Source organism: Desulfocurvus vexinensis DSM 17965 (assembly GCF_000519125.1).
GTDB classification, from domain to species: Bacteria; Desulfobacterota; Desulfovibrionia; order Desulfovibrionales; family Desulfovibrionaceae; genus Desulfocurvus; species Desulfocurvus vexinensis.
The window spans coordinates 1-57052 of record NZ_JAEX01000017.1; the positions used below are offsets into that span (position 1 = coordinate 1).

Here is a 57052-nt window from a genome sequence, read left to right on the forward strand (position 1 = left end):
GGCATCTGCGCCCGGGCCGCTGCGGGCAGGAGCGTCAGCAACAGCGAGGCCAGCAGCAACGAGGCAAGGGCCAGGGCAACGCGGGGCATGTGGACCTTCCGGGAGGGGGTTCGCGGATGGCCGGGCATGGTCAGGGCGCGCCCGGAAGAATAAAATCAACTGCCGGATTCTCGCTTGGCATGAACAACCTCCGGGTTTTCATGAGTCCCCCGGACTCCGGGTTGAGCACGATAGAGTAGCGTTGGGTTGGCCCGACATAGGCATCCTCCAGATTATCTTCCACTGCTCCCATGACCCAATCACACTGACCGTTGCCATCGGCGTCCACCTCGGCCACCAGGGCGTGCTTCCCCCAGGCCTCCCCTCGGCGGCCCGGCATGCCCTCCCATTGCACCACGAAGGAAAACCCTGCGGCTTGAATGGAAAACTCCACGGACTCCATCCAACTGGGAGCTTTATTCTCTTCCCAATCCCGGAGGTACTCGGCGAAAGTCATTGCCTGCCCACCTGCCCCCCCCTTGTACAGTCGCCCTTCCGGAGCCAACACCGTGACCAGACCGGCCTCCATGCGCTCGAACAGCTCCTGCCCCAGGTTGTCAGGCCGATAGCACGGCTGTGGGGCCGGGGCCACGCGGTGCAGGAAGTCCGCAAGGCTGCATTGCACATATTCATTCCAGCGCAACGTGGCCAGATACCATCCCTCGTCGGCAACCGAGGCCTCCGGCAGGCGCCGCCGGAGGTCCAGATACTGGCGGCAGGTATAGGCCTTATGGCCAGTGGAAAAGGGAAAGGCATCACGAAATTCCTGCATGAACGCCACATAATTGGCCTCGGACTCCAAGGCCCGAGCCACCTCCGGCGGCATCTGCGCCCGGGCCGCCCCGGGCAGGAGTGTCAGGAGAATCGCAGCAACTCCAACTCCCCAAAAACAAAGACGCATGCCTCCCCCGTTGTTTGCTTTACAACTCCAACATCATTTACAGATTATCAAGCAAACATTGCCCCTCTTTTGACCGTCTATCAAAACCATTAATCCAATTTTTTGAATTCAACTCTTTTGATGCTGCACCATAATTCCCATTCGAAATTGCTTCTATAGTTATCCTTGAATCAGAAAAACCCTTTTTCCCCATATTCAATCTCATGCTATACAATACTGTCTGTGCCGCTGAAGGCAATTCATTAAATTTGACGCCCGCTTTATTAGACGAATGGGAATCAAATATCTCCCGTGTATCTTGGGTGATCCTGGCGTGCATGGCCTCAGCCAGGATTGCCTCTTCCGCCTCGGTCAGGACGATCTTGTTCTTTTGGACGAATTCGATGGCCGCCTCGCCCTTGACGCCCAAGGCGGGCAGCAGTTTCTGGTGCAAGTCCTCGGGCAGCCGGTATTTGCGCAGGTCCTGTTCGTTGTGCTGGCCCAGGTCGAGCCCCCCGCCGATGGTCACGCCGCTGTTGGCAATGGGCCTTTTCCGCCCACCTTCGCCATTTTCAACGGGCACATACAGTTCTTTGCGTTTTCCCTCCCACAAGTCAATCGCCGCCCGGTCAATGGACGTCCCTTCCAGCGATTTCGCCCAGACGCGCCGGGCGTCGGCAAGCTGCCGTGCGGCCTCGGCTGCGGCCTGCTCCGGGTTCCCGGGGGCGCCCTGGCTGCCTTTGGGCTGGGCGGCCTGGCCCCGGGCCGGGGAATCCTGGCGGGCAACAGCCGGGCCCTCCGGCGTCGGATTCGCGGCGCCGCCGCCGGTTGCCGCATCCGTTCCCGCCCCGGCGGCCTGCGAAGCGTCTGCCGGAGCATTGGAATTCGGCGCGGCCTGGCCCCTGCCCGGCCCCTCGGCGATATGACGGCTCGGAGCGGAGGCCTTGCCCGGCTCCTGCCCGGCCTCCAGCCCCCTGATCCCGTCCGGGGCACCGGGCAGCGTTCCGGCCCCGGGCCCAACCGGAGCCACGCCCTCGCGCGAAGCCACGAGGGCGCCGCCCTGCGGCGCAGACGCGGGCGCGGACGGCGCCGGGCTTTCGTCGAGCAGGGCCGCGAACCATTCCCGGGAACCGTAGGCCTGGCCCTCTGCCGCCCTGCGGTTGCGCACCTCGCGCGCGTCCGCCGTCTGGAACACGCTGGCAAAGAACTGTTCCGTCTGCTTCCTGCTGTCCCGTCCGGGCATGAGCACTCCTCCTGTCTCGGTGTTAAACGCCTTAGATTATCCAGCCAACCCAGGGCACGCCTGAAGAAACTCCTTTTCTTCCCGCGAAAAAGCACCGCGACGGGAAGCAAGGGAATAGCCTTGTTAGGCTGTTTTCGCCTATCTGTCAAGAGGGGGACCGCAACAAAGCGTACGCCGCGCCTGCCTGCCCGGCGGGCCGGACCGGGCCCCCGAGCCCCGGCGCGGTCCGGCGCGGCCTGGCGCAAAACGGCAGCGCCCCGCAGCGCGGCCAGCGGCAGGCCGCAGGGGCGCTGCCGGGCGGGTGGCGGGGCGATGCGGCCCGCAGGGCGGGCGGGCCAGGGCGCGCGGGGGCGCAGCGGGTTGCGGGCGGGGACGGCGGGGCGGCGGGGGGATGCGCCTTCCGGCGATCCCGGGGAGCAGGGAACGGGGCGCACGCCCCGCTCCCTCCGCCGAGCGGGCTACTTGATGCCCGCGCGCATGAAGCTCTGCACGAACTGGCGCTGGAAGAGCAGGAAGGCCAGCAGCAGCGGGGCCACGGCGATGAGCGTGCCCGCAGAGATGATCGGGAAGTGGACCCCCGACTCCGGGGCGCCGAAGATGGCCAGCCCCACGGTGAGCGGGCGGGTGGTCACGGAGTTGGTGATGACGATGGGCCACAGGAAGTTGTTCCAGTGGTAGGACACCGACACCAGCCCGTAGGCCAGGTAGGTGGGCCGCCCCAGGGGGATGTAGACCTTGGTCAGCACCTGCAGGCGGCTGGCGCCCTCCACCAGGGCGGCCTCCTCCAGCTCCACGGGCACCTGCTTGAAGGTCTGGCGCAGCAGGAAGATGCCGAAGGCTGAGGCCACGTAGGGCAGCGAGATGCCCGTGATGGTGTCCACCAGCCCCAGGGCGCTCATGATCTGGTAGTTTTCCACGATGAGCTGGTCGGGCATGATCATGAGCTGCACCAGGACGAGCATGAAGGCCACGTCGCGCCCCGGGAAGCGGAACCGCGCGAAGGCGTAGGCCGCCAGGGTACACAGCACGAACTGCCCGGCCAGGGTGCCCAGGGTGTAGAGCACGGTGTTCAGGTAGTAGCGCGCGAAGGGCGCCGTGGCCCAGGCCTGGGCGAAGTTGTCCAGGGTCAGGGGCGCGGTGAAGTCCAGACGCGTCAGGTATTCCGGGCCGTGGAAGGCCGCCCACAGGGCGAAGAGCAGCGGCCCGGCCCACAGGATGGCCAGGGTCCAGCAGGCCAGGGTTTCGAGAAAGCGGGTGATGCGGTCGTTCATGGTCGGCCTACCTGTAGTGCGCCCGGCGTTCGAGATACAGGAACTGGGCCAGGGCCGTCAGGGCCAGCAGCCCCAGCAGGACCACGGTCAGCGTGCTGGCGTAGGCCGTGTCCCAGTAGGCGAAGGCCGTCTCGTAGATGTAGTAGAGCAAGAGCGAGGAGGCGTTGTCCGGCCCGCCCTTGGTCATGATGAACAGGTGGTCCACCAGCTTGAAGCAGTTGATGGTCGCGTTGAGCAGCACGAAGATGGTCGTGGGCATGAGCAACGGCCAGGTGATGCGCCGGAAGCAGTACCACCGCCCGGCGCCCTCGATGCGCGCGGCCTCGGTGAGGTCCGGCGGCACGCCCTGGAGCGCGGCGAGGTAGAAGATCATGAAAAACCCGGCCTCCTTCCACACGGCCATCACCGCCAGACACCACAGCACCGTGGAGGGGTCGCCCAGCCAGTTCACGCCGTGGATGCCGAAGGGCGCCAGCAGCTTTTCCAGGATGCCCACCTGCGGGGTGTAGAAGAACAGCCAGATGTTGGCCACGGCCACCATGGGCAGCACCGTGGGCGTGAAGAAGCTCGTGCGCGCCAGGGCCCGGCCCGGCAGCGTGCCGTTGACCCACACGGCCATGAGCAGCGCCAGGCCCACGCTGGCCGGGATGGTGCCCAGGGCGAACAGGAAGTTGTTGCCCAGCACGCGCATGAAAATATCGTCGTGCAGCAGGGCCTGGTAGTTCTCCAGGCCCACGAAGCGCGCCGGAATCTTGCCGCGCGGGGTGCTGAAGAAGCTGTTGTAGATGGTGCGCACGATGGGATAGTGCGTGAACGCCACCAGCAACACCGCCGAGGGCAACAGCAGCAGCCAGCCGTAGAGCCACTGCGGGGTCCGGGCCAGCCGCCGCGCGGGGGCCGGGGCCGGGGGGGCCGCAGGAGTCGCGGGGGTCGTGGCCGAAGGGGTCGTGGAGGTCATGGGCACCCGGGAGGGGGCGAGGCGGAAGGTTCCGCCCCGCCCCGGGTTACGTCGTTAGCGATAGGCCTTGAGCACGCGCTCGGCGCCCTTCTGGGCCTCGGCCAGGGCCTGGGCGGGCTCCTTCTGGCCGGTGAGCACAGCCTGCAGGGCGTCGTCCAGGAACTTCTTCACCCGCGCGGTCTCGTGGGTGGAGAACTCGGCGGTGGCGAACTCGAACTGGTCGCGCGCCACGGCGGCCGGCGGGAACTCCGCCACGTACTTGCGCAGCGCCTCGGACTCGTAGGCGTCGGGCCGGGTGGCGACGTAGCCGGTCTCGATGGACCAGGCGGCGGTGCGCTCGGGGGCGGTCATCCACTTGATGAAGGTCAGGGCCGCCTGGCGCTCCTCGGGGCTGGCCTGCTTGAACACGTAGAAGTTGCCGCCGCCGGTGGGGCTGCCGCGGCGCTTGGCGGCGGGCAGCATGGCCACGCCGAAGTCGAAGTTCGCGCCCGAGCGCACCGGGGTCAGGTTGCCCGTGGTGTGCCACATCATGGCCGTGGCGCCTTCCAGGAACTTCTGGCGCAGGGTGCCCCAGTCGATGGTGCCTTCGGCCATGACCTGGTGCTTGGCGCCCAGGTCGCGCCAGAACTGCAGGGCCTCCACGCAGGCCGGGGCGTCGAACATGGTCGTGTCGCCCTTGGCGTTCATCAGCTCCTGGCCGTTCTGCATGGCCAGGGCGCCGAACATCCAGTAGGGGTAGCCCGTGGAGGGAATGCTCACGCCCCAGCGCTCCACCTTGCCCGAGGCGTCACGCTTGGTCAGCTTCTTGCCCATCTCGACCATCTCGTCCCAGGTGGCCGGGGGGGTCTCGGGGTCCAGGCCCGCCTCGCGGAAGGCGTCCTTGTTGTAGTACATGACGATGGTCGAGCGCTGGAAGGGGATGCCGTAGGTCTTGCCGTCCACCACGCTGTTCTGCATCAGCGCCGGGTAGAAGGAGCCCAGCCAGGCGCGGTCGGCGTCGCTGGTCGCCAGCTCGTCGAAGGGCACCACCACGTCCTCGTCCATCAGGTCGAACACGTCGATGGAGAACAGCACGGAGAGCTGCACGGGCTCGCCCGCCTTGAGGGCCGCCAGGGCCTTGACGCGCGTGTCGTCGTAGTTGCCCGCGTACACGGCCTTGACCTTGATGCCGGGGTTTTCGGCCTGGAACTGGGCGATCATGCCGTCCACGATGCCGGTGATGGGGCCGCCCACGGCCACGGGATAGTACATGGTCAGCTCGATGTCCTTGGCCGGGGCCATGCCCGGCAGGCACAGGGCCATGGCCAGGACCAGGGCCCCCAGGGCCGCTTTGCGGAATGCGGATTTCATGGTAGCGCTCCTTGGATGTTGCGGTGTGCTTCCTTTGGAAGAAACCGTCCACGCGCCCGCCGGATGCCGCCCGGCGGGCGCGTTTTTTCCTCTGCCGCTCGCGGGGCCCGGGTCAGGCCCCGCAGGAGATGTCGTCGCGCCGCAGGCCGCTGGCAGCGTCGAAAAAATGCATCGCTCGGGGCGCCAGCGCCAGCCCCACCCCGTCGCCCGCCTCCAGGGTGCGGCTGCCCGGCAGGCGCACCAGCACCTCGCCGCCCGCCAGGGCACAGCGCGCCAGCAGGTCCGCCCCCAGGAACTCCGTGTCCACCACCCGCGCGGGCAGCCCGCCGGGGGTCAGGGTGATGTCCTCGGGGCGGATGCCCAGCAGCAGCCCCCGGCCCGGCACGCCCGGCAGCACCGCCGCGCCCCCCGGCTCCAGGGCCGCGCCGCCCTCGGCCTCGTACAGCGGCACGAGGTTCATGGGCGGGGTACCGATGAAGCGCGCGGCGAACACCGTGCCCGGGCGGTTGTACAGCTCCGCCGGGGTGGCGTGCTGCACCAGCCGCCCGCCGTCGAGCAGCGCCACGCGGTCGGCCATGGTCATGGCCTCGACCTGGTCGTGGGTCACGTAGATCATGGTGATGCCCAGGGTGCGCTGCAGGGCGTGGATCTCGCGGCGCATGGAGTTGCGCAGCTTGGCGTCGAGGTTGGAGAGCGGCTCGTCCATCAGGCACACGGGCTTCTTGGAGACGATGGCCCGGCCCAGGGCCACGCGCTGCTGCTGGCCGCCGGACAGCTCCGAGGGCTTGCGGTCCAGCAGTTCGCCAAGGCCCAGCAGGCGCGAGGCCGTTTCCAGCCGCTCGGCGATCTCCTGCTTGTCGCGCTTGCGCAGGCGCAGGCCGAAGACGATGTTCTCGCGCACCGGCAGATGCGGGAACAGCGCGTAGGACTGGAAGACCATGGACAGCCGCCTGTCGGCGGGCGGCAGGGCCGTGATGTCCGCCCCGCCCATGAGCATGGTGCCCGAGGTCACGGGCTCCAGCCCGGCCACCAGCCGCAGGAGTGTGGACTTGCCGCAGCCCGACGGGCCGAGGATGACCAGGAACTCGCCGGGGGCGATGTCCAGGGACACGTCGTCAACGGCCACGAACGCGCCGAAACGCTTGGTGATGCCGCGCAGGCTGATGCCGACGCCCCGGATCTCCGGGGCGGGGGAAGATGCTGTCATGCGGTGGATTCCTCGGTTGGTCTGTGGTCCAGCAGGGCGGCGGCAGTCTGCTCGTCGGTGGCCAGCACGGTGAGGTAGCGGCCCAGGAGCACGGCGCGCAGGATGGCCGTCTTCTGCATGCCGCCCGAGGCGGCGATGATGATGGGGATGGCCCGCAGGCGCTCCAGGGACGGGCCGGTGAAGCAGCGGTTCAGCGGATGGTCCACCGGATTGCCCGCCGCGTCCAGGAAATGGCCGAACAGCTCGCCCACGGCCCCGGCTTCCAGCAGCGAGTGCCACTGCTCGTGGCTCAGGGCGCCCAGGGCCACGTTGGTGGAGCGCGCCGTCAGGTCGCCCACGCCCACCAGGGCCATGTCCACCTCCGCCGCGCGCTCGTAGACGCGGGTGAACATGGGCTGGCCCACCAGGGTGGCGCGGGTGGCCGGGGAGTCGGTGTACATGGGCGCGGCGATGTAGTAGCAGCGCGCGGCGCCCAGCCTGCGCGCGTAGCGCGAGGCGATGTCGTAGGGGTTGGTGGTGTGGCTGTGGGGCAGCCCGCCGAAGAGCGAAACCACGCTGATGTCGCCCTGGGGGCGGCGGGGCAGCGCGCCCACGCTGGCGCCCAGGGTCTTGCCCCAGCCCAGGCCCAGGGACTGGCCGTCGCGCAGCCGCTCGCCCACCCAGGCGGCGGCGGCCTCGCCCACGGCCTCGTAGAGCTGGCGCTCGCGGGCCGGGGTGGGAACGACCATGGCCCGGGCCAGGCCGAAGGTCTCCTGCAGGCGCCACTCCAGCTCCACGCACGAGGCCAGGCGCGAGTTGACGGTGATCTGCACCAGCCCCGTCTCGCGGGCCTCCTGGAGCAGGCGGTTGACCCGGGCCCGGGTCAGCCCGTAGCGCTCGGCGATGCCGGCCTGGGTCTGCCCCTCCTTGTAGTAGGCCCAGGCGATGCGCGCCTGGAGCTCCTCAAGCCTGTCCGTGTCTCCGCCCATGGTCCCCCGCCCGTGACTTGTGTCACTTTTTTGCGGCAACTGTATAGGATTCTGGGCGCCGCGCAAGAGGCAAATGCACCCGGTCACCCGCTGACACAGGATTGCCACAGGGCCGTAAACTCCGCGCAATCCAGGGCCGGCCGGACCGCCCTCCCCCGCCCCACCCCGCCGGAGCGGACCGGAATAATGTCGCACAGTCGATACATTTGTACGCATCGCACCCGCCATCTGGCGCACAAAAACAAACCGGGCCGGAGGGCATGCGCCCCCCGGCCCGGCATGGCGGGCTGGCCCGTGCGGCTCAGTTGCCGCGAATCTCGTGGTAGCCGTCGATGAGGGTGTCGATGACCGTGGCGTCGGCCAGGGTCGAGGTGTCGCCGAACTGGTCGAAGATGCCCGCCGCGATCTTGCGCAGCACGCGGCGCATGATCTTGCCCGAGCGGGTCTTGGGCAGGCCGTCGGCGAACTGGATGACCTCGGGCGAGGCGATGGGCCCGATCTCCTTGCGCACCCAGCCGCGCAGCTCGGCCACCAGCTCGGGCGACTCCTCCACCCCGGCGGACAGGGTCACATAGGCGTAGATGGACTCGCCCTTGATGTCGTGGGGCATGCCCACCACGGCGGCCTCGGCCACCTTGGGGTGCGCCACCAGGGCCGACTCGATCTCGGCGGTGCCCATGCGGTGGCCCGAGACGTTGATCACGTCGTCCAGTCGGCCCATGACCCAGAGGTAGCCGTCCTCGTCGCGCCGGGCGCCGTCGCCGGACTCGTACATGCCCGGGAAACGCTCGAAATAGGTGGACTTGTAGCGGTCGGGGTTGCGGAAGACCCCGCGCAGCATCCCCGGCCAGGGCCTGCGGATGACCAGGTTGCCGCCCGAACCCGGGGGCACCTCGACGCCCTCGGCGTCCACCACGGCGGCGTCCACCCCCGGCAGGGGCAGGGTCGCCGACCCGGGCTTGAGGGGCGTGACGTAGGGCATGGCCGAAACGAGGATGCCCCCGGTCTCGGTCTGCCACCAGGTGTCCACGATGGGCAGGCGGCTCTTGCCGATGTGCTCGTGGTACCACATCCAGGCCTCGGGGTTGATGGGCTCGCCCACCGAGCCCAGGATGCGCAGGCTGGAGAGGTCGCGCCTGGTGGTCCAGTCCACGCCCTCGCGCATCAGCGCGCGAATGACCGTGGGCGCGGTGTAGAAGATGTTGACCTTGAACTTCTCCACCACCTGCCAGAAGCGGTCCGGCCCCGGGTAGCTGGGCACGCCCTCGAACATCAGCGAGGTGCCGCCCAGGGCCAGAGGCCCGTAGACGATGTAGCTGTGCCCCGTGACCCAGCCGATGTCCGCGGTGCACCAGTACACGTCGTCGTCGTGCAGGTCGAAGACGTACTGCATGGTCGAGGCCACATAGGTCAGGTAGCCGCCGGTGGTGTGCACAACGCCCTTGGGCTTGCCCGTGGAGCCCGAGGTGTAGAGGATGAACAGCGTGTCCTCGGCGCCCATTTCCTCGGGCTGCACGAAGCCCTGCACGTCGGGGGCGGCCATTTCCTCGTGCCACCACACGTCGCGGCCCTCGGCCATGGTCACGGCGTTGCCCGCGCGGCGCACCACCACACATTTCTGCACGCTGGGGCAGGCCGCCAGGGCCTCGTCCGCGTTGGGCTTGAGGGGGATGGTCCGCCCGGCGCGCAGCACGGCGTCGGCAGTGACCAGCACCTTGGCCTCGCAGTCCTGCACGCGGTTTTGCAGGCTCATGGCCGAGAACCCGGCAAAGACGATGGAATGCATGGCCCCGATGCGCGAGCAGGCCAGCATGGCGATGGCCAGCTCGGGGATCATCGGCAGGTACAGCGACACGCAGTCGCCCCGGCGCACGCCCATTTTCTTCAGCACGGCGGCGAAGCGGTTCACCTCGGTGTGCAGCATCTGGTAGGTGTAGACCTTCACGTCCCCGTCGGGCTCGCCCTGCCAGATGATGGCCGCCTTGTTGCGCCGCCCGTTCTCCAGGTGGCGGTCCAGGCAGTTGTAGGACATGTTCAGGGTGCCGTCGGCAAACCAGCGCACCTCGGGCTTGTGCAGGTCGCACTCCATGATCCGCGTTGGCTTGCGGAACCAGGAGACCAGCTCGTCGGCGCGCTGGGCCCAGAAGCCCTCGGGGTCGTCCATGGAGCGGCGGTACAGCTCCTGGTACTGCTGCATGGTCTTCACGTGGGCCTGGTCCCGGTGCTCCGCCGGGGGCTGGAAAAGACGCGTCTCGTGCATCATGCTTTCGATCTTCTGCTGGCTCATCGGCTGCTCCCTTGGTTGTCCTTTGAACGGATGCGGCCCGGACCGGCGCGCACCCGCGCTCCTGTTTCGTGCCTACACGCTTCCCTAGGGGATGCAAATTCCAGCGGGCACTATTTTTTGGTAAACGGCATGATTTCGTGGTATGAGCGGATGCGTGAAAATTCGCACACGCCCGCCCTTGCCCGCAGCCCGTTTTTCGGTCAAAGGAAGCCTGTGGGCGGCCACCCCGGCCCGCAACGCAGACGGCGCCAGCACCCCGGAGCAGACCCGCGCATGAATCTGGACAACCTCAACACCATGTTCCGGCCCAACTCCGTGGCCGTCATCGGCGCCACCGAAGAACCCGGGCACCCCGGCGCCGTGCTCATGCGCAACCTGCTGGCCAGCAAGTTCATCGGCCCGGTCATCCCCGTGCACGAAACGCTCTCGTCGTGCTTCGGCCTGCCCGTGTACCGCGAAATCGACACCCTGCCGCTGACCCCCGACCTCGCGCTCATCTGCTCCGAGCCCGAAACCGTGCCCGACTACGTGCTCCAGCTCGGGCGGCGCGGCACCGCCGGGGCGGTGATCATCGGCAACGGCTTCGCCGACCTGCCCGCCGACGTGCGCGCCATGCTCGAAGGCGCCATCCTCTCCGCCGCCCGGCGCACGGACCTGCGCTTTCTGGGCCCCGAGAGCATCGGCTTCCTCTCCCCGGCCACGGGCATCAACGCCAGCCTGGCCCACACCGGCGCCGAAAGCGGACGCGTGGCCTTTGTCACCGAGTCCGACTCGCTGTTCACCTCGGTGCTCGACTGGGCGGGCAGCCGCAACATCGGCTTCTCGCACTTCATCTCCCTGGGCCGCAAGCTCGACTTCGGCTTCGGCGACCTGCTCGACTGGCTCAACGCCGACCCCAACACCCGGGCCGTGATGCTCTATGTGGAGGAGATCGGCAACGCGCGCAAGTTCATGTCCGCCGCCAGGGCCACGGCGCGCAACAAGCCGCTGCTGGTCATCAAGGGCGGGCGCACCCCCGAGGCCGCCGAGCTGCTGGGGCGCTACTCGCGCCGCCCCCAGGGCCTGGACGCCGTGTACGACGCGGCCTTCCGCCGCTCGGGCATGCTGCGCGTGGGCGACATCGACTCGCTCTTCGACGCCGTGGAAACCATCGTGCGCGCCCGGCCCCTCAAGGGCGAACGCCTGGCCATCCTCTCCAACGGCCGCAGCCCGGGCATCCTCGTGCAGGACATGCTCATCGGCGGCGGCGGCACCCTGGCCCGGCTCACGGAAGAAACACGCACCGCGCTCATGGACCTGCTGGCGGGCGAGCCCGGCGGCCCGGCCAAGGCCTTCCTCGACGCCGAAAACCCCGTGAACATCACCGCCCACGCCAGCCCCGAGCGCTACGCCGAGGCCCTGAAGATCCTGCTCAAGGCCGAGGGCGTGGACGCCGTGCTCGTGCTCAACGTGCCCTCGCCCCTGGTGGACGGCCAGGATGTGGCCCGCGCCGTGGCCGGGGCCGCCCGGCGCGCCAAGCGCACCGTGCTGGCCTCGTGGATCGGCGGCGAGCACTCCCAGAAGGGCCGCGAAATCCTCAACGAGGCGGGCATCTCCACCTACTGGACGCCCGACAAGGCCGTGCGCGCCTTCCTGAACCTGGTGCACTACGGGCGCAACCAGGACATGCTCATGCAGACCCCGGCCTCGCTGCCCACGGAGTTCATGCCCGACACCTCCACCGCGCGCATGGTGGTGGAAAACGCCCTGGAATCGGGCCGCAGCACCCTGACCGTGCCCGAGGCCATGGACGTGCTGGACAGCTACGCCGTGCCCGTGGTCGAAACGCGCCTGTCGGGCAGCCCCGAGGCCGCCGAGGCCGCCGCCCGCGAAATGGGCTTCCCCGTGGCCCTCAAGGTGCTCTCGCCCGACTCCTTCTGCAAGACCCGCGCGGGCGGCGTCGCCCTGGACCTGGACTCCCCCGAGGCCGTGCGCGAGGCCTCCGCCGCCGTGGCCGAACGCGTGGCCGAGGCGCACCCCGACTGCCGCGTGGCGGGCTACATCGTCCAGCGCATGGGCCGCCGCCCCCGGGCCCGCGAAGTCTTCGTGCGCGCGAGCACCGACCCCGTGTTCGGCCCCTACATCCACTTCGGCCAGGGCGGCGCGGACACCGAAATCCTGCGCGACGAGGCCATGGCCCTGCCGCCGCTGAACATGGCCCTGGCCCGCGAACTCATCTCGCGCACCGCCGTCTCGCACCTGCTGGCCGGAAACCGCGACCAGCCCGGGGCCGACCTCGACGCCCTGTGCCTGACCCTGGTCAAGGTCTCGCACATCATCATCGACATCCCCGAGGTCCAGACCCTGGCCATCAACCCCCTGTTCGTGGACCAGGACGGCGTGCTGGCCCTGGACGCCGAAATCACCATCGCCCCGGCCCAGGGCGAGCCCGGGGCGCGCCTGGCCATCCGCCCCTACCCGCGCGAGCTGGAGGAGTGCGTGGTGCTGCCCGACGGCACACGCGTGACCCTGCGGCCCATCCGCCCCGAGGACGAGCCCGCCCACTGGGAATTCCTCTCCCGGCTGTCCATCGACGACATCCGCTACCGCTTCTTCGGCTTGGTGCGCGAGCTGCCGCGCTCGGAAATGATCCGCCTGACCCAGATCGACTACGACCGCGAAATGGCCTTCATCGCCACCGCCGAGAAACCCGACGCCCCCGGCCAGACCGAGACCCTCGGCGTGGTGCGCGGCATGACCAAGCCCGACAACTCCGCCACCGAATTCGCCATCGTCATCCGCTCCGACCTCAAGCGCAAAGGCCTGGGCCGCATCCTCATGGACAAGCTCATCCGCTACGCCCGCGCCCGGGGCACCCGCTTCATGATCGGCGAGGCGCTGCTCGAAAACAAGGGCATGGCCACCCTGGCCGAACGCCTGGGCTTCGAGGTCAAAAAGAACTACGACGATGACGTCTACCAGTTCCGCCTGCCCCTGAACCCCGAATAGCTCCGCGCTGGCGGGGCGCTGCCCCGGCCCCCGCGCCCGGCCGGGACGCAGGGCAATTTCCTTCAAGACAACGACCCGCGGCGGGTGTACACACGGGGGGCCAAGGAAGCTTGCCGTGAAAGCCGCCCACACCGTCACCTTCTGGCGCCATGCCGACCTCGCGGGCCTGGAGCTGGGACTCATCAGCGACAGCGCCCACGTCTTCCCGCGCCACAGCCACGACTACTACGCCATCGGCTGCATGGAACGCGGCTCGAGCTACTGCCTGCAACGGGGCGACGAGGCCACCTGCGTGCAGACCGGGGGCCTGGCGCTCATCAACCCCGGCCAGGTGCATACCGGCGGCTGGCCCGGGGGCGCGCCCATCACCTACCGCATGTTCTACGTGGACGAGGGCCTCATGCGCGCCGCCGCGCAGGACGTGGCCCAGCGCCCGGGCGGCTGGCCCGAGTTCACCCGCCTGGTGGCCCGCGACCCCGACGCCTGGGGCGGGCTCCAGCGGTTGGCCGCCGTGGCGCCCGCCGCCCGCGAACCCCTGGCCCGCCAGTCGGCCCTGTACACCGCCCTGGGCGCGCTGCTGCTGGGCCACGCCCAGGTGCGCGCCGCCTGCGCGGCGGGCGGGCAGGAGCCCCGCGCCGTGCGTACCCTGCGCGAGCTGCTGGCGGCGGACCTCGCCGCGCCCCTGACCCTGGACGATCTGGCCGGGGCCGCCGGGCTGTCGCGCTACTATCTGCTGCGCGTGTTCAAGCGGGCCACGGGCCTGCCGCCCCACGTCTACCGCACCCAGCTGCGCATCACACGCGCCAAGGCCCTGCTGCGCGCGGGCCGCCCCCTGGCCGACGTGGCCCAGGACTGCGGCTTCGCCGACCAGGCCCATTTCGCCAACCGCTTCCGCCAGTTCACGGGGGCCACCCCCGGCCAGTACGCCGCCACCTGACCCCGCGCCCCGTGCAATTTCCTGCAATACGCCCGGCCCGGCCCCGGGGTACGCTGCCTGCCTTGACCCCGGAGGAATCCCGACCCATGGACACCACGAGCACCCAGACCCTTGAGGCCGCCGCGCCCCCGGTTCCCGGCACCCTGCTGCCCACCCTGGCCATCCTGGCCGCCGTGGTCCTGTGGGGCGCATCGTTCTCGGCCATGAAGACCCTGCTGGCCGTGCTGCCGCCCGAATCGCTGATGCTGGCCCGCCAGGCCGGGGCCTGCCTGGCCGTGGCCTTTTTCCTGCCCCGGCTGTCCCTGGCGGGCTACCGCAAGGGCGACTGGAAATGGCTCGGGCTCTTCGTGCTGTTCATGCCCTGCGCCTATTTCCTGCTGGAATCCAACGCCCTGACCCTGACCACCTCGTCCCAGGCCGGGGTCATCTCGGCCTCGGTGCCGCTGCTGGTGGCCCTGGGGGCGCGCATGGTGCTGGGCGAGCCGCTGACCCGGCGCACCCTGGCCGGGCTGGTGCTCTCCATGGCCGGGGTCTGCTGGCTGACCCTGGCGGGCGCGCCGGACGCCAAGGCCCCCAACCCGCTGCTGGGCAACATCCTGGAACTGCTGGCCATGCTCTGCGCCGCCGGGTCGATGATCATGCTCAAGCGCCTGTCGGGCCGCTTCGGCTCGTGGACGCTCACGGCCATGCAGACCTTCGCGGGGCTGGTGTTCTTCCTGCCCGGGCTGCCCGGGCTGCTGAAGGCGGCGCCGCACTTGTCCGCCGCGCACATCGGCGGGCTGGCCTTTCTGGGCGTGGGCGTGACCCTGGGGGCCTTCGGGCTCTACAACTACGGCATCAGCCGCCTGCCCGCCGCCCGGGGCGCCGCGCCCATCAACCTCGTGCCCGTGGTGGCCGTGATCCTGGGCTGGGTGGCCCTGGGCGAGGCCCTGAGCCCGGTCCAGATGCTGGCCGCCGGGGCGGTGCTGGCCGGGGTGCTCTTCAGCCAGTGGGCCCCCCGTGCCGGGAAACGGGCCCGCGCCTAGCTGCCTGCCGCGGCAGTCCTGTTCCCGGGCCTGCCGGGCGGGTGCGCTGGCGGCGCAAAAAAATCCAGGCCCACGCGGATCGGACAGCCGCGTGGGCCTGGATTTTTTGCGCAGCGCGCAGGGCGCCACGGGCTGGCGGCCCGCTGGGGCGGGCCCGCCACGGGCTAGGCCAGGGCCCGCCCGACCATGCCCGCGCCGATGGCCCACATGGTGGCGCAGACCAGGGCGTCGAGCACGCGCCAGGCCGCCGGGCGGGTGAAGGCCGGGGCCAGAAGCCGCCCGCCCAGGCCCAGGGTCAGGAACCAGGCCAGGGAGGCGCTGGCCGCGCCCGCGCCGAAGAGGTAGCGCCCCGTGCCGGGAAACTGCCCGCTCAGGCTGCCGAGCAGGACCACGGTGTCCAGGTAGACATGGGGGTTGAGCAGGGTCACGGCCAGGGTGGTGGCCAGGGTGGTTCGCAGGCTGGCCGTGGGCTGGGCGGCGGGGTCGAGCTGCCCGCCGCGCAGCAGGGAGCGCAGCGCCCCCAGGCCGTACCAGAACAGGAAGGCGGCCCCGCCCCAGGCGGCGATGCGGCCCAGGGCCGGGCTGGCGGCCACGGCGGCGCCCAGCCCCGCGACCCCGGCCCCGATGAGCAGCGCGTCGCACAGGCTGCACAGCAGGGCCACGGCGAAGGCGTGATTGCGGCGCACGCTCTGGGTCAGGACAAAGGCGTTCTGCGCGCCGATGGCCACGATGAGCCCCGCGCCGACCCCGAATCCCTGGATGAACACTGCAAGCATGGAACGCCTCCTGGTGCGCTGGTTTCCCGCCGGATGGAGCGCCCCTTGTAGCCCGGCGCCGCCCCGCTGTGAAACTGATTGTTTTACTTTTTCATTAGCGCTGCTAATATCCGGGCATGCACGACTACAAGCTGCTGGAGGCCCTGGCCGCGGTGGTCCAGGAGGGCGGGTTCGAGCGCGCGGCGCGGGCCCTGTGCCTGACGCAGTCCGCCGTGTCGCAGCGGGTGCGGCTGCTGGAGGAGCGCACCGGGCGCATCCTGCTCACGCGCTCCGCCCCGCCCCGGCCCACGCCCGACGGCCAGCGCCTGATCCGCCACTGCCTGCAGGTGCGCCGCCTGGAGGAGGACCTGGCGGCGGAGCTGGACCCGGCGGCCCCGGGCGGGCGGCCCGTGCTGCGCATCGGGGTCAACGCCGACAGCCTGGACTTCTGGTTCATGGACGCGGTGACGGACTTCGTGCGCCAGCGCGACGCGCTGCTGGACCTGGCCGTGGACGACCAGGAGCGCACGCACCGGCTGCTGGCGCGCGGCGAGGTCATGGGCTGCGTGAGCGCGCGGCCCACGCCCATGCAGGGCTGCACGGCCACGCGGCTGGGGGTGATGCGCTACGGACTTTTGGCCACGCCGGACTTCGCGCGGCGCTGGTTCCCCCGGGGGCTGACCCGCGAGGCGGCGGCCCTGGCCCCGGCGGTGCGCTTCAACCGCGCCGACGACCTGCACGACCTGGTCCTGGCCCGCCTGTTCGCCGACCCGCCCCGGGACTACCCCGTGCATTTCGTGCCCGCGCCCGGGCAGTTCATGGCCCTGGCCGAGGCCGGGCTGGCTTGCGGCATGACGCCCTTCATCCAGGCCGCGGGCGCCCTGGCCGCCGGGCGGCTGGTCTGCGTGGACGCGCGCACCGAGGTGCCCGTGGCGCTCTACTGGCACCGCTGGAACCTGCGCTCGCCGCTGCTGGACGGCCTGAGCGCGGCCCTGGCCGCAGGCGCCCGGCGGATGCTGGAGCCGTAGGCACCGCCCGGAGGACGGACGAAAATCCCCGCCCCCCGCCTCCGGCTGCGGCTGCCGCACCCCCAGGGCCCGCGCCTCCGGGGCGGCGCGCCCCTTTACATTGCTTCGCGACTCGTGTTTATACTGGGCACGCGCCCGGGGCCCCGGGCAGGGCGCGCCCCCCGGCCCCCGGCGGGGGGAACCCGCCGGGGCGAGACCATGCACGCCGCGACCATCGCCTGCCACGAGTGCGACCTGCTGCAACGCACCGTGCCCCTGCCCCGGGGCGGGGTGGCGCGCTGCGCGCGTTGCGGGGCCGTGCTCTACCGCCAGGGCGACACCGGGCTGGACCAGGTCCTGGCCCTGACCCTGGCCGGGCTGATCCTCTTCGTGCTGGCCAACGCCTTCCCGCTGCTGACCATGCGCATCGACACCAACGTGCAGCCCGCCACCCTGCTCTCCGGCGCGCTGCGCCTGGCGGACCAGGGCATGGCCGGGCTGGCCGCGCTGGTGGTGCTGACCAGCGCGGCGGCGCCGCTGCTCAAGCTGCTGCTGCTGGGCTATCTGCTGGTGCCCCTGCGCCTGGGGTGGCGCGCGCCCTTTGCGGCCCGGGCCTTCCGCGTGGTGCTGGCCCTGCAACCCTGGGCCATGATGGAAGTCTTCCTGCTGGGCCTGCTGGTGGCCATGGTCAAGCTCTCGTCCATGGCCGAGATCATCGTCGGCACGGCGCTGTATGCCTTCGGGTTCCTGGTGCTGGTGCTGGCGGGCATCACCGCCAGCCTGGACCCGCGCGCGGTCTGGGACCGGCTGGGGGTCCGCTGATGGACGCCGCGCTGACCGCCGCCCGCGCCGGGCTCGTGAGCTGCCACAGCTGCCACCTGCTGGTGCGCCCGCCCGCCGGGGGGGCCGAGGCCATGGAGCACGCGGCCTGCCCGCGCTGCGGCGCCGCCCTGCACAGCCGCAAGCCCGACAGCCTGGGGCGCACCTGGGCCTATCTGATCACGGCCATGATCTTCTACGTCCCGGCCATGGCCCTGCCGATCATGACCACGACCACGACCTTCGGCGGGGCGCGCAAGGACACCGTGCTCTCCGGGGTCTACTACCTGCTGACCACGGGCATGTGGCCCCTGGCGGCCATCGTCTTCTTCGCCAGCGTGGTGGTGCCGGTGCTCAAGATCGTGATCCTGGTGCTGCTGCTGGTGACCTCGCGCCAGGGCGGCGACTGGCGCAGGCTCGACCGCGCGCGGCTGTACCGCCTCACCGAGGCCGTGGGCCGCTGGTCCATGGTCGATGTGTACGTGGTGACCATCCTGGTCGCCCTGGTGCGCCTGCAGGCCCTGGCCATCGTCGAGGCCGAGCAGGGCGCCGTGTTCTTCGCCGCCGTGGTGGTGCTGACCATGTTCGCGGCCAGAAGCTTCGACCCCCGCCTGATATGGGACCAAAGGAGCGACGCCACACCATGACCGAACCGTCCACCGACCCCCGCCCCGACGGCGACGCCCCCGGGCCCGGCCCGGATTTCACGGCCCTGCCCCTGGCGCGCGTGCGCCGCAGGCGGATGCTGTCCATCGTCTGGCTCATCCCCCTGGTGGCGGCGGTGGCCGCGGCCTGGATGGCCTTCGACGCCCTGAAGTCCCAGGGAACGCTGATCACCATCACCATGGAAAACGCCGAGGGCGTCGTGCCGGGCAAGACCATGATCAAGTTCAAGGACGTCGAGGTCGGGCAGGTGGAGAACGTCCGCTTCGCCGACGACCTGGAGCACGTGGTGGTCACGGCGCGCATGGTGGACAATATGGAGCGCTACCTGCGCGAGGAAACGCAGTTCTGGATGGTGCGCGCGCGCATCACCCCCAGCGAGGTCTCGGGCCTGAACACGCTGTTCTCGGGCGCGTACATCGGCGTCTGGCCGTCCAAGAGGGGCAAGCTGACCACGGAGTTCACCGCCCTGCGCACCCCCCCGGTGATCACCGACGACGCCAACGGCAGCCACTTCCTGCTGCGCGCCCAGAGCCTGGGCTCGCTGGACATCGGCTCGCCGGTCTATTTCCGCAAGATCAAGGTCGGCCAGGTGGTGGGCTACGAGCTGAAGAAGAACGACCAGGTGGAGATCAAGGTCTTCGTGCAGGCCCCGCACCACGAGCGCGTGCGCCGCAACACCCGGTTCTGGAACGCCTCGGGCCTGGACCTGCGCGTGGACGCCCGGGGCGTGCGCATGCAGACCGAATCCCTGGTCTCCCTGCTGCTGGGGGGCGTGGCCTTCGACAGCCCCGGGGCCGACGAGGTGGCCGAGCCCGCCCCGCCGGGCGCGCTGTTCACCCTGCACCCCTCGCGCGAACGCGGCTTCGAGCGGGTCTTCGACTACCGCGAGCGCTACGTCCTGCATTTCGACGAATCCGTGCGCGGGCTGGGCCTGGGCGCCCCCGTGGAATTCCGGGGCATGCTCATCGGCCACGTGGTGGACATGCGCCTGGAGATGGACACCAAGCGCCGGACGGCGCGCATCCCCGTGACCATCGAGATCGAGCCCGAGCGCTTCACCCTGCGCGACAGGAACGGCGCGCGCGACACCCTGGTACGCACCCTGGTGGAGATGGGCATGCGCGCCCAGCTCAAGCCCGGCAACCTGCTCACCGGGCAGACCTACGTGGACCTGGACCTGTACCCCGGCATGCCCCCGGCCCGCATCAAGGACTCCGGGCCGCTGCCCGAGCTGCCCACGGCGCCCTCGCCCCTGGGCGGCCTGCTGGCCAGCGCCCAGCGCGTCATGGCCCGGCTGGAAGAGGTGCCCATGGGCGATATCTCCCAGGAGCTGCGCGCCACCATGGGTTCCATCCGCACCACTTTGGAGCAGATGCGCCAGCTCATGGGCACCGTGCGCGACCTGGACATCCTGCCCGGCATCAGCCGGACCCTGGAGCAGGCCACCGGCACCCTGCGCGAGGCCGAGGCCGCCATGGCCCCCGACGCGGCCCTGCGCACGGACCTGCGCAAGCTCCTGCGCGAGCTGGGCGACGCGGCCCGCTCCCTGCGCGTGCTCTCCGAAACCCTCGAACGCCAGCCCGACGTGCTGCTCTACGGCAAGGAGGCCCCGTGATGCGCTCCCGCAACGCCCTGCCCACGGCCCTGGCCCTGCTGCTGGCCCTGGGCGCCCTGGCCGCCCTGCCCGGCTGCCGGAGCGCCGTGCCGCCCACGGCCTTCTACACCCTGGCGCCCACGGCCCCGGGGGCCCTGGAGCTCGGGCCGGGCCCGTCCGTGGGTGTCGGGCCGCTGGACATTCCCCGGGTCATCGACCGCCCGCAGCTGGTGATCCGCGAGTCGGACCAGAGCCTGCATCTGGAGGAATTCCACCGCTGGGCCGGGCCCATGGAAGACGCCGTGCTGGCGACCCTGACCCGCAACCTCGGGGTGCTGCTGGACTCCCAGCGCGTGGTCGCCCACCCCTGGGAGGGCTTCATCGACCCCGACTACCGCGTGCCGGTGACCCTGGTCCGGCTGGACGGCGCCCCCGGCGGCGAGGTGGTGCTGGAGGCGACCTGGGGCGTCATCCCGCGCGGGGCCGCGCGGGCCGAGGTCGTGCGCAGGACCGCCGTGCGAGAGCCCGTGCCCGGCGCGGACCACGCCGCCCTGGTGGCCGCCCACAGCCGCGCCCTGGGCACCCTGGCCCACGAAATCGCCACCGCCGTGCTGGCCCTGCGGACCCAGGGCCGCTGACCCCGCGCCCGAAGGCGCCCGGGCGTCGGGCCCTGCGCCAGGGCATCCTGGCCTCGCGCCCGGCGCATCCCGGCCCTGCGCCAGGGCGTTTTTGCCTGCGCCGACGCGTCCTGATCCTGGACGGCGCGTCCCGGCCCAGGGCCCTGGGCGACCCGGCCTGCACCGCCGCAGCGCGGCGCCCTCGACCTGCGCCGCCCGCTCCAGCGCCTCGCCCAAGCCCCAGGGTCGCCCGCCTGCACCCTGGCCGTTCTGACCTGGGCCAGGGCGTCCCGAGCCCGCCGCCCCTGCGCCCGGGCGCCCTCCGGGCGGGTCCGGCCCGGGCGCCAGGGGGCCGCGTTGCGCGATGCCGGGGCCCTTGCGTGAAATTGCTCGGTTTTTCTTGATTTATCCATTGTAAACCAGCATATTAGAACTCCACTCCCGCAACGCTTCTGGAACATGGCTTGCTCCGTGGCCTTGCAGAAGACACCTCCGGGCCATGGCCCGGCGCACGGGCCAGAACCGGACGCCGGGCCCGGCCCGCACCCGAGGAGGAGCCCATGAGCGCCATACGACTGCTTCTGGTGGACGACGAGACCGAGTTCCTGGACCTGATGCGCAAGCGCCTGTCGCGGCGCAACGTGGAACTGACCGTTGCCGCCACCGGAGATGAAGCCTTGGAGCTGGCCGCCAGCCAGCGTTTCGACGTTATCGTGCTCGACGTGCGCATGCCCGGCATGGACGGCATCGAGGTTCTGGAGCGGCTGCGCTCCGTGGACCACCGGGCCGAGGTCCTGCTGCTCACCGGCCACGCCAGCGTGGAGTCCGCGCGCAAGGGCCTGGAGCTGGGGGCCTTCGACTACCTGCTCAAGCCCGTGCCCATCAACGAATTCCTGTTCCGCGTGCAGGACGCCTGCCACCGCAGCCGCCTGCGCGCAGGGCGGGAGTAGGCAGGGCCATGGGCGCGCTGCGCCGTCTGCTGCGCACCCTGGCCGGGCTCTTCGGCGACGCGCCGGACCCCGCACGCGAGGCGGCCCTGCTTCAGGCCCACCGCGAGCGCTGCCTGAACTTCCGCATGCTGCTGGCCGCCAACAACCGCGCCCTGGCCACCATGGGCGCCATGGAGGAGGCCCTGGCCGGGCCCCGGCCCTTCGGCATGGACTTCGTGCGCGCCAGCTGCACCTCTGCGAGCACCGATGTCCTGCGCATGGCCCAGGCCCTGTGCGCCCTGGCCCCCGGAAAATACGAGGCCCTGCTGGAGCGCCACGGCGACATCGCCGGGCGCCTGGAGGCCGCGCTGGCAGCGGCCCGCCCGCCCGCCACGGGCCCGCCGGTGCTGCCCGTGGGCGCCCTGCGCGCCGCCGACACCCCGCGCGCCGGGGCCAAGGCCGCCATGCTCGGGGAGCTGGGCACCCTCGCGGGGGTGCGCGTGCCCGGGGGCTTCGTGGTCACCGTGGCCGGGTTCGAGGCCTTCATGGCGCACCAGGGGCTGCGCGACGAGCTGGCGCGGCTGGCCCAGGCCCGGGCCGAGGACGGGCTGGACGGCCTGTACGCCCTGTCCGCCGCCCTGCAGCAGCGCATCGTCTCCGCCCCGCTGCCCCACGCCCTGCGCCAGGCCATGACCGAGGCCCTGGCCGGTCTGGCCCGCGCCCACGGGCCGGACCTGCGCCTGGCCGTGCGCTCCAGCGCCGTGGGCGAGGACGAGGCGGACACCTCCTTCGCCGGGCAGTACCGCTCGGAACTCAACGTGCACCCCGAGTCGCTGCACGACGTCTACCGCGACGTGGTCGCCTCGCTGTACGGGGCCACGGCCAGGGCCTACCGCCTGGGCCGCGGCCTGCGCGACGAGGACGTGCCCATGTGCGTGGCCGTGCTGCCCATGGTCCGCAGCCTGTGCGGCGGGGTGATCTACACCGCCAACCCCCTGGACGCGGGCGACCGGACGCTGACCGTCAGCGCCGTGCACGGCCTGCCCAAGGCCGTGGTGGACGGCTCCGACGCCGCCGACACCTGGCTGCTGGCGCGCGGGCCCGGGGGCCCCGAGGTGCTGCGCGCCACCCACGGCGCCCAGCAGACGGCCTACGTGCCCGGCGCCGGGGAGGGCCTGGAACGCAGGGCCCTGGACGCGGACACGGCCGGCCGCCCGGCCCTGGAGCCCGAGGCCGTGCTGACCCTGGCGCGGCTGGCCCTGGCCGTGGAGGCGCATTTCGGCTGCCCGCAGGACATCGAATGGGCCCTGGAGCCCGACGGCGGGTTCACCCTGCTCCAGGCCCGGCCCCTGCGCCAGCAGGCCGTGGCGGCCCCGGAACCCCGGACCCCGGACCCCGGCGCGGACGACGCCCCGGCCGCCCCGGCCCTGTACGCAGGCGGAGTCACGGCCAGCTCCGGCGTGGGCGCCGGGCCGGTGTGCGTGGTGCGCAGGCCTGCGGACGCCCTGGGCTTTCCCGAAGGCGGGGTGCTCGTGACGCCCCTGGCCCTGCCGGAGTGGGCGCCGCTGCTCTCGCGGGCGGCGGGCCTGGTCTGCGAGCGGGGCGGGGTCACGGGCCATCTGGCCACCGTGGCCCGCGAGTTCAAGGTGCCCGCGCTGTTCGCCTGCCCCGGGGCGGTGCAGGCCCTGGCCGGGGCAGGCGAGGTCACCGTGGACGCCGACGCCCGGGCCGTACGCGCCGGGCGCCACGAACCGGCGGCGCGGGAGGCCGGGCCCCGCCAAAGCCCCATCCACGGCTCCCCCGTGCACCGGACCCTGGCCGAGGCCGCCGCGCTGGTGGTGCCCCTGCGGCTGCTGGACCCGGCAGGCGAGAACTTCCGCCCCGAGGGCTGCACCACTCTGCACGACATCACCCGCTTCTGCCACGAGAAGGCCGTGGCCGAAATGTTCGAGCCCGGCAACGCCCCGCCCCTGCCCGAGAGCGCGGCCAGGCGCCTGGTCTGCAAGGTGCCCATGCAGTACTGGGTGGTGGACCTGGGCGGCGGGCTGGCCCGGCCCGGCCAGGGCCCCACCGTGGCCCTGGCCGACATCGCCTGCGAGCCCATGCTGGCCCTGTGGCGCGGCATGACCGCCCAGCCCTGGGCCGGGCCCCCGCCCGTGAACGCCCGGGGCTTTTTCTCCGTGCTGGCCGAGGCCACGGCCAACCCGGACCTGGAGGCCGGGGCCCGCTCCCGCTTCAGCGAGCGCAACTATTTCATGATTTCAAGGACGTTCTGCAACCTGCACTCGCGTTTCGGGTTCCACTTCAGCATCGTGGAGGCCGAAGCCGGGGACGACCCGGCGGCCAACTACGCGAGCCTGCGCTTCAACGGCGGCGCCGCCGACCGCCAGCGCCGCGAAATGCGCGCCCGCCTCATCGCCGGGCTGCTGGAAGAACGCGGCATGCGCGTGGATATCGCCGGCGATGCCCTGGCCGCGCGCGCGGAAAACCTCGCCGCGCCGGAAGTCCTTGGTTTGCTGGAAGTCCTGGGCTATCTTGTGGTACACACCCGGCAACTGGACATGATCATGGCCGACCAGGCCGAGGCCGCGCGGCGGGCCCAGGCCATCCGCGACGGGCTGGCGGCCCTGCCGAGCGCGGCGCGCCAGACGCCGCAGGGCGGCCCATTGCGAGATTCTGCCGGTTAGTTTTCCTTTTTTCCCGAACTGTTGGGCCTGTCACGCAAACATCCGCCTGGCCCGACTCTTGCTCTGTTCCCACGGGCGCACTGGCCCGAAGCACAGCGGTGGAGGCAGTATGGCGACGCAGGAATACAGGCGGCTGCGCTGGAAGATCACAGCCACGACCCTGGCCTTCTCCCTCATTCCGCTGCTGGCCATGGGCTACGTGATCCAGCGCCAGTTCAGCACGGCCTACACCGAGAAGGTCATGACCTCCATGGCCTCCACCGTGGCCAACAAGCGCCGTTCGCTGGACATCTTCCTCGAAGAGCGCGTGGCCCAGCTGCGCACCCTGGGCCAGACGCACACCTACGCCGACCTGGCCGCCCCCGGGGCCCTGGCCTCCATGTTCGGGGTCATCCAGGCCAACTCGCGTTCCTACATCGACCTGGGGGTCATCGACGCCCAGGGCCGCCACACGGCCTACGTCGGCCCCTACAAACTCACCGGGGTCAACTACAGCGCCGAGCAGTGGTTCGCCGAGGCCATGCTCAAGGGCCAGTACGTGAGCGACGTGTTCCTGGGCTTCCGCAACTTCCCGCACTTCATCATCGCCGTGCGCTGCGGGCAGGGCGACAACGCCTGGATCTTGCGGGCGACCATCGACTCCGAGGTCTTCAACTCCCTGGTGCAGAGCCTGCGCACGGGGCGCACGGGCGACGCCTTCCTGGTCAACGAGGCCGGGCTGCTCCAGACCCCCTCGCGCTTCGGCGGCAGCGTGCTCCAGGAGTCGGGCCTGCCCCCGGTGAACCAGTTCCACGGCGAGCGGGTGGAGCAGACCTCCGTGCGCGGGCAGCGGCTCATCGCCGGGCAGTCGTGGCTCACGCGCAACCGCTGGATGCTTGTGGTCACCGAGGACCCCGACGAAACCATGTCGCCGCTGTTCCGCACCCGGTCCATCGGCGCCCTGGCCCTGGGGGGCGTGGCGCTGATGATCTTCACCGGCACGCTGCTCACGGCGCGCTCCATGGTCGCCAAGCTCGAAGCCTCGGACCGCGAACGCGCGACCCTGGACGCCGGGCTCATGCAGTCGGCCAAGATGGCCGCCCTGGGCAAGCTAGCCGCCGGCGTGGCCCACGAGATCAACAACCCCCTGACGCTGATCATGGAAAGCGCGGGCTGGATCAAGGACCTGCTCACCGAGGAGAACCCCGAGACCATCGCCAACTTCACCGAGATCGAGTCCGCCGTGCACAAGATCGAGGACCACGTGGAGCGCGCCCGCGCCGTGACCCACCGCATGCTCGGGTTTGCCCGGCGCATGGAGCCCGTGGAAGAGGACGTGGACATGAACCACGTGGCCGAGCAGACGCTCTCGTTCCTGCGCAGCGAGGCCATGCACCGCGACATCGCCCTGCGCCGCGACTACGCCCAGGACCTGCCGCGCATCAGCACCGACACGGCCCAGGTGCAGCAGGTGCTGCTCAACATCCTGGAAAACGCCATCGACGCCGTGGGCCGCAACGGCACCGTGGCCCTGGCCAGCGGCAAGACCGAGGACGGCCTGGGCGTGTGGCTGCGCGTCAGCGACACGGGCCCGGGCATCCCCGAGGCCTACCTGCCGCGCATCTTCGACCCCTTCTTCACCACCAAGGCCCCCGGCGAGGGCACGGGCCTGGGCCTGTCCATCGCCTACAGCATCATCCGCAGGCTCGGCGGACGGCTCGCGGCGTCCAACGGCCCCCAGGGCGGCGCGGTGTTCACCATCACCCTGCCCATCGAGGGGCATGGCGCGGGGCACGGCGCGGGGCAAATGGCCCGTTCCGGGGAGGAGGCCTGAGCCATGGACCCCATCAAGGTGCTCGTCGTGGACGATGAACCCGACTTCATCCAACTCTTCGTCAAGCGATTCAGCAAGCGCAACCTGGACGTGGCCTCGGCCCCGAGCGGGCGCGAGGCCCTGGAACACCTGCGGGCCAACCGCGCGGACGTGGTGGTGCTCGACGTGAAGATGCCCGGCATGGATGGGCTGGAGGTGCTGCGCGAGATCAAGCGCCGCCACCCCATGATCGAGGTCATCATGCTCACCGGGCACGGCTCGGCGGAATCCGGGCTGCGCGGCATGAGCCTGGGCGCCTACGACTACGTGATGAAGCCGTTCCACATCGACGACCTGCTCGAACGCATCCGCAAGGCCTGGGACCACGCCCGGCGCCGCAGCCAGGACCGGGAGGAGGCATCGTGAGCCCCGCCGGGCGCGGGCTGCCCGGGGCCGCGTATCTGCTGGCCCAGTACGGGCTGCCCCTGGGCGTGCTGCTGGGCTGTCTGGCGGCGGCGCGGCTGCCCGGCCCGGCGGCCCTGGCCGTGGCCGCCGGGGCGGCGCTGCTGGCGGCTGTGGCCGTCCGCGCGCTGTGCGGGCGCATCCGCGCCTCCTCGGCGGAGCGCGGCTGCCTGAGCGAACAGCTCGTGCAGTCCCAGAAGCTGGCCGTGCTGGGCGAACTGTCCTCGGGCATCGCCCACGAGATCAACACTCCCCTGGCGGTCATCGGCCAGGAGGCCGAACTGCTGCGCGCCGACCTTCAGGACCTGGAGCCCGGCCCCCTGCGCGACCGCCTGGCCCGGCGCCTGGGCTCCGTGGAAACCCAGGTGCGCCGCTGCGGCGACATCACCCACGGCATGCTGCAACTGGTGCGCAAGTCCGCCCCGGTGTGCCAGCCCGCCGCCCTGGCGGACCTGTGCGAGGACATGGCCCTGCTGGCCGAGCGCGAAGCGCGGCGGCGCGCGGTGCGCATCGTGCGCCACTATGCGCCCGGGATGCCCGAAATGCTCACCGACCCCCCGCAGTTCAAGCAGGTGGTGCTCAACCTGCTGGTCAACGCCGTGCAGGCCGTGCCCAACGGAGGCCGGGTGGATCTGGCCGTGCGCCCCGGGCCCCCCGGCTGGGCCGAGGTGGAGGTGCGCGACGACGGCCCCGGCATCCCCGAGCAGAACCTCTCGCGCATCTTCAACCCCTTTTTCACCACCAAGCCCCCCGGGCAGGGTACGGGCCTTGGGCTGTCCGTGTGCCTGGGCATCGTGGACCGCCTCGGGGGCACCCTGGGCGCGGCCAACGCCCCCGGGGGCGGGGCGGTATTCACCGTGCGCCTGCCTGCGGCGCCCAATCCTTCGGGCCCCTGCCCGGGCAAACCATCCGAGGTGACCCCATGAGCGACACCATCCGCGTGCTTGTCGTGGACGACGACGAATCCTTCCGCACCAACATGACCGAGCTGCTCAACAAGCAGGAGTCCATCCGCGCCTCGTGCGCCGAAAGCGGCGACGCGGCCCTGGAGGAACTGACCCGCGAGCCCTACGACGTGGTCCTGCTGGACATGCTCATGCCCGGACTAAGCGCCCACGGCACCGTGCGCGAGATGCGCAAGCGCAACCTGGGCCCGGCGGTGATCGTGGTCACCGGCCACGCCTCGGTGGACGACGCCGTGGAGATGATCAACCTCGGGGCCTACGACTATCTGCTCAAGCCCTGCACCATCAAGGAAATCGTCCAGAAGGTGACCTGGGCCCAGGAGTGGCGCAAGCTCCAGCCGCCCCAGCCCTAGTCGGCTGTCTGGAAAATCGAAAGGGGCTGGCTTTCCGGCACAGCCCCAATCAGAATTCGCAGCCGTTCAAGCATGGCGGGCTGCAAGAAGCGGAAAAACCCAGGGCGCGCAGTGCGCCCCGCATACGCGGGCGGTCTGGAGTTGCCCGCTGACGCGGCGGGCCGCTCCGGGGCGCCCTGCCGGGGGCGGGCTCAGGCGCCCGGAGCACCCGGGGCGTCCGGGGCGCGCCCCAGGTCGTAGCACTGCGTCAGGAAGCACTGCGCGGCGCGCTCGACCATGGCCTCGTCCACCATGAGCATGTCCATCTGCCGGGTGTAGACCAGCAGGCGCCCCAGCTGGTCCAGCCGGTCGCGCACCTCGGCCTGCCCGTACTTGCGAAAGCGCGCCTGGACCCGGTCGGCCACGCACTCCACCCGGAAGCCCAGCCGCTCCAGGATCAGCGCGATGGCCCGGGTGCGCCGCTGGCGGCGCACGTCGTCCGCCGCGCCGCCCTTGAAGCCGAAGCTCACGTAATTCTCGTCCACGCGCGGGCCGCACCAGGCGTCCAGCACGCTGTAGTGGTAGCCCACCCGCGAGCTGAAGTTGAGGTAGGAATCCGAGACCAGGGCGTAGCTGCGCCCGCCGAAGCGCTCGCCCGGGCTGGCGGGCGGCTCAAGCATCTGGCGCGACAGCACGGAGAAAAAGCCCCCCAGGTTCACGGGGCGCGGGGTCTGACCCGTGAGCCCCGGGTGGCCCATGCCCGCCAGCAGTGCGGCAAAGGGCACCGAGGCCACCTGCTCCGGGCGCACGCTGCCCTGGCCCGGGCCCACATCGCGCAGCCCGCCGCCCAGGTCGATGACGTACAGGTCCAGGGGCAGGGCGGCGTCGAGCCTGCGCGCGGCCCCGGTCTGCTCCACCGTCAGGTCGCCCAGGCGGAACATCTCCTCGTAGCAGCGCTCGTGGGCGTAGCGCATCACGTCGTGCACCGTGCGGCAGCCCGCGGGGGCGAACTCCGGGGCGCCGGGGTCCGTCAGGTGCAGCGGCACGGCCAGGGCCGCCAGGCGGGCCAGGACCGCATGGACCGGCGTGCCGCGCATGCCCCGGTCAGGGCCGTCCCCGGCCTGCGCCGCGCCCGCAACCGCGCCCCGGTAGACCCGCCCGCCCGAGCCGTCCACCGTGACCACCAGCCCCGCAGGCAGGGCCGCCAGGGCCCCGGGCAGGCCGAACACGGCAGGCACGCGGAACTCGCGGGCCAGGGCGGCCATGTGCCCGGTGACGCTGCCGACCTCGGCCACCACGGCGCTGGCCCGGGCCAGGGCCGCCACGTACTTGGGCGAGGAATGCCGCGTCACCAGCACCGCACCCTGGGGAAAATCCGCCACGTCGTCCACGCCCAGGACATGGCGCACCGGCCCCGTGCCCTGGCCGGGGCAGGCCGGGGCTCCGCCCGCGAGCAGCACTTCGGCCCCGGGCGGCGGCGGCGCGGGCGGCCCGCCGGGCACGGCGCGCAGGGGCCGGGCCTGGAGCACGTAAAACTCTCCGGCCCGGTCAAAGGCCCATTCCACGTCCTGCGGCGTCCCGAAATGGCGCTCCAGGGCCATGGCCGCCGCCGCCACCAGCCGGGCCTGGGCCTCGTCCAGGCAGGGCGCCCCGGCCAGCTCCGGGGCCACGGGCGCCTCCTCCAGCCGGCCTGCGGGCCCGGGCGCCAGCCGCACGGCCTTGGCCCCCGGATGCACCGCAAGCAGCGGCAGCCCGGCGCCGCGCCCGAGCAGGTACTCGTCGGGCTGCACCACACCGTCCACGGCAAAGGCCCCCAGGCCCCAGACGGCGTTGACCAGCACCGCGTCGCGGGCCGGGTCCGCCGGGTGGCGCGAATAGGCGACCCCGGCGCTGTGCGCATCGACCATGGCCAGCACGCCCACGCTCATGGCCAGGTCGCTGGCGCTGACCCCCTGGTGCAGGCGGTAGGCGATGGCCCGGGGGGTGAACAGGCTGGCCAGTACCCGCTTGCAGTTTTCGGCCACCCGGTCCCGCGGCACGTTGAGCACCGTCAGGTATTGCCCCGCATAGGACAACTCGCCGTCCTCGCCGATGGCGCTGGAGCGCAGGGCCAGGGGCCCGTCGCCCGGAAGGGCCGCGCAGGCGTCCAGGATGGCCCGCTCCAGGGCTGCGGGCAGGGGCGCGCGCAAGAAGGCGTGCTGGATGTCCTCGCTCACGCGCCGGGCGCTGGCGGGGTCGGCGGGGTCCAGGTCCATGGCCGCGCGGCGCACCACGGCCTCCAGCCCGGCCTCGGCCAGAAACATCTCGTAGCCCGCCGTGGTCACGGCGAACCCGGGCGGCACGCGCACCCCGGGCAGGCCAGTCAGCTCGCCCAGGGCGGCGTTCTTGCCGCCCACCCAGTCCACCATCTGCCGGGTAATGGCCGCGTAGGGCAGCACGAGGTGCGGGCAGGCCTCGACGCGCCGGGCCTCGGCCACCTCGCGGATGCGTTCCTTGAGACCGTCCATGGCCTCGGCCAGGGCCCTGTAGCGCCCGCCCGAGAGGCGGTTCAGCCCGTGCACCACCCGCCCGCCGTGGAAGGCGATGCGCGAGGCCCGGGAGCGGACCCAGGCCATGCCGAACACGTCGTCGCCCGCCAGCATGGCGTCCACCTCGGCCAGCAGGGTCAGGAGTTCGGAATTGGACTCCAGGAGTTCCTTGAAGCCCTCGTAACGCTCGCAAAACGCCGCCGCCCGGACCGGGCACTTCAGGGCGTCCCGGCGCTTGCGCAGCCGCTCGAGCATCCGCAGCATGGCCGGCCCCTCAGCGCTCCACCAGATACCGGGTGGCCGGGCCGCGCCCGGTCTTGACCAGCAAGCCCTTCTTGACCATGTCCTGCAGGTCGTAGATGGCCGTGCGCGAGGGCAGGTCGCCGCCGACCAGGTCCTGGTAGCCCTGGCGGGACACTTCGCCCCGGCGCAGGATCTCCGGATAGGCCCGGCGCTGGCGCTCGTTCAGGCGGCTGGCCGCATCGCGCGCAGGGCCCGCGTCGCGGCGCGGAGCGGGCGGGGCGGGATCCCGGGGCGCGGAGGCCGTCGGCCCGGCCTGCCCGGGCTCCGGAGCCGGGCGCGGGTCGTCCAGGTCGTCGAACACGAACACGGCCTCTTCGGCCTCGGCCAGGGCGGCGTCCTCGGCCTCGGGCACGATCTCCTGCTCCAGGCGGATGTCCCCGGCCTGGATCAATTCCGTCTCGGCCATGACCGCCGCCCTGGTGATGGCGTTGACCAGCTCGCGGATGTTGCCCGGCCAGTGGTAGCCGCGCAGCTTCTCCATGGCTCCGCGCGACAACCCCAGCCCCCGGCGGCCCACCATCTGCTCCACCTGGCGCAGGTAGTGCAGCGTCAGGGCCGGAATGCTCTCGGGGTGCTCGCGCAGGGGCGGGCTGTAGACCGTGATGACCTTGAGGCGGAAGTAGAGATCCTCGCGGAAGCGGCCCTCGCGGATGAGCGCGGGCAGGTCCGCGTTGGTGGCGGCGATGAGCCGCACGTCCACCTCGATTTCCCTGTCGCTGCCCAGGGGCTTGACCTTGCGCTCGGCGATGGCCCGCAGCAGGGCCTGCTGCACCTTGGGCGAGGCGGCCTGGATCTCGTCCAGGAAAAGCGTCCCGCCGTGGGCCTCCACGAAGGCGCCCTTGCGGTCGGCGCGCGAGTCGGTGAAGGCGCCCTTGACGTGGCCGAACAGGGTGTCCAGCAGCAGGTTCTCGTCCAGGGCACCGCAGTTGATGGAAATGATCGGCTGGCCCGCCCGCCCGCCGTGGGCGTGGACGGCCTCGGCGGCCAGCTGCTTGCCCGTGCCCGTCTCGCCGATGATCAGCACGTCCACGTCGGCCTGGGCGGCCTTGAGGATGTCCGACTTGAAGCGCGCGATCTTCGGGCCGCAGCCCACGATCTCGGGGATGATTTCCAGTTCCGGGGCGCCGGGAGCGGTTTCGCTTTCGATGTCCGCGCGCTCCTTCATGGTGTAGCCGCGCAGGCTGCGCTCGCGCAGGCGCAGTTCCTCGGCCTGCTGGGAGATGATGTCGATCATGCCGTTGATGGCCCCGGCCAGCAACGCGGTCTCGTATCCCGCCGGGCCGAGGTCGATCCTGCGCATGCGCCCCGTGGAACGGAACTCGGCCACCATGTTCGAAAGACGCACGATGGGCCGCGTCACGATCCGCGTGGCGAGGAAGATGCCGATCCACATCAACGCGATGGCCGCCAGGGTGATGACGAACAGTGCGTCCAGGTGCTTGAAGCCCGCAGCCAGGGTCAGCTTGCTGCGGTCCATGAAGATCAGGCCCCAGTAGACCTGACGTTCGCGCCCGGGGGCCGGGGTGAAATACACCGGCGCGTAGGCCAGCGAGTAGGTCCTGGAGCCGCTGGACCGCCCGCCGCCCACATGCAGCAGCCCGGCCTGGCCCTCGCGCACGGCGTTCACGGCCAGCCAGTATTCCGCGTTGGCCGTGTCGGGGCGGAAGGCAACGTCCAACCCGGGCCGGCCCAGGGTGCCGTCCATCCCGGCCCGGGGCAGGTAGGTGGACAGGGCCTGGCTGCCCCGCTCCACGTCCTCGGACTGGAAGAGCATCCAGCCCTCGGGGTCGAACACGTAGGTGAAGCGCACCTCGTCGCTGCGCGGAAACGCCCACAGGGGCGAGCGCGGCGAATTGTACAGCGAGAGGATGTCCCGCAGGAAGCGCACGTCCACCCCCAGCACCACGTAGCCCGGGCGGCCGTCGCCATCGGGGTCCACGGGCGTGGCCAGGCGCACCACGTGCGCGGCCACGCGCCTGCTGGCGTTGCCGGGCACCGGGCTGGGGTGTTCGGCGTACAGCACCTGGGTCAGCAGCACCTCGCCGGGCGCCAGGCCCTGCGCCTCGGTGAACACCGCGAAGGGATCGGGCTGCACCGCGCCCAGGCGCCCGTCAGGCACCTGAAAAACCTCCCCGTCCTCGACGACGAACAGCGTGTGTCCCGTATCGTCGGGCGAGAGGTAGGCCAACTCGCGGTAGCCCACCCCTCCGGCGGCGGTCTTTCGCGCAAGAAAATCGCGCAAGGCCTCCGGGTCACCCGCGTCTTGCGCGATATAAAGCAGGTCCTTGCGACATGCGTCGAGGAAGGAGGACAGGTGGTGGGCCACGGCCTTGGTCTGCACGCGCACGTTCCGGTCCAGGGCGATGTCGATGTATTGGCAGGAGACGCGGTAGCCCACGTAGCCCGAAACCAGCAGAATAAGCACCACCAGAGGCAGCAGCACCCGCAGCAGGCGGGTGCGCAGGCTGCGGGCCGTCCCCTTGCGGGGCGACGCGCTGCGGGAAAGGAAGGGAAAGCCGCCCTGGTACAGCCGTGGCCGATCGCTTTTCTGCATCACTGGTGCCCCCGATCACGCATGACATTCCTACAAACGGGCCGATTGCGCAAGGGCGAAATGCAATAGCCATGCCCCGTCGGCGGAAATCGCCATTGGCACATGCCTTGCTCAGGCCAGGCGAACACGGATCGGGCAACACCAGGGCAGCGACCGCAGGTGGCCGCGCCTGCCCCCGGGAGCCCGCCCCAAGGAGGAACCAATGACCAGGAAATTGATGCTCCTTTTCGCCGGGCTGCTGGCCCTGGACGCCATGCTCGCCCGCCTGGCCAGCGCCGCTGGCGGAAAGGCCAGCGACCTGGTGATCGTGGCCGACACCAGGGTGCTGGACAACCCCATCCTGTTGTATTTCGCCAACCTCTACAACACGAACATCGTGCTGTTCGCGGTCTGGACCGTGGTGCTCACGGCGGCCTACGGCTGCCTGCTCGGCGTGCTCATGGACAAGCTCATGGGCATGACCGGGCTCGACCTCACCTCGCGCAAGATCGTGGAACACTAGGTATAGGAGGCTGCGGCATGGACTTCTTGGCCGACTCGACTTGGTTGTATATGTACATGCCCATCGCGGGCGTGCACATCTTCTGGCCCGGGCTGGTGCTCATCGGATTCTCGGTGGGCGTCATCGGGGGCTTTTTCGGCATGGGCGGGGCCTGGATGGTCACCCCCGGCCTGAACATCCTGGGCTTCCCCATGGCCTTCGCCATCGGCACGGACATCGCCCACATTGCCGGAAAATCCATGGTCTCGACCATGCGCCATTCGAAGTTCGGCAACGTGGATTACAAGCTCGGCATCGTCATGCTCGTGGGCACCATGGTCGGCATCGAAATCGGCGCCCAGCTCGTCATGTGGCTGGAGCGGCTGGGGCAGATCGGGCCGGTGGTGCGCTGGGTATACGTGGGCTTTTTGGCCTTCATCGCCTGGATGGTTTTCTACGACTATGCCAAGGCCGTCTCCAACAAGAAAAAGGGGCTGGGCGGCGCCCACGGCACCGAAGGCGTGACTTGGTACAAGGCCCTGCACCGGATCAACATCCCGCCCATGGTCCACTTCAAAGCGTCGGGCTTCACCTGCTCGGCCTGGCTGCCGATCATGGTCAGCCTGGTCACGGGCATCCTGGCGGGCTTTTTGGGCATCGGCGGCGGCTTGTTGCGCATGCCCGCCCTGGTCTACCTCATCGGCTGCCCGACCCACGTGGCCGTGGGCACCGACTTGTTCGAGGTCATGATCTCCGGACTCTACGGCGCGTTCACCTACACCCTCAAGGGACGCATTGAGATCGTGGCCGTCTTCGTGATGCTCACCGGCGCGGCCATCGGCGCGCAAATCGGTACCGTGGCCACCAAGTATTCCAAGGGCTATGGCATCCGACTGGCTTTCGGCGCCGCCGTGCTGTGCTGCATGATCTCCATCATCCTCAAGCAGGTCGGCTATCCGCAATCCGCAGCCGTGCTGATCCTGAGCACCATCGGCGTGCTGTGCCTGTACATCATGAAGATCATGTTCGTCGGAGCGGCCCGTGAGCTGCGCGACAAGAAGGCTAACGTCCAGGCCGGATAGCGGCGCGAGGAGGATTTTCCCATGAGACGCATCACGACCATCGCCATCCTGACCCTGACGCTGTGCCTGCTGGCCGGGGCCGCGCTGGCCGCCGAGGTGGCCCAGGGCCGGTGCATCGCCTACGACACCGAAGCCAAGACCATCACCATCGAGGAATACGACATCAACTTCAGCAAGGAGCACCCCTACGGCGTAAGCACGGGGGTCGTGGCCACCTATGACGTAAGCGAGGCCAAGATCGGCCTGACCCCCGAACCCGGGGACATCTTGCGCATCGCCTACGAACTCCATGGGGGCAAGCGCGCGGCCCTGGTCGCCTACGACAACCAGGGCGACAAGCGCATCGCCGTCAAGGTGATGAACGTCACCAAGCAGAGCCTGCACGGCAAGTAGGCCCGCCTTCCCGACCCGGCGGAACCCCCGCCGGGCCGGTCATCCCATATGGGTCCGCGCCCCCCGACGGGCGCGGACCCCCTCACCCAGGAGGCCCGCATGAAGCCCCGCACCGTGACGAACAGACTCAATCCCGCCCAGCGTCTGGTGGTGGTGGTCATGGACGTCCTGATCCTGGCGGAGCTGGTCTTTTGCATGTATTGGAGCAGCAGAACCCCGGCCGCCATGGCCAGCGAGTTCCTGCGCCTGTACGTGCCCCTGCTGCTGGCGACGGTGGTCGGCGCGCGCCTGGCCATGCGCCGCCTGCGCAGCCCCGAGCCCGAAGCCGGAGCGCAGGCGCGGTGAACGGCCCGCCCCGCTCCGACGCCGCGCGGCGCGCCTGCCAGAAGCTGGCCGTCGCCGCCTGCATGCTGCTGCTGCTGGCCGTGGCGGACGCCTGCTGGCTGGCCATCGGCGACGACCGCGACCTGTTCCGCGTGGTGGCGGGCGGCGCGGCCCCGGCCAGCGGCGACCTGCTCATCCCGGCGGACAGCCACAGTGCCGACCTGCACGCCCGGGCCCTGGCCGACGGCCCCGCCGCCCTGGACCGCCACCTGCGCGCCGACCTGGACAGCCCGGACCTCACCGTCCACTTCCTGGAACTCCAGGGCCGGCTGTGGCGGGCGCAGGTCCTGGCCGCGCCGGGCACGCCCCCCGGGGAGCACCGCATGACCGTGCGCCTGGCGGGCCAGCCCCAGGACGAGGCTCCGGCCTACACCGTGCGCGTGTTCATCGACCTGCCCGACCTGCGGGCCGACCAGCCGTCCCTGTTCCTGCGGGTGCTGGGGGTCCAGCCGGTCTGGGTGGTGCTCGGGGCGCTGCCCCTGGCGCTGCTGGCCGGGGCCCTGGTCTACCGCCTGGCCGGGCGCGAGCTGGACCGCCTGCTGGCGGCGGGCATCGCGCCCATCTACCGCCTGGCCCGGCGCGGGGGGGAGTGGGAAGTCGTCTTCGGCCTGGGCCGCGCCCACGGCGTGCGCCCCGGCCAGCGGCTGGCGATCCTGGACCGCGACCAGCGGCCCGTTGGCCAGCTCGTGGCCGAGACGGTGGACGCCCAGACCGCCACGGCCCGGGTGCCCCTTGGCGAAAACATCGGCCCCGGGCATTTCGTGGCCCGGCAGGATCACGGGAGGTGAGCATGGGTCAGGGCGAAGCCGAACGCGTCTGCCTGTGGGAGGACGGCCTGCGCGAGTGCGTCCTGGGCATCGTGGGCACGGGCACGGGCTTCGCGGCCCTGGCGGCCCTGGCCGAGGAGCGCGACCTGGAGGAATTCCTGCCGCCCATGCGCCTGGCGGGCGTGGCCTGCACCCATGAGCAGGCCGACAGCCGGGGCCTGGTCCGGCGCGGGGTGCCTTTCCACCCCACCTGGCAGGACCTGCTGGCCGCCCACCCCGAGGTGACCATGCTCGTGGACCTGCGCGAGGAGCGCCTGGGCCTGACGGACCTGCGCGCGGCCCTGCCGCCGCACGTCTCGCTCATCGACCGCCAGGCGGCGGTGTTCTTGTGCGCGCTGCACAACATGCACCGCGCCGGGGCGCACACCCGCTCGCGCCTGGGTCACTCCCAGGCCATGCTCGACGCCGTGGTCACCCAGATCCGCGAGGACATCCTGCTGCTGGACCTCAAGGGCCGCGTGCTGGACATGAACCCCCACGTCTACCAGCGCACGGGCCAGCCCAAGGCCAGCCTCCAGGGCCTGCCCTGCTGGCAGGTGCAGACCCTGGCCCGGGGCGTGCCCTTCTGCCCCGAGCCGTGCGCCGACTGCCCCGTGCAGACCACCCTGCGCACCGAGCGCAAGGCCGAGGCGCGCATGACCCGGGTCAGCCCCGGCGGCGAGCTGCTCTATTTCCGGGTCTACTCCTACCCCATCTTCGACGAGCGCGGCGATATGGCCCAGGTCATGGTCATGCGCCGCGACATCACCGCGCGCACGCGCCTGGAACGCGAGCGCCAGCAGGCCGAGAAGCTCTCGGTGGTCGGCGAGATGTCCATGTATCTGGCCCACGAGATACGCAACCCGCTGTGCGCCATCGGCGGATTCATCAACGCCCTGGGCCGCTCTCCCAACCTCGACGCCGCCGACCGCGAGAAGGTGGAGATCATCCTGGCCGAAACGCGCAGGCTCGACGCCATGCTCACCAGCGTGCTCAATTTCGCCCGACCCGCCGCCCCGGGCGGCAGCGACGCCGACGCCACGGTTCTGATGCACGACGCTGCGGAGCTCATGCGCATCGGCTACGCGGGGCAGGGCTTCACCTTCTGCGTGCAGGCCGATCCCGGCCTGCCCCGGGCGGCCTGCGACCCCGACCGCCTCAAGCAGTGCCTGGTGAACCTGCTCAAGAACGCCATGGAAGCCATGCCCGGCGGCGGGGAAATCGCCCTGCGCGCCCTGCGCATGGATGACATGGTGGCCCTGGAAGTGCGCGACCAGGGCCGGGGCATGACTCCGCGCGAGCTGGACCAGGCCTTCTCGCCCTTCCACAGCTCCAAGGCCGGAGGCTACGGCCTGGGCCTGGCCATGATCCGCAAGATCATGGACGAGGCCGGGGGCGACGTGCGCATCGCCAGCACCCAGGGCCAGGGCACCACCGTGACCCTGCTGGTGCCCGCCGTCCTGTCCCTCGCCTGGAGCCCCTCGCCGGCGCCCGACATCCTCGACGACACCCTGCCCCTGGCCCCGGGCCCCGGAGCCAGGACCATCGCAGGCGGAACCGACGACTGACTCCCGCTTTCCCGCCTCCTCCCGCGCGGCCTAGACGAATCCCCTCTTCGTCTAGGCCGCACCACGTCATCAACGGACCACAACCTGCCTGTCACAGATTCATCACACTCGGGGCCCAGAGATGACGGAACGGGAGATTGCTACCCGGCCCCGCCGTCCAGCAGCTCCAGGGCCCGGCGCGCGGCGCCTGCGGTCTGGGGGAAGGTGGCCGCGCGCTCCAGGGCCTGGCGGGCCTGGACCGGGCGCCCGGCCTCGCGGGCCAGCTGGCCCAGCCGCAGCCAGGCCCGGGCGTTGCCCGGAGCCAGCTCCAGGGCCTGGGCGCAGGCGTCGGCAGCCTGGGCCGCACGCCCCCGGACCTCCAGCATGGCGGCCTTGCGCAGCAGGCGTTCGGCGTCCGGAGCCTGGGCCTGGGCCGCGTCCAGCCAGCCCAGGGCCGCGTCCAGCCGCCCGGCGCGGTGGTTGGCCAGGGCCAGGGCGTCGCAGTCGCCGGGGCCGGGGTGCGGCCCGGCGGCGCGCTCCAGGGCCCGGATGCCCAGGGGCAGCGCCCCGGCGGCGAAATAGAGTTCGGCCAGGGTGCGCAGGTCCTTTTCGGCGGGCGGCTCCAGGCGAACCAGGGTTTCCAGGGCTGCGGCGGCTCCGGCAAGGTCGCCGCGCTGGCTGCGGACGCCCGCCACAAGGCGCCACCAGCGCCCGGCCCCGGGCTCGGCCCGCAGGCAGCGCAGCGCGGCGGATTCGGCCAGGGCGCCGTCGCCGCTGGCCAGGGCGGCGGCGGCCAGCAGCTCCAGGGCCTGCGCGGCCAAGCTGGCGCCCTCGTGTCCTCCTGCCCCGCCCGCGCTGGCCTGACCGTCCTGATTGGCCTGGGCCGCCAGGGGTTCCAGCAGCCGCACGGCCTCGCGGTGCTGCCCGGCCTGATGGTGCGCGGCGGCGGCCTGCAGCAGCACTTCGGGGTCGGGCTGCGCAGCCAGGGCGGCGGCGCGCTCCAGGTGTTGGGCGGCCAGGGCGTAGTCCCGGCTCTGGTAGGCGGCGATGCCCAGGTTGCGGTGCAGGGCCGGGTCGTCGGGGGCGCGGGCCAGGCCCGAGGCGAAGGCCCGGGCGGCCTCCGCCGGGCGGCCCAGGGCGTGCAGGGTGTTGCCCAGCAGGTGCCAAGCGGGCCCGGGCGCGGCGTCGCCCTCGGCGGCGATGAGCGCGCGCAGGGTGGCCTCGGCCTGGGCCGGGCGGCCCTGGCCCAGGGCCTGGGCCGCCTCGTGCAGGGCCGTGCGCGCGGCGTCGGAAAGCTCCGGCTCCTGGGCGCGGGCAGCGCCGCAGGCCAGCGGCAACCCCAAAACCAGGCAGCAAAGCAGGGGAAACACGGTCAGACGCATGGCGGCCCCCCTCCCTCAGCCGCCCAGGTCGAAGCGCACCGGCAGCTCGACCCAGGTGGGCACGGCCTGGCCACCCAGGCGGCCCGGGGTGAAGCGCCAGCCGCGCACGGCGCGCAGCACGCTGGCCTCGAACACGCCGGGCGGGTCCGCCGCCAGGACGCGGACCTCGGTCACGCTGCCGTCCTCGACCACCAGGAAGCGCACGGTGACCGTGCCGCTCTGGTTGCGGCTGCGCGCGGCGTAGGGGTACTCGGGCGGCGCCGAGGCCACGAGCTGCGGGCCCTGGTCCACATCGGCCAGCTCGAAGGTGCGCGGCGCGGCAGGCTCCAGGGGCCGGGGCACGGGCAGGGCCAGGGGAGCGGGCGCGGCCAGGCGCGGGGCGAAGTCGAACTCCGGCTGGGGCGCGCGGGCCTCCAGCCGGGGCGGCTGGGGCTGGGGCGGCTGGGGCTCGGGGCGCCGGGCGGGCTCGGGCGGCGGCGGCTCCTCGGGCAGGGGCTCGGGGGCCAGGGCCTGGGGCGGCAGCCGGGGCGCCTCGATGACGCGCACCGGCGGCTGGGCGGGCCCGGCCTCGGGCAGCGCGCCCTGGCGGGCCAAAAGCGGCAGAACCACGAACACGGCGGCATTGACGGCCACGGCCAGGGCCACGGCCAGGGCGCGGTCGCCCAGGCGGCGGCGCGCGCCGGGCGCGGCGTCCGGGGCGGCTCCCCGGGGAGCGGCGGCCCCACTACCCGCGCAGCCCCGGGCCGGACAGCGGATCACTCGGGCCTCCGCGCGGCCACGGCCAGATTGCGGGCCCCGGCCAGGCGGCACTGGTCCAGCACGCGCACCACCTGCCCGGCGGGCGCGGCCTCGTCGGCGGCGACCACCACGGCCCCGCCCGGGGTGGCGGCCAGGAACCGCGCCACCAGCGGGCGGATGGAGCGCAGGTCGGCCCGGGTGTGGTCCACATGCAGCGTGCCCTCGGCGGTGATGGCCACCACCAGGGTTTCGGCCTGCACGTCCACGGCGATGGCGGCCTCGGGGCGGCGCACCTCCACCCCGGCCTCGCGCACGAAGCTGGACGTGACCAGGAAAAAGATGAGCAGCAGGAAGACCATGTCGATGAGCGGAGCCATGTTCAGCTCCGCCGGGCCACCGCGCCGGGCGCGGACATGCCTGTAGCAACTCATGGGCGGTCCTCCGTGGCCGGGCGGGGGGCGGCGTCCGGGCGCCCCAGCAGCAGGCACTGGCGCTGCACGCGGGCCTTGTGCCGCGCGGCGCGGCGCAGCAGCAGGCTGCCCGCGAACAGCCCCGGAATGGCCACGGCCAGCCCGGCCTGGGTGGTGACCAGGGCGGCGGAGATGCCCGCCGACAGGGCCTTGACGTTGCCCGCGCCGAGCACGGCCATGTCGCCGAAGGTGCGGATCATGCCCGTGACCGTGCCCAGCAGCCCCAGCAGCGGCGCGGCCCCGGCCAGGATCAGGATGGTGGCGACGTGGCGGTCCACCGCCGCCTCGTGGCGGTGAAACAGGGCGTGCAGCACCTTGGCGTCCAGGTCCGGGTCGCCGGTGCGCCGGGTGGCGAAGGCCGCCGCCAAGTCCGCCCGCCAGGGGTGGTCGGCCCGGCGCAGGCGCCACAGCTCACGGGCCTTGAGGAAGACCAGGGTCCACAGCCACAGGGAGAGCAGCACCAGGGGCAGCATGACCCAGCCCCCGGTGCGCAGGTAGCCCAGCCCGGCGTCAAGGGCGGTCCGCCACATCTCCGCTCCCGGCGCCCCCGCCGCGTCTGGCGCCGCCGTTCTGGTGCCCGTTCTGGTGCAGAAGAGCCACGGTCAGGGCCACGCCCTTCTCCTCCATGTCGCCCACGATGCGCTCCACACGCCGCTCCAGGAAGTGGTGGGCGATCATCACCGGGATGGCGACCATCAGGCCCAGCTCGGTGGTCACCAGAGCCTGGCTGATGCCGCCCGACAGGGCCCGGGGGTCGCCGCCGCCCGAGAAGGTCAGGGCCGTGAAGGTGTCGATCATGCCCGTGACCGTGCCCAGCAGGCCCAGCAGCGGGGCCACCGCCGCCAGCACGGCCAGGGTCGGCAAAAAGCGCTCCAGGCGCGGCACCTCGCGCAGCACGGCCTCGTGGAAGGCGTTCTCCAGCACGTCGCGCGTGCAGCCCGTGTATTCCAGCCCGGCGGCCAGCACGCGCCCGGCAGGGGTGCCCGCGTGGGCGGCGCACAGGGCGCGCCCCTCGTCCATGCGCCCCCGGGCCAGCAGGGCGGACAGCTCGCCCGCCAGCCCGGCCCCGCCCGGGCGCACCCGGGCCAGGGTCCAGCAGCGCTCGAGCACCAGCACCACGGCCACCACGGCCACCAGCAGGATGGGCCAGACCAGGAAACCCCCGGCTTCCAGCCAGTCCGGCCCGCCGCCCTGCTCCAGGCGGTCCAGCACCGCGCCGCCGGAGAGGTCCAGCACCGCCGTGCCCCCGGAGCCCGAGGCGAACTCCTTGAGCGTGCCCGCCAGGCCCCAGGGCGCCGCAACTCCCAGGGCCACATAGCGGCCCTGCTCCGCGTCCAGGCGCAGGAATCCAGCTCCCCCGCTGGCGGATTGGTACCAGGCCCCCAGGCGGCCCAGGCGTGTGATGCGCCCCCGGGCGGGGCTGCCGTCCGGCCCCAGGAAGCTGCCCTCGAAGGCCGCGAGCCCGCCGCCCGAGGCGATTTCGGCGCACAGGGCGTCCACCAGGGCCGTGAGGGACGCCGCCGTCAGGGGCGCGTCGTCGTCCTGCAGCGCAGCCAGCCCCGCGCGGACCCCGGGGGCCTCCGCCGTCAGAGGGCTGCCCGCCAGCAGGCCGTCGGCATCGCCCGCCGCCGCGCGCAGCACCGCGCGCACCAGCCCGGCCTGCCCGCGCGAGGCGTCCAGGGCCGCGCGAGCGGTGGCCTCTTCGGCGCGCAGGGCGGCCACGCGGGCGTCCAGGGCCGCCAGACGCTCCTCGGCGGCGGCGCGGGCGGCGCGCAGGCGGGCGGCCTCGGCGCGCAGTTCGCGGCGCTCCTGGTCCACATCCTTGCGCAGGGCCCCGGCCTCGGCCCGGGCCGTGGCGGCCTGATCGGCGAGGTCGCGGGCCACCTGCTGGGGGGCCTGCTGGGCGGCGGCAGGGCCGCAGAGGGGCAGCGCCGCCAGCAGCAGCGTCAGGGTAAGAAAAACGCACGTCAGGGCCCGGGCGCAGGGGGCGCGGGGCGTGGGGGACGGGGGGGACGGGGGAAGAACGGGGGGCGTGCCCGGGGCGAGGGCCGTCCGGGGAGCTCCCGGCGCAGGGGGCATGCCCGGTGTGCCCGGCGCAGCAATCATAAACGAAACGAGGGTCATGGCTGCACCCCGCCCGGCGCCCCGGGCTGGGCCCCCAGTTGCGCGGTGCCCACGGGCAGGGCCAACAGCTCGAAGGCCCGGCGGTGGTCGTGCATCTCCAGGGCCTGGGCCAGGGTCCGGGCCTCGGAAGAGCCCAGGGCCTCCCAGCCCGCAGCGCCGGGCACAAGCCGCGCGGCCAGGGCGCCGTCGCGCGACAGGAACAGCGCCGCCGCGCGCCCCAGGCGCAGCACGCGCCCCTGCACGCGGCTTCCGCCCAGGTCGATGACGTCGTCCCAGGCCTCCACCAGGGCGCCGTATCCGGCCTCCACCTGCAAGGCCTCCAGGAAGCGGCGCAACTTCTCGCCCGGGGCCAGACCGTAGTCGCCCAGGGTCTCGCGCAGCATGTCCAGGCGCTGGCGGCGCTCTTCGGGCAAAAAGGCCAGATCGGCGGCCACCAGCTCCTCCAGGCGCGCCAGCACGGCGTCGAGCACCGGCTCCAGCCCGCGCTCCAGGGCGGCCATTTCCCGGGCGGAGTCGTGCAGCCCGGCCACCACGGCCTCGCGGCGGGCAATGTAGTCCCCGCGCCGCTTGAGGGCGGCCTCCAGCCAGGCCAGGGTCTCGCCCTCGCGGCGGATTTCGTCGCGCAGGGCGTCGCGCTCCACGGCCCAGGCGTCGGCCTCGGCCTGGGCCTGGCCCTGGGCCGTGGCCGCCCCGGCAAGCTGCCCGGCGGCCTCTTCGAGCCCGCCCCCGGGCCCGGGGCTCACGGCCAGGGCCGCCCCGGGGCAGCACGCCAGGGCCATCACCAACGCGAACGCCGCAAGCCCCGCCCGGCTCCGCTGCCGCCCGGTCGCCCCACCCCGCCGCCCGGCCCCCTCCGGCTCCAAAGGCGCCGCCAGCAGCGCAGCGGCGTCGCACGCGACACCAATGATGTTCAGCGAACAGAATTTGTTTTTCATGTCATTTATTTTCGTTTCGTATGTACGATTCAGGCGCCAGAAAGGGCGGGATCGCCCACAGGCACCTGCCGCAATATATGAAATAAAGAGGCGAGGCAACTCCTGGCCGCAGGCAGCACTCCCGCCAATCTCGCAGGCGGGCCAAGTGCCTGCGCAGCACGTCTCTCTTCCCGGGTACCTATCACGATATCGTGTTACTCTGTGGCCATTCCCATGCCTCACCGCACTGCCACCCGCCTCCGCCCCCCTGCGGCGACAAAAAAGGGCTGCACCCTGCGGTGCAGCCCTATGGCGTCTTTGGCGTCCCCAAGGGGGTTTGAACCCCTGTTACCGGCGTGAGAGGCCGATGTCCTAGGCCACTAGACGATGGGGACGCTGTGGCGGACGTTGCCGTCCGGAGGGGTCTTATTGACCGAAGGGGGGCTTCTTGTCAAGGGGCGAAGGAAATATTGTCTTGCTTGCAAAAATATACATTGAAAACAGATTAATAGGCCACAGAGACGCTTCCCTCCTGGGCTGACGGAGGAACGCCTCCGGAGCGCCCGCCGCGCCCTTCGGCTGGCGCCGCCCCAAGAAACAGACCCCGCCGCGCCGGTTTCGATACACTTCTTCTGCTTTTCGTGATAGACTCCACGCAAAACGGATCTGCCCCGGGCCGATCCCTCCGGGACGGCCGCACCCTCAACCAGCAGGAGGACAACCCATGAAACACCGCGCATGCACCCACACGATCCTGGCCCTGGCCCTGGCCTTCATCATTGCCTCGGCGCCCGCCGCCATGGCCCAGTCCAGCCACTCCGACCATGCGGCCCAACCAGCAGAAGCCATCGAAGGCCAGAAAAAGATGATGGAAGGGGCCGACATGATGATGGACATGGAAAAGATGGCCAAATGCGAAGAGATGATGAGCCAGGGCAAGGGCATGATGGAAAAGCACGGTCCAATGACAGACGGCAAGAAAATGATGATGCAAGGGCACGACAAGATGATGCAGGGGCACAAAATGATGCAGGAAGGACACAAGATGATGAAACAGGGCCAGCAGATGGACGCCGAGAAAGCGGCGCAATAGCCCGGCAGCCCGCACGAACCGGGAGGGCCGAAGCCGCTCCCATACAAAAAAGGAATCACAGGACGACCTGTGATTCCTTGATTTTTTGGTGGGCCGTGCTGGGATCGAACCAGCGACTCTCTGCTTAAAAGGCAGATACTCTGCCACCTGAGTTAACGGCCCACAGAGGGAATGTGTACGTAGCGGCGCATGCGCCGTCTGTCAAGGCCCGGGGCGTGCCGGGGCGCCGTCAGGCTCCGGGGCCCGGGCCGAGGACCTTGCGCCCGCCCATGTAGGGCGCCAGCGCGTCGGGCAGCACCACGCTGCCGTCGGCCTGCTGGCCGTTTTCCAGCACGGCCACCAGAGTCCGGCCCACGGCCAGGCCCGAGCCGTTCAGGGTGTGCACCAGCTCGCTCTTGCCGCCCTCCCTGCGCCGGAAGCGGATGTTGCCGCGCCGGGCCTGGAAGTCGCCGCAGTTGGAGCACGAGGAAATCTCGCGGAACGTGTTCTGCCCCGGCAGCCAGACCTCGATGTCGTAGGTCTTGGTGGCCCCGAAGCCCATGTCGCCCGTGCACAGGGTGACCACCCGGTAGTGCAGGCCCAGGCGCTGCAGCACGGCCTCGGCGTGGCCGCGCATCTGCTCCAGGGCGGCGCCGGAATCCTCGGGCCGCTCGAAGCGCACCAGCTCGACCTTCTGGAACTGGTGCATGCGGATCAGGCCCCGGGTGTCCTTGCCGTAGGAGCCCGCCTCGGAGCGGAAGCAGCCGGTCCAGGCGGTGTATTTGAGCGGCAGGTCGGCCTCGTCCAAGGTCTCGTCGCGGTGCAGGTTGGTCACCGGCACCTCGGCGGTGGGGATGAGGAAATATTCGGAATTTTCCAGCTTGAAGAGGTCGTCGGCGAACTTGGGCAGCTGGCCGGTGGCCGTCAGGGTTTCGCGGTTGACGATGACCGGCGGCATGACCTCGAAATAGCCGTGCTCGGTGGTCTGCATGTCGAGCATGAAGGCCGCCAGGGCGCGCTCCAGGCGCGCGGCCCAGCCGCGGTAGACCACGAAACGGCTGCCCGTAAGCTTGGCGGCGCGCTCGAAGTCCAGCCCGCCCAGGGCCGCGCCCAGTTCCCAGTGCTCCTTGGGCGCGAAGTCGAACTGCGGCGGCGCGCCCCAGCGCAGCAGTTCGGGGTTGTCCTTCTCGTCCGCGCCGTCGGGCACGCTCTGGTCGGGCATGTTGGGCACCGAGAGCAGCCAGTCCTGCACCTTGGCGTCCACCTCGCGCAACTCGGCGTCCAGGGCCTTGATGCGCTCGCCCACGGCGCCCATGCGCGCCACCAGGTCGTCGGCGCCCTGGCCCTCGCGCTTGCGCTGGCCCACTTCCTTGGACACGGCGTTGCGCTCGGCCTTGAGGGCTTCGGTCTCCTGGATCAGCGCCCGGCGGGCCTCGTCCAGGGCCGTGAAGGCGTCCAGGTCCACCTTGGCCCGGCGCCGGGCCAGGGCCGCGCGGACCGTGTCCATGTTGGCGCGGATGAATTTGAGATCGAGCATGGCAGTCCTTCCGGCGGGCTGGCCGCCGCGTGGGTGCGGGAGAGGCGGCGCGCCGCCCGCGCCGAGGGCCCAATCTATACTGGAAGCGCGCCCGGCCCGCAACCCTGCCCGGGGCCCGCCGGGCACCGCAGGCGCGCGCGGCAGGAAAAACGCTCCGGGCCGCGCGCCAGCGGCGACCCGAAGGACGCCCCCGGAAGCAAAGGCCCAGGAGCGAAGCAGGGACAGGGTGCGCACGGGCGGCAGGGGAAAAGGCCCCGGGGCGGCACTCCCCCGGGGTGCGCACAACGCCGCAGCGCGCCGCGCGGGGACGTTTCGCGGCCTCCGCGCCGCGCCCCTCAGCGTGCCAGGGCGCGGACCTGGGCCAGCAGGCGCAGCACGGCGGGCTGGCCCTCGTGCTGTGGGCCGAAGCGCCGCGCGGCGGCCTCGAGCAGGCCCAGGGCCTTGCGCGGTTCGCCCAGGGCCATGGCCGCGCCCGCCGCGTGCAGGGCGTCTGTGGGCGCGGCCCCGGGCAGGGCCAGGCATTTGCCGAAGGCCCGCAGGGCCGCCTCGGGCTCGCCGCCGCTGGCCGCCAGCCGCCCCAGCTTGCGCCAGGGCAGGGCGTGCTCCGGCGCCGCGTCGCGTCCGGCCTCGTAGTGCGCCCGGGCGCCGGCCACGTCTCCGCCAGCCTCGGCGGCCTCGCCCAGGGCCACGGCCAGCTGCATTCGCCCCCGGGCCCGGGCCCCGGCCAGGGCCGCGTCCAGGCTGCCGTCCCGGGGCAGGGGCAGCGGCTTGTCCAGGATACGCAGGCGGTTGCGCACATAGCGCACGGGGTCGCGCCGGGCTAGGCCCGTGAGGTGCGCCCCGGCGCCTGGGCCGCCTGCGCCCTCCCCGGCCTCCCCGGCGCGCACGAAGTATTCGGCGGTCACGCGGTCCACATGCACGGGCGTGGTCAGGGCGGCCATACGCCGCCACAGGTCCCAGTCCAGGAGCACGTCCAGGGCCTCGTCCATGCCCCCGGCCTGCTCGAACAAGGCCCGGTCGTGGAGCACGGAAATGCCCGTGACGCAGTTGTATTCCAGCAGGGCTTCCAGGCTGGCGGGGCTGCTGTAGGCCACGGCCCGGCCCGTTTCGCGCCAGCCGCCCAGGCCATCGGGGGCCAGGTCCACGCGCAGGGCGTTGGAGTGGGCCATGCGCGCGCCGGGCGTGGCCGCCAGGGCCGCCAGCAGGGTGGAGAGGTGCTCCGGATGCCAGGCGTCGTCGTCGTCCAGGTGGGCGATGCAGCCGCCCCGGCTCAGGCCGAAGGCGTGGTTGATGGCGTGGCCCTTGCCGCGCGCATCGCGCAGCTCCGCCAGCCGCACGCGCGCATCGCCCAGGCGGGCGACCACGCCCGCAGGCGACGGCCCGCCGTCGTTGACCAGCACAAGCTCCCAGCGCGGCTCGTCCTGGGCGGCCACCGAGGCCAGGGCCCCGGGCACCAGGTCGAGCCTGTCGCGGGTGGCCATGAGCACCGAAACCAGGGGGCTGTCCTGCCGTGCGTGCAACGCGGGCCTCCGGGGGCTGCTGGGGGCGGGGAAGCCGGGGACGCCGCGCCCCGGGCCTGCCCGGTTGTACCCCCGGGCAGGACCGTTTGACAACAGCGGGAGTGCCGCGTCGCGCGCCAGGGCAAGCTCCGGCGGGCAGGCGGGCGGAGCGCTGGCCAAGGCGGGAGAGTGATGGGGTCTCATGCTCCGCGACCGCATGGACGCCGGGCCCCGGTATGAGTGTCGCGGCCAGAACCGGAACCGTCGCTGGCAAGAACATACCGCATCCAGGCGGGCTGTCAAAGGCCTGCCGCACGCATGGTTTCCAGGCCCGACAGCCGCGCCCGGGCCGCCAGCCCGGGATGCGCCCGGCATCGCAGCCCGCCCCCCCGCCCGTGGACAGGGCCAGCCCCCGCGCGTATGCTGGCCCGGCAACCCCGCGCCCCGCAACCCGAAGGCCATGACCCGACCCGACCCGCAGCCCGCGCCCGCAGCCGCCCCGCCCGTCCTGGCGCTGATCCCCGCCCGGGGCGGCTCCAAGGGCATTCCGCGCAAGAACGTGGCGCCCCTGGCCGGGCTGCCGCTCATCGCCTATTCCATCCTCGTGGCCCGCGCGGCCACGCTGGTGGACCGGGTGGTCGTTTCCACCGACGACCCGGATATCGCGGCCCGGGCCCGGGAGTTCGGCGCCGAGGCGCCCTTCCTGCGCCCGGCGGAGCTGTCGGGCGACCGCGCCACCCCCGGCACCTGCGTGCCCCACGCCCTGGCCGAGCTGGGCCGCCAGGGCTACCACCCCGCCGTGGTGGCCGTGCTCTACCCCACCCATCCCTTCCGCACCCCGGCCCTGGTGGACCACCTCGTGGCCCGCAACCTGGACGGCTTCGAGACGGTGTTCACCGCACGGCGCTTCACGCCCCACGGTGGCGGCCCGGCGCGCTACCGCTCCCTGGGCACCTACGACGGCGCGGCCATGGCCCGCACCGGGCGCGGCAGCTACTGCCACGTGCTGGACGATCCGGCCATGCTCATCGACATCGACACCCCGGGCGACCTGGCCCTGGCCGGGCAGGTCATCGCGCGCGGGCTGTTCGATTTCGGCTGCGAGGGCCTGTGGACGCGGTGATCTGCGCCCTGGCGCACCCCGGCGAAGCCCTGGCCGACCCGGCCCGGGGCGCGGCGCGGGTGGGCGCGTTGCTGGCGGCCCTGCGCGGGGCGGGCATTTTTTCCCGCGTGCTGCTGGCCGCCGCCCCGCCCCTGGACGCGCGCAGCCTGGCCCCGGACCCCGGCGCCACGGCCCTGCCGCCCCTGGCGGGCCCCGCCGCCCCGGCCCATGGCCGCCCGTGGCCCGAGGGCGCCCGGCGGGCGGCCCGGGCCCTGCTGGAATCCGGGGCCGACCCGGGCGCCGGGCATCTGTTCGTGAACTACCGCTGGCTGGCCCCCGGGCCGCCCGCAGCCCTGGGCCAGGCCCTGGCGAACTTCGCCGCGCGGGCCCGGGCCGCAGGCCGGGCCCTGGCCGCCTCGGCCGGCACGCCTGCGGACCATCCCTGCCAATTGCGCCGCCTGTTCACCATCCGCAAAACCTTGGCCCTGGCGCCCTGCCCCCCCGGCGCGGAGGAGGCCACCCCCGGGCTGGCGGCCCTGCTGGCCGGAGCGCCCGAAAGCGCCGGGCCGCCCAGCCACACGGCCCTGGCCGCAGGCCGCGCCGTGGCCGCCCTGCTGCCCGGCGGGCCCGGGGGCGCCCGGCTGCTGCTGGACGCCCGGCTGCGCCCCGGCGCGGTGGAGCTGGCCTGGAGCACCGGACGCGCGCGGCCCGAGCCGCAGGACGACCCCGCCCCGGCGGGGCAGGCGCCCCGGGTACTGCGCTTTCTGGTGGACGAATGGGCCGGGACGGCGGACGCCACCCCGGCGCTGGACCTGCTGCTGCTGGACGCCGTGGAGCACGGCGGGCCCTTCGACCTGAGCCGCTTCGACGCGCCCCCCGGGGCGCCCTGGCGCCCCGCGCCCGATGGCCGGGGCATGGTCCGCACCGACACGGGCCGCCGCATCCAGGGCCGCCAGGACTTCCCGCCCGTGCTCGTGCCCGACGCCGGGCTGCTCCACGCCGCCGACCTGCGGGCCCTGGCCGCCGAGCCGCCCGCGCCCCCGGCGCTGCTGGAATTCCCCGGCGCCCTGGTGGCGCGCACGGCCATCGACCTGCTGCGCGCCGAGCTGGCCGGGCTGCCCCTGCCCTAGCAGGGCCGCCCCCAAAGGGCCCGCTGCATCGCCAAAAAATGCAAGCCCTCGCGTCTGTCCCGACACGCGAGGGCTTGCGTTTTTTCGTGCCGCCATTGCACCGTCTTTGAACGGCCTGGGAAAGGGACTGCTTCACCCGGCAGCGCCCCGGGGCTGCCCCGTTGCCAGTAGACCGGAAGACGAAAAGCCCTAGCCGCGCGCCAAAAGCGACCGGAACAGCGCGTCGTAGGCCGCGACCATGGCCTCGATGGAAAAATTCCCGGCCATGCGCCGGGCGGCCGCGCGGCCCAGGCCAGCGGCCAGGGTGCGGTCGTCCAGCACGCGTTCCAGGGCTGCGGCCAGAGCCGGGGCGTCGCCCGGGGGCACCAGCAGACCGCTTGCGCCGTGCTCCACCAGCTCGCAGTTGCCGTCCACGGCGCTGGCCACCACGGGCAGCCCGGCGGCCATGGCCTCCATCAGGCTGTTGGACATGCCCTCGAAGGCCGAGGGCTGGGCGTAGGCGTCCAGCCCGGCCAGCAGGGCGGACACGTCGGCCACATGCCCGGGCAGGTGGACCCGCCCCTCCAGGCCCAGGCGCGCGGCCTGGGCCTCCAGCGCCGCGCGCAGGGGGCCCGCCCCGGCCAGGACCACATGCGCCCGGCCCAGGGCGCCCCGGCCCAGGGCCAGGGCCTCCAGCAGGAGGCCATGATTCTTCTGGGCATACAGCCGCCCCACGCTGCCCACCACGGGCACATCCCCGGGAACGCCCTGGGCGTCCAGGGCCGTGCGGTCGCGCGGCAGCACCGCCCCGGCGCAGCCGTTGGGGATGTACACCACCTGCCCAGGGCGCACGCCCTCGCGGGCCCGGGCAAAGGGCACCACCTCGCGGCTGTTGAAGACCACCCTGCTCGCCAGGGGCGCGGTCAGGCGGCACAGGGGAAACCACCACCAGGGCCGGTCAACATTGCGCGCGCGCACCGAGGAGAGCACCACCCCCGCCCCGGCCAGCCACGCCGCCGGGCGCCCGAGCACGTCGGCCCAGGGCAGCAGGGTCAGCGCCACGTCGGGCCGCGCGCGGCGCAGTTCGGCCACCAGCCGGACCAGCCCCGTGCCCCGGGCCACGGCGCCCTTGCCCAGCACCAGCACCCGCGCCCCGGCGGCTTCCAGCGGCCCGCGCACCAGGGGCGAATCCTCGTCGCCCAGGCCGATGACGGTCTGCTCCCAGCCGCGCCCGGCCAGCCCGCGCACCAGATGCGTCAGGGCCCGCTGGGTGCCCCCGGGGCCCAGGCTGTCCACCACGTAGGCCGCGCGCAGGCGGGGGCCGCTCATGGCCGCCCCCCGCCGGATGCGGACACCGCCCCGGCCAGGTGCACCTCGTGGAACCAGCGCACGTAGCAGATGATCGGCCACAGGAAATACTGGTGATCCACGCGCCCGGAGCGGTGGGCGCGCACCACGCGCGCCACGCCCTGCGGGTCCAGCCCGGCGCGCAAAAGGTTCTCGCGGGCCAGGGTCTCGTTGGTGAACGCGCCCAGCTCGGCAAAAAGCCAGCGGTCCAGGGGCACGCCGAAGCCCATCTTGGGCCGCTCGGTGAGCGCCGGGGGCACGTAGCGCGCCAGCACGCGGCGCAGCAGGTGCTTGCCGCGCCCACCCGCCCAGGACAGGCGCGGGGGCATGGCCAGGGACAGGCGCAACACGGCCTCGTCCAGCAGGGGCACCCGCGCTTCCAGGGAGCAGGCCATGGTCGCCCGGTCGGTCTTGGTCAGGCAGTCGTCCACCAGATAGCCGCCCAGGTCCGTGAGCATCATCTGGCGCAGGAAGTCGCCCCCGGCCAGGGCCCGGCCCCGCTCCCCCGCCGCCGCCAGGCCCGAGGCCCACAGCGTGGCGCGCGGGCCCGCGCCGCACAGCTCGGCCAGGGCCGCGAAGTTGTCGAGCACGAAATGCTCGTAGCGCCGGGCGGCGTCGGGGAAGGCCAAAAACGCGCTGGCGGCGTGGGCCGCCCGGGAGCGCGGCGCGCCCCGGGTCAGCGCGCGCACCCCGGCCCGCAGCCAGCCCGGGGCGTGTTCCGTCCAGGCCCAGGCGCGGGCCAGCAGGTGGTAGCGCGGGTAGCCGAAGAACTGCTCGTCGCCGCCGTCGCCGGTGAGCGCCACGGTCACCCGCTGGCGGGCGAAGCGGCTGATGAGATACAGCGGCACCGCCGAGGCGTCGCCGAAGGGCTCGTCGAAGGCCCCGGGCATGGCCGTCAGCGCCTGGAGCACCTCCGCCGGGGTCACGGTCAGCTCGTGGTGGCGGGTGCCCAGGTGCGCGGCCACGCGCCGGGCGTGGGCGGACTCGTCGCAGCGCGCGTCGGCCCAGCCCACGCAGAAGGTGTCCACCGCGCCGCCCGCCCGCGCGGCCAGGGCGGCCACCAGGCTGGAATCCACCCCGCCCGAGAGCAGCACGCCCACGGGCACGTCGGCCACGAGCTGGCGCGCGACGGCCCCGGCCAGGGCGGCGTCCAGGGCATCGGCCCACTGCCCCTCGGGGGCGTCCGGCGCCAGGGGCGCGGCCTGCGGCGCCAGCCAGACCCCCGGCGACCACCACGCGCGCCGCACCGGGGCCACGGCGTCCGCGCCCAGGTCCAGTTCCACGCAGCCGCCCGGGGGCACCTTCTCGATGCCCGCGTAGATGGTCCGCGGCCCGGCCACGTACTTGGAGGTCAGCATCTCGAAGCGCGCCACGGGGTCGATGGCGTCCGTGCGCCCGCCCAGGCCGCGCAAGGGTGCCAGGGTGGAGGCAAACCCCGCCAGGGCCGGGCCGTGGGCGAAATACAGCGGCTTGACGCCGATCCGGTCGCGCGCGGCCAGCAGCCGCCCGGCCTGCAAATCCACATGCACGAAGGCGAACATGCCCTCCAGGTCGTCCAGCCCGGCGGGGCCGTGGCGCATGAGCCAGCGCAGCAGGACTTCGGTGTCCGAGCGCGTGCGCAGGCGCTCGCCCCGGGCTTCCAGGTGGCGGCGCAGCTCCGCGTGGTTGTAGATCTCGCCGTTGAAGACCAGCCAGTGCCGCCCCTGGCCCGCGCTCATGGGCTGGTCCGCCGCGCGAGAGAGGTCCAGCACGGCCAGGCGCGTGTGGCCCAGGCTGACGCGGCCCCCGGCCAGCACCGCCGTGCCCGCGCCGTCAGGCCCGCGCAGGGCCTGGGTGGCGCAGGCGGCTTCCAGGCGCGCCCCTGCGGGCGCCCCGCCGCCCGGGGCGAAGAAGGCCACGATGCCGCACATCTCAGCGCCCCTCCAGCAGCGGGCCCAGGGCGTCCAGGGTCCGCCCGACCATGGCGTCCAGGGTGAAGTGTTCCGCCATGCGCGCCCGGGCGGCCAGGACCAGGCGGGCCCGCTCCAGGGCCGGGGCCGTGAGCAGCGCGGCCAGGGCCCCGGCCAGGGCCCGGTGGTCGCGCGGGGGCACGGCGCGCCCCGCCTCGCCGACGACCAGGGCCGCGTCGCCCACGGTGGTCACCGCGCAGGGCACCCCGCAGGCCATGGCCTCGCCGACCACGTTGGGGAAGCCCTCGCCGTAGGCCGAGGCCAGGGCCAGGGCGTCCAGGGCCGCGTACACGGCGGGCATGTCCTCCCGGGCCCCGGGCAGCACCGCGCAGTCCGCCAGGTCCCAGCCCGCCAGGGTTCCGCCCAGGGCTGCGGCAGTGCCGGGGCCCACGCAGGCCACGCGCAGCCCGGGCACCTGGCGACGCAGCAGGGCGCAGGAGCGCAGGAAATTCGGCCAGTCCTTCATGGGGTCCATGCGCCCGACCTGGGCCACCAGGGGCGCCTCCGGCGCCACGCCCCAGGCCGCGCGCACCCGGGCCCGGGCCTCGGGGTCCGGGGCGAAGCGCGCGGTGTCGATGCCGTTGGGCACCACCACGGCGGCCCGGGGCCGGTAGCCCGCCCGGCGCGCCACCGCCAGCCCGGCGGCGGAGTTGGCCACGAGCACGTCCACCGCGCGGGACAGCACCGCGCCCAGGCGGAAGGCCGCCGCCTGCCCCAGGCTGTAACGCCCCCAGGCCACGTCGGAAAAGCGCAGGCCCCAGGCCGCGCGCGCGCCGCTGGCCCGGGCGGCGGCCAGGGCCAGCTCGTTGACCACGGGCTGGAAGCCGTAGACCACCCGGGGCCGCAGCCGCCGGGCCAGGGCCACCAGCCGCGCGGCGGCGGCGGGCAGGTCGCGCCTGCGCCAGCGCGGCGCCGGGCAGAGCACGGCAAGCCCCGGGCCCAGGCGACGGCGGGCTTCCGCTTCCAGCCCGCCCCCGGCGTGCAGGGCGGCCAGGGTCACGTCCAGCCCGCGCCCGGTGAGCCCGGCGGCCAGCTCCAGGGCCTGGCGCTGGGCGCCGCCGGTGTCCAGGTCGGCGACCACGAGCACGAGCCGCGTCATGGCCGGGCCTCCCCGGCGGGGCGCAGGGGCCCGGGCAGGTCCTCGCGGCGCACGTAGCCGAACACGTCCAGGGTTTCATACAGCGCCATGCGCGCCTCGGGTCCGCCCGCCAGGGCGTCCAGCCCGGCGGCGGCGCCGGGGTGCCACCACACGAGGCGCAGGGCCTTCTCGAAGCATTTGCGGGCCAGGGCCGTATCGTCGGGGGCCGCCGTGGCGGCCAGCCCCTGGCCCAGGGCCGCCAGGGCCCCGGGGGACAGCGGATCGGCCTGGGCCGCCCGGTGCAGCAGGGCCAGGGCCTGACGGGCGTCCCCGGCGCGCAGGCGCAGCAGGCCCAGGGCGGCCAGGGCCCGGTCATGCTCCGGCTCGCGGGCCGTAAGCCCTTCCAGCAGGGCCAGCGCCGCGTCGGCGCGGCCCCCGGCCTCGTGGGCCCGGGCCAGGGCCAGGGCGGCAGCGCGCCCGCGCGGCCCGTCCACATCGGCCCGCAGGGCGGGGGCGGCCACGCGCCGGGCCGCGCGGGCCCAGACGGCCAGGGGCTCGCCCGGCGCAGCCCCGGCCTCCGGGGCCACGGCGTCCAGGACCGCCAGACCCAGGGCGGCCTCCGCGTCCCCGGGGCGGACTTCGGCCATGGCCTCGTAGCAGCGCCGGGCCTCGGCCCACCGGCCCAGGGCCTCGTGGGCGGCGGCCCGCTCGGCGAGAATCTTGGCGTAGTGCGCGTCGTCGCGGCGATACAGCGGGAAGCTGTCCACCCCGCCCTCGGGGTTGCGCACCGGGGCCCCGGACGCGTCCTGCGGGCTGAAGGTGCATTCCAGCGCGTAGCGCACGCCCACGCGGTCCTGGAGGTAGGCCATGTCCCGGCCGTCCCTGTATTTCCAGTTGAAGAACTGGACCCAGCGCGGCGGGGTCTCGCGCAGGCTCCACAGCACCCAGGGCTCCTCGCTCACGTCGGCGTGGTGCGAGTAGAGGAACAGGTACTGCGGGTCGAAGGCCATGCACCCGGAATAGAGATAGATGGTCGGCTGGTCGCCCCACACGCACAGCCGGTCGCCCTGCGCGGCGCGGGCGCCGATGCAGCGGCCTATGTCGCGCGCCGTGGCGAAAAGCACGCCCACATAGGGATGGACGATGCCGAAGGACAGGGCCGCCGCCCGGGAAAAGGCCGGGGCCAGCCGCCGGGCCAGGCGCACGGCCTCCCACAGGGCCGCCGCACCCAGCAGCACCCCCGCCACGGGCCACGCCCGGCCCAGCTCCGCCAGCCGCCAGCCGCCCAGGGCCGCCAGCACGGCCAGGGGCGCCCAGATCCCGTTGAAATGCGGGGTGTAGTAGTTCTTCTGGAGCTGCTGCGCGGCCAGGGCCAGGGCCGCGAGCCCCGCCAGCAGCCCGGCCCCGGCCCAGGCTCCGGGCCCGGCCAGGGCCAGCCCGGCCACAGCCAGGGCGACCACGGCCCGCAGGTCGTCCAGGGCAGGCAGCAGGTTGGCGCGAACTTTCTGCCACCCGCTCATGGCCGTGGCGGCGTGCAGGCTGCCCACGTAGCCCCCGGGGGCCAGCCGGGCCAGCCCCGGCAGCCGCCCCAGGCCCGCCAGGGCCGCCAGGGCCAGCAGCCCGTCGCGCAGGGGTTCGGCCAGGGTGGTCAGCAGGTAGGGCCGCGCGCCCAGGCCCGCGCGCGGGATGAGCGCCAGGGGCAGGGCCAGCACCCCGGCCAGCCCCGCCGCGTACCAGCCTGCCCCGGCCCAGGGCGCCGGCCCGGCCAGGGCCAGCAGGCCCAAAGCCCCGGCCAGCAGAAGCCCCGTGGGCTTGAAATGCACGCAGACCCCGGCCAGCGCCCCGGCCACGGCGGCCAGAGCCGGGTCCGCCCCGCGCAGCACGGCCACCAGGGCCACCACGGCCAGGTTGGCGGGCAGCACGGAAAAATGCTCGGCGTAGGTGAGCATGAACATGGTCCGCGGCGTGGCCTGGACCACGGCGTAGAGCAGCCCGGCGGCCAGGGCCACCCAGGGCTGGCCGAACAGCGCCAGCGCCAGCCAGGACACCGACGCCGCGCACAGGGCGTACCAGCCGATCTTGAAATACTGGAACAGCTCCGGGGCGCCCGGGCCTGCCCCCGGCCCGGCCAGCCGCCCGGCAATCCGGTAGAACAGTGCTGCCAGCAGGGGGATGTTGAAATAGCCCTGGCAGTGGTAGTTGCCGTGCATGCGCAGCCCGCGCCCGGCAAAGAAGGCGAAATAGTACCAGCGGCCCTCGTCCTCGGCCAGGGGCTTGCGGGCCATGGGCAGGGCCAGGGCCGCCGCCACGGCGCAGACCGCCAGGGTGCACAGCGCCGCCGTCAGCACCCTGCCCGCTCCCGGCTCCGCCGACCCGTTCCTGTGGTCATGTCCTGGCTCCTTTGCGGCAGTCCCGCCGCGTCATCCCGCCATGTCGCGCGCTTAGGCGTTTTCTTTCCGCCGTCGATGCGCTAGCATCGCTGCGTGCAAGCTCCGGGCCGTTCCGGGGCGGCCACGGCGCGCCCGGCGCGCCCAACGGCGCCACGCGCCACCCCGCAAGGACCGATGCACGCCGCAGCCCCGAAAAAACCACGCGTGGCCCTGACCCTGCTGGGCTGCGACGCCTCGGGCCAGATCGGCGGGGCCGAGCAGTTCTTCGCCCGGCTGGCCGACGCCTGCGCCCGGCGCCAGGGCGCGGCCTTCGAGGTCCACTTCGCCACCATGGCCGACGCCGCGCGCGTCCTGCGCCGCCGGGGGCTGCTGCTGGCCGCGCCGGACCGGGTGCACACGGCCCCCAATCTTCCGGCCTGGAAATTCAAGGCCTTCGCCGATTCGGCCCTGCTCTGCCGCCTGCTGCTGCGCGAAGACTTCGACCT

General features: G+C 72.5%; 47 protein-coding genes and 2 tRNA genes (1 of these 49 cut by a window edge). 24 read left to right on the forward strand and 25 right to left on the reverse strand.

Annotated elements, in window-relative coordinates; all coding sequences use genetic code 11:
- Nucleotides 1–130: 130 nt before the first annotated feature.
- From G495_RS0111350 to acs, 8 genes are all read right to left on the reverse strand, one after another.
- The gene (locus tag G495_RS0111350) at nt 131–865 is read right to left on the reverse strand and encodes a hypothetical protein (protein ID WP_156939687.1); all 735 of its coding nucleotides are present in this window, start codon (nt 863–865) and stop codon (nt 131–133) included.
- A gap of 112 nt (nt 866–977) precedes the next feature.
- Nucleotides 978–2162: a pesticin C-terminus-like muramidase gene (locus G495_RS22230; protein ID WP_084458169.1), complete on the reverse strand. Its 1185-nt coding sequence runs from the start codon at nt 2160–2162 to the stop codon at nt 978–980.
- A gap of 458 nt (nt 2163–2620) precedes the next feature.
- Nucleotides 2621–3433: a carbohydrate ABC transporter permease gene (locus tag G495_RS0111355; RefSeq protein ID WP_028587912.1), complete on the reverse strand. Its 813-nt coding sequence runs from the start codon at nt 3431–3433 to the stop codon at nt 2621–2623.
- A 7-nt stretch (nt 3434–3440) separates the two neighbouring features.
- Complete coding sequence (locus tag G495_RS0111360) at nt 3441–4391, reverse strand: carbohydrate ABC transporter permease (RefSeq protein ID WP_084458170.1); 951 nt, start codon at nt 4389–4391, stop codon at nt 3441–3443.
- A gap of 54 nt (nt 4392–4445) precedes the next feature.
- Nucleotides 4446–5741, reverse strand: coding sequence for an ABC transporter substrate-binding protein (locus G495_RS0111365; protein WP_028587914.1), 1296 nt, complete (start codon nt 5739–5741; stop codon nt 4446–4448).
- A 112-nt stretch (nt 5742–5853) separates the two neighbouring features.
- Nucleotides 5854–6948 (reverse strand): ABC transporter ATP-binding protein, encoded by a 1095-nt coding sequence (locus G495_RS0111370; protein ID WP_051445305.1) that lies wholly within the window; start codon nt 6946–6948, stop codon nt 5854–5856.
- The gene (locus G495_RS0111375) at nt 6945–7916 is read right to left on the reverse strand and encodes a sugar-binding transcriptional regulator (RefSeq protein WP_028587916.1); all 972 of its coding nucleotides are present in this window, start codon (nt 7914–7916) and stop codon (nt 6945–6947) included. Before G495_RS0111375 ends, G495_RS0111370 begins: the two co-directional genes overlap by 4 nt.
- Nucleotides 7917–8217: 301 nt before the next feature.
- Nucleotides 8218–10203, reverse strand: coding sequence for an acetate--CoA ligase (acs, locus tag G495_RS0111380; RefSeq protein WP_028587917.1), 1986 nt, complete (start codon nt 10201–10203; stop codon nt 8218–8220).
- A gap of 273 nt (nt 10204–10476) precedes the next feature.
- On the opposite strand from acs, the gene G495_RS0111385 reads away from it, so the two are divergent.
- The 3 genes from G495_RS0111385 (at nt 10477) to G495_RS18800 (ending at nt 15153) form a co-directional block, all read left to right on the forward strand.
- Nucleotides 10477–13191: a bifunctional acetate--CoA ligase family protein/GNAT family N-acetyltransferase gene (locus G495_RS0111385; protein WP_028587918.1), complete on the forward strand. Its 2715-nt coding sequence runs from the start codon at nt 10477–10479 to the stop codon at nt 13189–13191.
- Nucleotides 13192–13306: 115 nt separating this feature from the next.
- Nucleotides 13307–14128 carry a helix-turn-helix transcriptional regulator gene (locus G495_RS0111390; protein ID WP_028587919.1) on the forward strand — a complete coding sequence of 274 codons (822 nt, stop codon included), beginning with the start codon at nt 13307–13309 and terminating at the stop codon, nt 14126–14128.
- 86 nt (nt 14129–14214) lie between these two features.
- Entirely contained in the window at nt 14215–15153 is a 939-nt protein-coding gene (locus tag G495_RS18800) for a DMT family transporter (RefSeq protein ID WP_051445306.1), read from the forward strand.
- Nucleotides 15154–15317: 164 nt separating this feature from the next.
- Here the strand turns inward: G495_RS18800 and G495_RS0111400 are convergent, their stop codons facing one another.
- Nucleotides 15318–15929, reverse strand: coding sequence for a LysE/ArgO family amino acid transporter (locus G495_RS0111400; RefSeq protein ID WP_028587920.1), 612 nt, complete (start codon nt 15927–15929; stop codon nt 15318–15320).
- Between the two features lie 116 nt (nt 15930–16045).
- On the opposite strand from G495_RS0111400, the gene G495_RS0111405 reads away from it, so the two are divergent.
- The 11 genes from G495_RS0111405 (at nt 16046) to G495_RS0111455 (ending at nt 27799) form a co-directional block, all read left to right on the forward strand.
- Entirely contained in the window at nt 16046–16936 is an 891-nt protein-coding gene (locus G495_RS0111405; RefSeq protein ID WP_028587921.1) for a LysR family transcriptional regulator ArgP, read from the forward strand.
- A gap of 198 nt (nt 16937–17134) precedes the next feature.
- The gene (locus G495_RS0111410) at nt 17135–17737 is read left to right on the forward strand and encodes a paraquat-inducible protein A (RefSeq protein ID WP_028587922.1); all 603 of its coding nucleotides are present in this window, start codon (nt 17135–17137) and stop codon (nt 17735–17737) included.
- The gene (locus G495_RS0111415; protein ID WP_028587923.1) at nt 17737–18381 is read left to right on the forward strand and encodes a paraquat-inducible protein A; all 645 of its coding nucleotides are present in this window, start codon (nt 17737–17739) and stop codon (nt 18379–18381) included. Before G495_RS0111410 ends, G495_RS0111415 begins: the two co-directional genes overlap by 1 nt.
- Entirely contained in the window at nt 18378–20015 is a 1638-nt protein-coding gene (locus G495_RS0111420; protein WP_028587924.1) for a PqiB family protein, read from the forward strand. The genes G495_RS0111415 and G495_RS0111420 overlap by 4 nt, the downstream gene beginning before the upstream one ends.
- Complete coding sequence (locus tag G495_RS0111425) at nt 20015–20632, forward strand: PqiC family protein (protein ID WP_051445307.1); 618 nt, start codon at nt 20015–20017, stop codon at nt 20630–20632. The genes G495_RS0111420 and G495_RS0111425 overlap by 1 nt, the downstream gene beginning before the upstream one ends.
- Nucleotides 20633–21171: 539 nt before the next feature.
- Nucleotides 21172–21561, forward strand: coding sequence for a response regulator (locus tag G495_RS0111430; protein WP_028587926.1), 390 nt, complete (start codon nt 21172–21174; stop codon nt 21559–21561).
- A gap of 8 nt (nt 21562–21569) precedes the next feature.
- Nucleotides 21570–24227 carry a PEP/pyruvate-binding domain-containing protein gene (locus tag G495_RS18805; RefSeq protein ID WP_051445308.1) on the forward strand — a complete coding sequence of 886 codons (2658 nt, stop codon included), beginning with the start codon at nt 21570–21572 and terminating at the stop codon, nt 24225–24227.
- 109 nt (nt 24228–24336) lie between these two features.
- Nucleotides 24337–26040, forward strand: coding sequence for a sensor histidine kinase (locus G495_RS18810; RefSeq protein WP_051445309.1), 1704 nt, complete (start codon nt 24337–24339; stop codon nt 26038–26040).
- A 3-nt stretch (nt 26041–26043) separates the two neighbouring features.
- A complete protein-coding gene (locus G495_RS0111445) occupies nt 26044–26445 on the forward strand; it encodes a sigma-54-dependent transcriptional regulator (RefSeq protein ID WP_028587927.1) in 402 nt (133 codons plus the stop codon).
- Nucleotides 26442–27407 carry a sensor histidine kinase gene (locus G495_RS18815; RefSeq protein WP_051445310.1) on the forward strand — a complete coding sequence of 322 codons (966 nt, stop codon included), beginning with the start codon at nt 26442–26444 and terminating at the stop codon, nt 27405–27407. Before G495_RS0111445 ends, G495_RS18815 begins: the two co-directional genes overlap by 4 nt.
- Nucleotides 27404–27799: a response regulator gene (locus tag G495_RS0111455; protein WP_028587928.1), complete on the forward strand. Its 396-nt coding sequence runs from the start codon at nt 27404–27406 to the stop codon at nt 27797–27799. Before G495_RS18815 ends, G495_RS0111455 begins: the two co-directional genes overlap by 4 nt.
- 191 nt (nt 27800–27990) lie before the next feature.
- On the opposite strand, the gene G495_RS22850 is transcribed toward G495_RS0111455, so the two are convergent.
- Both G495_RS22850 and G495_RS0111465 read right to left on the reverse strand, forming a co-directional pair.
- Nucleotides 27991–30570, reverse strand: a complete 2580-nt coding sequence (locus G495_RS22850) for a PEP/pyruvate-binding domain-containing protein (protein ID WP_028587929.1) — start codon at nt 30568–30570, stop codon at nt 27991–27993.
- A 10-nt stretch (nt 30571–30580) separates the two neighbouring features.
- Nucleotides 30581–33163, reverse strand: a complete 2583-nt coding sequence (locus tag G495_RS0111465; RefSeq protein ID WP_051445311.1) for a sigma-54-dependent transcriptional regulator — start codon at nt 33161–33163, stop codon at nt 30581–30583.
- Between the two features lie 202 nt (nt 33164–33365).
- On the opposite strand from G495_RS0111465, the gene G495_RS0111470 reads away from it, so the two are divergent.
- The 6 genes from G495_RS0111470 (at nt 33366) to G495_RS18830 (ending at nt 37877) form a co-directional block, all read left to right on the forward strand.
- The gene (locus G495_RS0111470) at nt 33366–33665 is read left to right on the forward strand and encodes a DVU0150 family protein (protein WP_028587931.1); all 300 of its coding nucleotides are present in this window, start codon (nt 33366–33368) and stop codon (nt 33663–33665) included.
- A gap of 17 nt (nt 33666–33682) precedes the next feature.
- Nucleotides 33683–34726, forward strand: coding sequence for a sulfite exporter TauE/SafE family protein (locus tag G495_RS0111475; protein WP_028587932.1), 1044 nt, complete (start codon nt 33683–33685; stop codon nt 34724–34726).
- Between the two features lie 21 nt (nt 34727–34747).
- Nucleotides 34748–35119 (forward strand): DUF4881 domain-containing protein, encoded by a 372-nt coding sequence (locus tag G495_RS0111480; protein WP_028587933.1) that lies wholly within the window; start codon nt 34748–34750, stop codon nt 35117–35119.
- A 99-nt stretch (nt 35120–35218) separates the two neighbouring features.
- On the forward strand, nt 35219–35464 hold the full coding sequence (locus G495_RS18820; protein WP_035251915.1) for a hypothetical protein: 246 nt from the start codon (nt 35219–35221) through the stop codon (nt 35462–35464).
- On the forward strand, nt 35461–36291 hold the full coding sequence (locus G495_RS18825; RefSeq protein ID WP_051445312.1) for a hypothetical protein: 831 nt from the start codon (nt 35461–35463) through the stop codon (nt 36289–36291). Before G495_RS18820 ends, G495_RS18825 begins: the two co-directional genes overlap by 4 nt.
- A gap of 2 nt (nt 36292–36293) precedes the next feature.
- The gene (locus G495_RS18830; protein WP_051445313.1) at nt 36294–37877 is read left to right on the forward strand and encodes a two-component system sensor histidine kinase NtrB; all 1584 of its coding nucleotides are present in this window, start codon (nt 36294–36296) and stop codon (nt 37875–37877) included.
- A 140-nt stretch (nt 37878–38017) separates the two neighbouring features.
- On the opposite strand, the gene G495_RS0111500 is transcribed toward G495_RS18830, so the two are convergent.
- From G495_RS0111500 to G495_RS0111530, 7 genes are all read right to left on the reverse strand, one after another.
- The gene (locus G495_RS0111500) at nt 38018–39238 is read right to left on the reverse strand and encodes a tetratricopeptide repeat protein (RefSeq protein ID WP_028587934.1); all 1221 of its coding nucleotides are present in this window, start codon (nt 39236–39238) and stop codon (nt 38018–38020) included.
- Between the two features lie 15 nt (nt 39239–39253).
- On the reverse strand, nt 39254–39997 hold the full coding sequence (locus G495_RS0111505; protein WP_028587935.1) for an energy transducer TonB: 744 nt from the start codon (nt 39995–39997) through the stop codon (nt 39254–39256).
- On the reverse strand, nt 39994–40407 hold the full coding sequence (locus G495_RS0111510; protein WP_028587936.1) for an ExbD/TolR family protein: 414 nt from the start codon (nt 40405–40407) through the stop codon (nt 39994–39996). The genes G495_RS0111505 and G495_RS0111510 overlap by 4 nt, the downstream gene beginning before the upstream one ends.
- Nucleotides 40404–40976: a MotA/TolQ/ExbB proton channel family protein gene (locus tag G495_RS0111515; protein WP_028587937.1), complete on the reverse strand. Its 573-nt coding sequence runs from the start codon at nt 40974–40976 to the stop codon at nt 40404–40406. Before G495_RS0111515 ends, G495_RS0111510 begins: the two co-directional genes overlap by 4 nt.
- Nucleotides 40957–42570 (reverse strand): MotA/TolQ/ExbB proton channel family protein, encoded by a 1614-nt coding sequence (locus G495_RS18835; RefSeq protein WP_342667797.1) that lies wholly within the window; start codon nt 42568–42570, stop codon nt 40957–40959. The genes G495_RS0111515 and G495_RS18835 overlap by 20 nt, the downstream gene beginning before the upstream one ends.
- A complete protein-coding gene (locus G495_RS18840; RefSeq protein ID WP_051445315.1) occupies nt 42567–43349 on the reverse strand; it encodes a DUF3450 domain-containing protein in 783 nt (260 codons plus the stop codon). Before G495_RS18840 ends, G495_RS18835 begins: the two co-directional genes overlap by 4 nt.
- A 454-nt stretch (nt 43350–43803) precedes the next feature.
- A tRNA-Glu gene (locus G495_RS0111530) sits at nt 43804–43879 on the reverse strand.
- A 329-nt stretch (nt 43880–44208) separates the two neighbouring features.
- Here G495_RS0111530 and G495_RS0111535 point away from each other — a divergent pair.
- Nucleotides 44209–44577 (forward strand): hypothetical protein, encoded by a 369-nt coding sequence (locus G495_RS0111535; protein ID WP_028587938.1) that lies wholly within the window; start codon nt 44209–44211, stop codon nt 44575–44577.
- Nucleotides 44578–44663: 86 nt separating this feature from the next.
- Here the strand turns inward: G495_RS0111535 and G495_RS0111540 are convergent.
- The 3 genes from G495_RS0111540 to G495_RS0111555 form a co-directional block, all read right to left on the reverse strand.
- Nucleotides 44664–44739: transfer RNA gene (locus G495_RS0111540), tRNA-Lys, on the reverse strand.
- Between the two features lie 67 nt (nt 44740–44806).
- Nucleotides 44807–46093 (reverse strand): serine--tRNA ligase, encoded by a 1287-nt coding sequence (gene serS / locus G495_RS0111545; protein ID WP_028587939.1) that lies wholly within the window; start codon nt 46091–46093, stop codon nt 44807–44809.
- 335 nt (nt 46094–46428) lie between these two features.
- Nucleotides 46429–47613 (reverse strand): glycosyltransferase, encoded by a 1185-nt coding sequence (locus tag G495_RS0111555; protein ID WP_028587940.1) that lies wholly within the window; start codon nt 47611–47613, stop codon nt 46429–46431.
- Nucleotides 47614–48052: 439 nt separating this feature from the next.
- On the opposite strand from G495_RS0111555, the gene G495_RS20460 reads away from it, so the two are divergent.
- Both G495_RS20460 and G495_RS0111565 read left to right on the forward strand, forming a co-directional pair.
- Nucleotides 48053–48715 carry an acylneuraminate cytidylyltransferase family protein gene (locus G495_RS20460; protein ID WP_051445316.1) on the forward strand — a complete coding sequence of 221 codons (663 nt, stop codon included), beginning with the start codon at nt 48053–48055 and terminating at the stop codon, nt 48713–48715.
- Nucleotides 48703–49824, forward strand: a complete 1122-nt coding sequence (locus G495_RS0111565) for a hypothetical protein (RefSeq protein ID WP_028587941.1) — start codon at nt 48703–48705, stop codon at nt 49822–49824. The genes G495_RS20460 and G495_RS0111565 overlap by 13 nt, the downstream gene beginning before the upstream one ends.
- Before the next feature lie 189 nt (nt 49825–50013).
- On the opposite strand, the gene G495_RS20465 is transcribed toward G495_RS0111565, so the two are convergent.
- From G495_RS20465 to G495_RS0111585, 4 genes are read right to left on the reverse strand one after another with little or no spacing between them, the layout of a single operon-like run.
- Entirely contained in the window at nt 50014–51132 is a 1119-nt protein-coding gene (locus G495_RS20465; protein WP_051445317.1) for a glycosyltransferase, read from the reverse strand.
- Nucleotides 51129–53060, reverse strand: a complete 1932-nt coding sequence (gene asnB, locus G495_RS18855) for an asparagine synthase (glutamine-hydrolyzing) (protein ID WP_051445318.1) — start codon at nt 53058–53060, stop codon at nt 51129–51131. Before asnB ends, G495_RS20465 begins: the two co-directional genes overlap by 4 nt.
- A gap of 1 nt (nt 53061) precedes the next feature.
- Nucleotides 53062–54198: a glycosyltransferase gene (locus G495_RS22855; protein ID WP_051445319.1), complete on the reverse strand. Its 1137-nt coding sequence runs from the start codon at nt 54196–54198 to the stop codon at nt 53062–53064.
- On the reverse strand, nt 54195–56525 hold the full coding sequence (locus G495_RS0111585) for a tetratricopeptide repeat protein (protein ID WP_028587942.1): 2331 nt from the start codon (nt 56523–56525) through the stop codon (nt 54195–54197). The genes G495_RS22855 and G495_RS0111585 overlap by 4 nt, the downstream gene beginning before the upstream one ends.
- Before the next feature lie 246 nt (nt 56526–56771).
- On the opposite strand from G495_RS0111585, the gene G495_RS0111590 reads away from it, so the two are divergent.
- Nucleotides 56772–57052, forward strand: partial view of a glycosyltransferase family 4 protein gene (locus G495_RS0111590; RefSeq protein WP_028587943.1) — the start only. The gene runs 904 nt beyond the window's last position; the window shows 281 of its 1185 coding nt (coding positions 1–281); its start codon is at nt 56772–56774; its stop codon lies beyond the right edge, outside the window.

Coding starts and splice junctions, on each gene's coding strand:
- G495_RS0111480 (WP_028587933.1), top strand. CDS start 34,748: ATGAGACGCATCACGACCATCGCCATCCTGACCCTGACGCTGTGCCTG.
- G495_RS0111515 (WP_028587937.1), bottom strand. CDS start 40,976: ATGTGGCGGACCGCCCTTGACGCCGGGCTGGGCTACCTGCGCACCGGG.
- G495_RS18800 (WP_051445306.1), top strand. CDS start 14,215: ATGGACACCACGAGCACCCAGACCCTTGAGGCCGCCGCGCCCCCGGTT.
- G495_RS0111385 (WP_028587918.1), top strand. CDS start 10,477: ATGAATCTGGACAACCTCAACACCATGTTCCGGCCCAACTCCGTGGCC.
- G495_RS22230 (WP_084458169.1), bottom strand. CDS start 2,162: ATGCCCGGACGGGACAGCAGGAAGCAGACGGAACAGTTCTTTGCCAGC.
- G495_RS0111465 (WP_051445311.1), bottom strand. CDS start 33,163: ATGCAGAAAAGCGATCGGCCACGGCTGTACCAGGGCGGCTTTCCCTTC.
- G495_RS18810 (WP_051445309.1), top strand. CDS start 24,337: ATGGCGACGCAGGAATACAGGCGGCTGCGCTGGAAGATCACAGCCACG.
- G495_RS0111510 (WP_028587936.1), bottom strand. CDS start 40,407: ATGAGTTGCTACAGGCATGTCCGCGCCCGGCGCGGTGGCCCGGCGGAG.
- G495_RS22850 (WP_028587929.1), bottom strand. CDS start 30,570: ATGCTGCGGATGCTCGAGCGGCTGCGCAAGCGCCGGGACGCCCTGAAG.
- G495_RS0111420 (WP_028587924.1), top strand. CDS start 18,378: ATGACCGAACCGTCCACCGACCCCCGCCCCGACGGCGACGCCCCCGGG.
- G495_RS0111410 (WP_028587922.1), top strand. CDS start 17,135: ATGCACGCCGCGACCATCGCCTGCCACGAGTGCGACCTGCTGCAACGC.
- G495_RS0111355 (WP_028587912.1), bottom strand. CDS start 3,433: ATGAACGACCGCATCACCCGCTTTCTCGAAACCCTGGCCTGCTGGACC.
- G495_RS0111365 (WP_028587914.1), bottom strand. CDS start 5,741: ATGAAATCCGCATTCCGCAAAGCGGCCCTGGGGGCCCTGGTCCTGGCC.
- G495_RS18805 (WP_051445308.1), top strand. CDS start 21,570: ATGGGCGCGCTGCGCCGTCTGCTGCGCACCCTGGCCGGGCTCTTCGGC.
- G495_RS0111360 (WP_084458170.1), bottom strand. CDS start 4,391: ATGACCTCCACGACCCCTTCGGCCACGACCCCCGCGACTCCTGCGGCC.
- acs (WP_028587917.1), bottom strand. CDS start 10,203: ATGAGCCAGCAGAAGATCGAAAGCATGATGCACGAGACGCGTCTTTTC.
- G495_RS0111405 (WP_028587921.1), top strand. CDS start 16,046: ATGCACGACTACAAGCTGCTGGAGGCCCTGGCCGCGGTGGTCCAGGAG.
- G495_RS0111370 (WP_051445305.1), bottom strand. CDS start 6,948: ATGACAGCATCTTCCCCCGCCCCGGAGATCCGGGGCGTCGGCATCAGC.
- G495_RS0111455 (WP_028587928.1), top strand. CDS start 27,404: ATGAGCGACACCATCCGCGTGCTTGTCGTGGACGACGACGAATCCTTC.
- G495_RS0111475 (WP_028587932.1), top strand. CDS start 33,683: ATGGACTTCTTGGCCGACTCGACTTGGTTGTATATGTACATGCCCATC.
- G495_RS18820 (WP_035251915.1), top strand. CDS start 35,219: ATGAAGCCCCGCACCGTGACGAACAGACTCAATCCCGCCCAGCGTCTG.
- G495_RS0111500 (WP_028587934.1), bottom strand. CDS start 39,238: ATGCGTCTGACCGTGTTTCCCCTGCTTTGCTGCCTGGTTTTGGGGTTG.
- serS (WP_028587939.1), bottom strand. CDS start 46,093: ATGCTCGATCTCAAATTCATCCGCGCCAACATGGACACGGTCCGCGCG.
- G495_RS22855 (WP_051445319.1), bottom strand. CDS start 54,198: ATGACGCGGCTCGTGCTCGTGGTCGCCGACCTGGACACCGGCGGCGCC.
- G495_RS0111400 (WP_028587920.1), bottom strand. CDS start 15,929: ATGCTTGCAGTGTTCATCCAGGGATTCGGGGTCGGCGCGGGGCTCATC.
- G495_RS20465 (WP_051445317.1), bottom strand. CDS start 51,132: ATGAGCGGCCCCCGCCTGCGCGCGGCCTACGTGGTGGACAGCCTGGGC.
- asnB (WP_051445318.1), bottom strand. CDS start 53,060: ATGTGCGGCATCGTGGCCTTCTTCGCCCCGGGCGGCGGGGCGCCCGCA.
- G495_RS0111430 (WP_028587926.1), top strand. CDS start 21,172: ATGAGCGCCATACGACTGCTTCTGGTGGACGACGAGACCGAGTTCCTG.
- G495_RS0111375 (WP_028587916.1), bottom strand. CDS start 7,916: ATGGGCGGAGACACGGACAGGCTTGAGGAGCTCCAGGCGCGCATCGCC.
- G495_RS18835 (WP_342667797.1), bottom strand. CDS start 42,570: ATGACCCTCGTTTCGTTTATGATTGCTGCGCCGGGCACACCGGGCATG.
- G495_RS0111425 (WP_051445307.1), top strand. CDS start 20,015: ATGCGCTCCCGCAACGCCCTGCCCACGGCCCTGGCCCTGCTGCTGGCC.
- G495_RS20460 (WP_051445316.1), top strand. CDS start 48,053: ATGACCCGACCCGACCCGCAGCCCGCGCCCGCAGCCGCCCCGCCCGTC.
- G495_RS18840 (WP_051445315.1), bottom strand. CDS start 43,349: ATGGCCCTGGCGTGCTGCCCCGGGGCGGCCCTGGCCGTGAGCCCCGGG.
- G495_RS0111415 (WP_028587923.1), top strand. CDS start 17,737: ATGGACGCCGCGCTGACCGCCGCCCGCGCCGGGCTCGTGAGCTGCCAC.
- G495_RS0111470 (WP_028587931.1), top strand. CDS start 33,366: ATGACCAGGAAATTGATGCTCCTTTTCGCCGGGCTGCTGGCCCTGGAC.
- G495_RS0111445 (WP_028587927.1), top strand. CDS start 26,044: ATGGACCCCATCAAGGTGCTCGTCGTGGACGATGAACCCGACTTCATC.
- G495_RS0111350 (WP_156939687.1), bottom strand. CDS start 865: ATGCCGCCGGAGGTGGCTCGGGCCTTGGAGTCCGAGGCCAATTATGTG.
- G495_RS0111535 (WP_028587938.1), top strand. CDS start 44,209: ATGAAACACCGCGCATGCACCCACACGATCCTGGCCCTGGCCCTGGCC.
- G495_RS18830 (WP_051445313.1), top strand. CDS start 36,294: ATGGGTCAGGGCGAAGCCGAACGCGTCTGCCTGTGGGAGGACGGCCTG.